The organism is Leisingera sp. CC-HEC093, assembly GCF_059429195.1.
The window spans coordinates 3,167,438-3,223,630 of record NZ_JCAIJR010000001.1 but is presented as its reverse complement, the minus strand read 5'-3'; the positions used below and the strand labels follow the sequence as shown (position 1 = coordinate 3,223,630).

Annotated in this window: 52 protein-coding genes and 1 pseudogene (1 of these 53 running past the window's edge); 31 read left to right on the top strand and 22 right to left on the bottom strand. The window is 59.6% G+C overall.

What is annotated here, in order from left to right; all coding sequences use genetic code 11:
- Window positions 1-56: 56 nt before the first annotated feature.
- Window positions 57-409: pseudogene (locus AC5STB_RS15795) on the top strand (transposase); the annotation flags it as partial.
- A gap of 413 nt (window positions 410-822) precedes the next feature.
- Here the strand turns inward: AC5STB_RS15795 and AC5STB_RS15790 are convergent.
- Together AC5STB_RS15790 and AC5STB_RS15785 are read right to left on the bottom strand one after the other, a co-directional pair.
- Window positions 823-1,851, bottom strand: a complete 1,029-nt coding sequence (locus tag AC5STB_RS15790; protein WP_027236523.1) for an IS110 family RNA-guided transposase — start codon at window positions 1,849-1,851, stop codon at window positions 823-825.
- A 677-nt stretch (window positions 1,852-2,528) separates the two neighbouring features.
- A protein-coding gene (locus tag AC5STB_RS15785) for an IS3 family transposase (RefSeq protein WP_495442679.1) occupies window positions 2,529-3,655 on the bottom strand; the annotation gives its coding sequence in 2 pieces (ribosomal slippage) (window positions 2,529-3,391 and window positions 3,391-3,655; 1,128 coding nt in all).
- Window positions 3,656-3,802: 147 nt separating this feature from the next.
- On the opposite strand from AC5STB_RS15785, the gene AC5STB_RS15780 reads away from it, so the two are divergent.
- The 3 genes from AC5STB_RS15780 to AC5STB_RS15770 are packed head-to-tail and all read left to right on the top strand — an operon-like array spanning window position 3,803 to window position 5,593.
- Window positions 3,803-4,072, top strand: coding sequence for an endonuclease/exonuclease/phosphatase family protein (locus tag AC5STB_RS15780; protein ID WP_495443752.1), 270 nt, complete (start codon window positions 3,803-3,805; stop codon window positions 4,070-4,072).
- 29 nt (window positions 4,073-4,101) lie between these two features.
- The gene (locus AC5STB_RS15775; protein WP_495443751.1) at window positions 4,102-4,506 is read left to right on the top strand and encodes an endonuclease/exonuclease/phosphatase family protein; all 405 of its coding nucleotides are present in this window, start codon (window positions 4,102-4,104) and stop codon (window positions 4,504-4,506) included.
- On the top strand, window positions 4,490-5,593 hold the full coding sequence (locus tag AC5STB_RS15770) for an AI-2E family transporter (protein WP_495443750.1): 1,104 nt from the start codon (window positions 4,490-4,492) through the stop codon (window positions 5,591-5,593). The genes AC5STB_RS15775 and AC5STB_RS15770 overlap by 17 nt, the downstream gene beginning before the upstream one ends.
- 164 nt (window positions 5,594-5,757) lie before the next feature.
- Here the strand turns inward: AC5STB_RS15770 and AC5STB_RS15765 are convergent, their stop codons facing one another.
- From AC5STB_RS15765 to AC5STB_RS15735, 7 genes are all read right to left on the bottom strand, one after another.
- Complete coding sequence (locus AC5STB_RS15765) at window positions 5,758-6,054, bottom strand: PRC-barrel domain-containing protein (protein WP_495443749.1); 297 nt, start codon at window positions 6,052-6,054, stop codon at window positions 5,758-5,760.
- 904 nt (window positions 6,055-6,958) lie between these two features.
- Window positions 6,959-8,281 (bottom strand): GAF domain-containing protein, encoded by a 1,323-nt coding sequence (locus AC5STB_RS15760; protein ID WP_495443748.1) that lies wholly within the window; start codon window positions 8,279-8,281, stop codon window positions 6,959-6,961.
- 462 nt (window positions 8,282-8,743) lie between these two features.
- A complete protein-coding gene (locus tag AC5STB_RS15755; RefSeq protein WP_495443747.1) occupies window positions 8,744-8,941 on the bottom strand; it encodes a CsbD family protein in 198 nt (65 codons plus the stop codon).
- A 471-nt stretch (window positions 8,942-9,412) separates the two neighbouring features.
- Window positions 9,413-9,904: a hypothetical protein gene (locus AC5STB_RS15750; RefSeq protein WP_495443746.1), complete on the bottom strand. Its 492-nt coding sequence runs from the start codon at window positions 9,902-9,904 to the stop codon at window positions 9,413-9,415.
- Window positions 9,905-10,164: 260 nt separating this feature from the next.
- Window positions 10,165-10,302: a hypothetical protein gene (locus AC5STB_RS15745; protein WP_495443745.1), complete on the bottom strand. Its 138-nt coding sequence runs from the start codon at window positions 10,300-10,302 to the stop codon at window positions 10,165-10,167.
- Between the two features lie 907 nt (window positions 10,303-11,209).
- Complete coding sequence (locus AC5STB_RS15740) at window positions 11,210-12,451, bottom strand: cation:proton antiporter (protein WP_495443744.1); 1,242 nt, start codon at window positions 12,449-12,451, stop codon at window positions 11,210-11,212.
- Between the two features lies 1 nt (window position 12,452).
- Window positions 12,453-13,082: a DUF421 domain-containing protein gene (locus AC5STB_RS15735; RefSeq protein ID WP_495443743.1), complete on the bottom strand. Its 630-nt coding sequence runs from the start codon at window positions 13,080-13,082 to the stop codon at window positions 12,453-12,455.
- 33 nt (window positions 13,083-13,115) lie between these two features.
- On the opposite strand from AC5STB_RS15735, the gene AC5STB_RS15730 reads away from it, so the two are divergent.
- The 10 genes from AC5STB_RS15730 (at window position 13,116) to AC5STB_RS15685 (ending at window position 21,870) form a co-directional block, all read left to right on the top strand.
- Complete coding sequence (locus AC5STB_RS15730; RefSeq protein ID WP_495443742.1) at window positions 13,116-13,559, top strand: MgtC/SapB family protein; 444 nt, start codon at window positions 13,116-13,118, stop codon at window positions 13,557-13,559.
- A gap of 10 nt (window positions 13,560-13,569) precedes the next feature.
- Window positions 13,570-14,310, top strand: a complete 741-nt coding sequence (locus AC5STB_RS15725) for a Crp/Fnr family transcriptional regulator (protein ID WP_495443741.1) — start codon at window positions 13,570-13,572, stop codon at window positions 14,308-14,310.
- Between the two features lie 221 nt (window positions 14,311-14,531).
- On the top strand, window positions 14,532-15,965 hold the full coding sequence (locus tag AC5STB_RS15720) for a glycosyltransferase family 2 protein (protein WP_495443740.1): 1,434 nt from the start codon (window positions 14,532-14,534) through the stop codon (window positions 15,963-15,965).
- The gene (locus AC5STB_RS15715; RefSeq protein WP_495443739.1) at window positions 15,962-16,927 is read left to right on the top strand and encodes a glycosyltransferase family 2 protein; all 966 of its coding nucleotides are present in this window, start codon (window positions 15,962-15,964) and stop codon (window positions 16,925-16,927) included. The genes AC5STB_RS15720 and AC5STB_RS15715 overlap by 4 nt, the downstream gene beginning before the upstream one ends.
- Window positions 16,924-17,973, top strand: a complete 1,050-nt coding sequence (locus AC5STB_RS15710; protein WP_495443738.1) for a glycosyltransferase — start codon at window positions 16,924-16,926, stop codon at window positions 17,971-17,973. Before AC5STB_RS15715 ends, AC5STB_RS15710 begins: the two co-directional genes overlap by 4 nt.
- A 47-nt stretch (window positions 17,974-18,020) precedes the next feature.
- Window positions 18,021-19,058 (top strand): acyl-CoA dehydrogenase family protein, encoded by a 1,038-nt coding sequence (locus AC5STB_RS15705; protein ID WP_495443737.1) that lies wholly within the window; start codon window positions 18,021-18,023, stop codon window positions 19,056-19,058.
- The gene (locus tag AC5STB_RS15700; RefSeq protein ID WP_495443736.1) at window positions 19,055-19,756 is read left to right on the top strand and encodes a PIG-L deacetylase family protein; all 702 of its coding nucleotides are present in this window, start codon (window positions 19,055-19,057) and stop codon (window positions 19,754-19,756) included. The genes AC5STB_RS15705 and AC5STB_RS15700 overlap by 4 nt, the downstream gene beginning before the upstream one ends.
- Complete coding sequence (locus tag AC5STB_RS15695) at window positions 19,756-20,319, top strand: class I SAM-dependent methyltransferase (protein WP_495443735.1); 564 nt, start codon at window positions 19,756-19,758, stop codon at window positions 20,317-20,319. Before AC5STB_RS15700 ends, AC5STB_RS15695 begins: the two co-directional genes overlap by 1 nt.
- On the top strand, window positions 20,316-21,380 hold the full coding sequence (locus tag AC5STB_RS15690) for a glycosyltransferase family 2 protein (protein ID WP_495443734.1): 1,065 nt from the start codon (window positions 20,316-20,318) through the stop codon (window positions 21,378-21,380). Before AC5STB_RS15695 ends, AC5STB_RS15690 begins: the two co-directional genes overlap by 4 nt.
- Window position 21,381: 1 nt before the next feature.
- On the top strand, window positions 21,382-21,870 hold the full coding sequence (locus tag AC5STB_RS15685) for a YciE/YciF ferroxidase family protein (RefSeq protein WP_495443733.1): 489 nt from the start codon (window positions 21,382-21,384) through the stop codon (window positions 21,868-21,870).
- A gap of 64 nt (window positions 21,871-21,934) precedes the next feature.
- Here the strand turns inward: AC5STB_RS15685 and AC5STB_RS15680 are convergent, their stop codons facing one another.
- A complete protein-coding gene (locus AC5STB_RS15680; RefSeq protein WP_495443732.1) occupies window positions 21,935-22,789 on the bottom strand; it encodes an SDR family oxidoreductase in 855 nt (284 codons plus the stop codon).
- Window positions 22,790-22,971: 182 nt separating this feature from the next.
- Between AC5STB_RS15680 and AC5STB_RS15675 the strand changes: the two genes are divergently transcribed.
- Window positions 22,972-23,268 (top strand): PRC-barrel domain containing protein, encoded by a 297-nt coding sequence (locus tag AC5STB_RS15675; protein WP_495443731.1) that lies wholly within the window; start codon window positions 22,972-22,974, stop codon window positions 23,266-23,268.
- A 147-nt stretch (window positions 23,269-23,415) separates the two neighbouring features.
- Here the strand turns inward: AC5STB_RS15675 and AC5STB_RS15670 are convergent, their stop codons facing one another.
- The gene (locus AC5STB_RS15670) at window positions 23,416-25,527 is read right to left on the bottom strand and encodes a catalase (protein WP_495443730.1); all 2,112 of its coding nucleotides are present in this window, start codon (window positions 25,525-25,527) and stop codon (window positions 23,416-23,418) included.
- A 265-nt stretch (window positions 25,528-25,792) separates the two neighbouring features.
- Between AC5STB_RS15670 and AC5STB_RS15665 the strand changes: the two genes are divergently transcribed.
- The 6 genes from AC5STB_RS15665 to AC5STB_RS15640 all read left to right on the top strand — a co-directional run bounded on the left by AC5STB_RS15665 (window position 25,793) and on the right by AC5STB_RS15640 (window position 33,871).
- Window positions 25,793-26,209 (top strand): CopG family transcriptional regulator, encoded by a 417-nt coding sequence (locus tag AC5STB_RS15665; RefSeq protein ID WP_495443729.1) that lies wholly within the window; start codon window positions 25,793-25,795, stop codon window positions 26,207-26,209.
- Between the two features lie 29 nt (window positions 26,210-26,238).
- Window positions 26,239-27,327 carry an extracellular catalytic domain type 1 short-chain-length polyhydroxyalkanoate depolymerase gene (locus tag AC5STB_RS15660; protein ID WP_495443728.1) on the top strand — a complete coding sequence of 363 codons (1,089 nt, stop codon included), beginning with the start codon at window positions 26,239-26,241 and terminating at the stop codon, window positions 27,325-27,327.
- Window position 27,328: 1 nt separating this feature from the next.
- Window positions 27,329-28,456 carry a C45 family autoproteolytic acyltransferase/hydrolase gene (locus AC5STB_RS15655; protein WP_495443727.1) on the top strand — a complete coding sequence of 376 codons (1,128 nt, stop codon included), beginning with the start codon at window positions 27,329-27,331 and terminating at the stop codon, window positions 28,454-28,456.
- 648 nt (window positions 28,457-29,104) lie between these two features.
- Window positions 29,105-29,983 carry a tyrosine-type recombinase/integrase gene (locus AC5STB_RS15650; protein WP_495443726.1) on the top strand — a complete coding sequence of 293 codons (879 nt, stop codon included), beginning with the start codon at window positions 29,105-29,107 and terminating at the stop codon, window positions 29,981-29,983.
- A 12-nt stretch (window positions 29,984-29,995) separates the two neighbouring features.
- A complete protein-coding gene (locus tag AC5STB_RS15645; RefSeq protein WP_495443725.1) occupies window positions 29,996-31,192 on the top strand; it encodes an IS91 family transposase in 1,197 nt (398 codons plus the stop codon).
- A gap of 564 nt (window positions 31,193-31,756) precedes the next feature.
- Window positions 31,757-33,871: a DUF262 domain-containing protein gene (locus AC5STB_RS15640; protein WP_495443724.1), complete on the top strand. Its 2,115-nt coding sequence runs from the start codon at window positions 31,757-31,759 to the stop codon at window positions 33,869-33,871.
- 473 nt (window positions 33,872-34,344) lie between these two features.
- Here AC5STB_RS15640 and AC5STB_RS15635 read toward each other — a convergent pair whose 3' ends face one another.
- Complete coding sequence (locus tag AC5STB_RS15635; RefSeq protein ID WP_495443723.1) at window positions 34,345-35,271, bottom strand: LysR substrate-binding domain-containing protein; 927 nt, start codon at window positions 35,269-35,271, stop codon at window positions 34,345-34,347.
- Window positions 35,272-35,421: 150 nt separating this feature from the next.
- Here AC5STB_RS15635 and AC5STB_RS15630 point away from each other — a divergent pair, with 150 nt between their 5' ends.
- The gene (locus tag AC5STB_RS15630) at window positions 35,422-36,630 is read left to right on the top strand and encodes an aminomethyl transferase family protein (RefSeq protein WP_495443722.1); all 1,209 of its coding nucleotides are present in this window, start codon (window positions 35,422-35,424) and stop codon (window positions 36,628-36,630) included.
- 8 nt (window positions 36,631-36,638) lie between these two features.
- Complete coding sequence (locus AC5STB_RS15625; RefSeq protein WP_495444615.1) at window positions 36,639-37,661, top strand: GlxA family transcriptional regulator; 1,023 nt, start codon at window positions 36,639-36,641, stop codon at window positions 37,659-37,661.
- Here AC5STB_RS15625 and AC5STB_RS15620 read toward each other — a convergent pair.
- Window positions 37,616-38,512 carry a LysR family transcriptional regulator gene (locus AC5STB_RS15620; protein WP_259970238.1) on the bottom strand — a complete coding sequence of 299 codons (897 nt, stop codon included), beginning with the start codon at window positions 38,510-38,512 and terminating at the stop codon, window positions 37,616-37,618. The two genes, AC5STB_RS15625 and AC5STB_RS15620, sit on opposite strands and share 46 nt — an antisense overlap.
- Before the next feature lie 92 nt (window positions 38,513-38,604).
- On the opposite strand from AC5STB_RS15620, the gene AC5STB_RS15615 reads away from it, so the two are divergent.
- Genes AC5STB_RS15615 through AC5STB_RS15595 form a run of 5 tightly spaced genes read left to right on the top strand, consistent with a single transcriptional unit; the run spans window position 38,605 to window position 44,909 of the window.
- Window positions 38,605-40,218, top strand: coding sequence for a class I adenylate-forming enzyme family protein (locus tag AC5STB_RS15615; RefSeq protein ID WP_495443721.1), 1,614 nt, complete (start codon window positions 38,605-38,607; stop codon window positions 40,216-40,218).
- Window positions 40,215-41,006, top strand: a complete 792-nt coding sequence (locus AC5STB_RS15610) for a crotonase/enoyl-CoA hydratase family protein (protein WP_495443720.1) — start codon at window positions 40,215-40,217, stop codon at window positions 41,004-41,006. Before AC5STB_RS15615 ends, AC5STB_RS15610 begins: the two co-directional genes overlap by 4 nt.
- Window positions 40,999-42,603 (top strand): class I adenylate-forming enzyme family protein, encoded by a 1,605-nt coding sequence (locus tag AC5STB_RS15605; protein WP_495443719.1) that lies wholly within the window; start codon window positions 40,999-41,001, stop codon window positions 42,601-42,603. Before AC5STB_RS15610 ends, AC5STB_RS15605 begins: the two co-directional genes overlap by 8 nt.
- 15 nt (window positions 42,604-42,618) lie before the next feature.
- Window positions 42,619-44,052 carry an aldehyde dehydrogenase family protein gene (locus AC5STB_RS15600; RefSeq protein WP_495443718.1) on the top strand — a complete coding sequence of 478 codons (1,434 nt, stop codon included), beginning with the start codon at window positions 42,619-42,621 and terminating at the stop codon, window positions 44,050-44,052.
- Between the two features lie 2 nt (window positions 44,053-44,054).
- A complete protein-coding gene (locus AC5STB_RS15595; RefSeq protein ID WP_495443717.1) occupies window positions 44,055-44,909 on the top strand; it encodes a crotonase/enoyl-CoA hydratase family protein in 855 nt (284 codons plus the stop codon).
- A gap of 405 nt (window positions 44,910-45,314) precedes the next feature.
- Here the strand turns inward: AC5STB_RS15595 and AC5STB_RS15590 are convergent, their stop codons facing one another.
- Both AC5STB_RS15590 and AC5STB_RS15585 read right to left on the bottom strand, forming a co-directional pair.
- Window positions 45,315-46,406: an aminomethyl transferase family protein gene (locus AC5STB_RS15590; protein ID WP_495443716.1), complete on the bottom strand. Its 1,092-nt coding sequence runs from the start codon at window positions 46,404-46,406 to the stop codon at window positions 45,315-45,317.
- A 16-nt stretch (window positions 46,407-46,422) separates the two neighbouring features.
- A complete protein-coding gene (locus tag AC5STB_RS15585; RefSeq protein ID WP_495444614.1) occupies window positions 46,423-47,964 on the bottom strand; it encodes a trimethylamine methyltransferase family protein in 1,542 nt (513 codons plus the stop codon).
- 116 nt (window positions 47,965-48,080) lie between these two features.
- On the opposite strand from AC5STB_RS15585, the gene AC5STB_RS15580 reads away from it, so the two are divergent.
- The gene (locus tag AC5STB_RS15580) at window positions 48,081-48,950 is read left to right on the top strand and encodes a LysR substrate-binding domain-containing protein (protein WP_495443715.1); all 870 of its coding nucleotides are present in this window, start codon (window positions 48,081-48,083) and stop codon (window positions 48,948-48,950) included.
- Here the strand turns inward: AC5STB_RS15580 and AC5STB_RS15575 are convergent.
- Window positions 48,916-49,251, bottom strand: a complete 336-nt coding sequence (locus tag AC5STB_RS15575; protein WP_495443714.1) for a hypothetical protein — start codon at window positions 49,249-49,251, stop codon at window positions 48,916-48,918. The two genes, AC5STB_RS15580 and AC5STB_RS15575, sit on opposite strands and share 35 nt — an antisense overlap.
- The gene (locus AC5STB_RS15570; RefSeq protein ID WP_495444613.1) at window positions 49,252-49,413 is read right to left on the bottom strand and encodes a phosphoglucose isomerase-related protein; all 162 of its coding nucleotides are present in this window, start codon (window positions 49,411-49,413) and stop codon (window positions 49,252-49,254) included.
- Between the two features lie 47 nt (window positions 49,414-49,460).
- On the opposite strand from AC5STB_RS15570, the gene AC5STB_RS15565 reads away from it, so the two are divergent.
- Entirely contained in the window at window positions 49,461-50,444 is a 984-nt protein-coding gene (locus AC5STB_RS15565; RefSeq protein WP_495443713.1) for an IS1595 family transposase, read from the top strand.
- A gap of 63 nt (window positions 50,445-50,507) precedes the next feature.
- Here AC5STB_RS15565 and rsgA read toward each other — a convergent pair whose 3' ends face one another.
- The 5 genes from rsgA to AC5STB_RS15540 form a co-directional block, all read right to left on the bottom strand.
- Entirely contained in the window at window positions 50,508-51,584 is a 1,077-nt protein-coding gene (rsgA, locus tag AC5STB_RS15560) for a ribosome small subunit-dependent GTPase A (RefSeq protein ID WP_495443712.1), read from the bottom strand.
- Between the two features lie 4 nt (window positions 51,585-51,588).
- Window positions 51,589-52,128, bottom strand: coding sequence for a GNAT family N-acetyltransferase (locus AC5STB_RS15555; protein ID WP_495443711.1), 540 nt, complete (start codon window positions 52,126-52,128; stop codon window positions 51,589-51,591).
- Between the two features lie 62 nt (window positions 52,129-52,190).
- Window positions 52,191-53,360 carry a MerR family transcriptional regulator gene (locus AC5STB_RS15550; RefSeq protein WP_495443710.1) on the bottom strand — a complete coding sequence of 390 codons (1,170 nt, stop codon included), beginning with the start codon at window positions 53,358-53,360 and terminating at the stop codon, window positions 52,191-52,193.
- Window positions 53,361-53,597: 237 nt separating this feature from the next.
- Window positions 53,598-54,230, bottom strand: coding sequence for a tyrosine-type recombinase/integrase (locus AC5STB_RS15545; RefSeq protein ID WP_495443709.1), 633 nt, complete (start codon window positions 54,228-54,230; stop codon window positions 53,598-53,600).
- Window positions 54,231-54,679: 449 nt separating this feature from the next.
- Complete coding sequence (locus AC5STB_RS15540) at window positions 54,680-55,477, bottom strand: class I SAM-dependent methyltransferase (protein WP_495443708.1); 798 nt, start codon at window positions 55,475-55,477, stop codon at window positions 54,680-54,682.
- A 125-nt stretch (window positions 55,478-55,602) separates the two neighbouring features.
- Here AC5STB_RS15540 and AC5STB_RS15535 point away from each other — a divergent pair, with 125 nt between their 5' ends.
- Window positions 55,603-56,193 carry the 5' portion of a winged helix-turn-helix transcriptional regulator gene (locus tag AC5STB_RS15535; protein WP_495443707.1) on the top strand. 138 nt of this gene lie beyond the right edge of the window, so only the first 591 of its 729 coding nucleotides appear in the window; the start codon lies at window positions 55,603-55,605; its stop codon lies beyond the right edge, outside the window.

The window sequence follows — 56,193 nt, the reverse complement described above, 5'->3', positions numbered from 1 at the left end:
TGGAATGCCCCATCTGAACTGGTCCACCGCTATGTTTTGGAAACGGAGGACCGAGAATGGCGAACAAGCGACAGAAGCTAGAGGAAATAGTTCAAAAGCTGCGGCAGGTTGATGTGCTTGTCGGACAGGGCATGCAGAGGGTGGACGCGCTCCGCGAGGTTCGCATCACCGAACAGAAGTATTATCGCTGGCGAAAGCAGTATGGCCGGATGGGAACCGACCAGCTTAAGGAACTCAATCGGCTACAGAAGGAGAACGAGCGGCTTCGGAAGGCGGTCTCTGAGCTGACCTTGGACAAGCTAGTCCTGAAGGAAGCCGCACGGGGAAACTTCTGAGCCCCGCCCGTCATGTATCCGCCTCAGACCGGAAAGACGGACGGCGGGACTTTCCGGCCGTTCGCCGCACATGCAGTCTGGGCAACCCCAAGAGGCCGCTACGCGCAGGAAGCGCCCTTTGCAAACTCGGCCGTTTGACGCAACCGACCGAGGATTTTCGCTGCGGCGCAGCCCGCCGTTTCTGCCGTTCGCTGCGACAGCGAGCTTCTGAACCCGGTGAATTCACATCTGTGGAGGCCCCCTTTAATGCAAGTTGTTTTTTGAGCGTTTGGGAATGTGAACGGATGCGGTCATCTGTCAGGCCTGTTTATGCGGCGTTTCAGACGCCGCTGGCCGGTATGGAGATACGCGGTTCAGTTCCACATCACAGTGGCGGGTTGATTATCCCGGTGTGAGTTCCTGGTTTTACTGAACCCGATCTTTCCGATCATTTGCCCTTACACTCAAAGACCTCCTCACATTCCCGACGTACCGGCCATCGCAACGCTTACGCGGCGGCGATAGCCGGGTCTCTGTAATCTTCGTGTTTCACCAACATGGCCCATAACCTGCGCGCCATCTTATTTGCGAGTGCAATTGCGACGACCATACGTGGTTTTCTTGCGAGCATCCTTTGGAGCCAAGATGCTTCAGGGGCACCCTTGTGAATCGCCATCCTCACTACGGACATGGCACCGATGACCAAGAGCCTGCGGATATCTCTCTGCCCCATCTTCGACGTTCGGCCCAATTTCTGCTTTCCCCCGGTCGAGTGTTGCTTCGGTACCAGCCCTACCCACGCAGAAAAATCCCGACCCCGACGAAAGATTTCCATAGGTGGGGCGAAGGCCGAGACAGCCATTGCAGTTATCGGACCGATGCCTGGCATGGTCTGGAGACGGCGTGCGTTATCGTCTCTTGTCGCTTCGATGCGTACCTGCTTTTCAAGCCTGCCTATTTGTTCTGTTAGTGTAGCGATCTGACCAAGGTAGATTGATCCAACATCTGTCACCACTTTTGGCAGACCGTTCTCGGGATCTTCCAAGATTTCCCTCAGACTTTTGATATTTGTCGTCGTTTTTGGTGCCACCCGGCCAAACTCGGCGAGATGAGCCCGCAGGGCGTTGATCAGCTGCGTGCGTTGCCTCAAAAGCAGGTCACGTGTCCGGAACAAAACCGCCCGACTTTGCTGCTCATGTGTTTTCACGGCGACTGTTCGCATCGTTGGACGTGACGCAGCCTCGGCAATCGCTTCTGCATCAGCCGCATCATTCTTATGCCGTTTGACGAAAGGTTTCACATAGATGGGCGGTATCAATTTCACATCATGGCCAAGTGCCTCGATCTGACGCCCCCAGTCATGCGCGGTTGCACAAGCTTCCATAGCAACTGTGCAATTCGGTTGTTGTACAAAAAATGCCAAAACTTGCGCCCGAGACAGCTTTTTGCGGAACAGAACACTGCCGTCAGCCGCTGCCCCATGCACCTGAAAACTACGCTTTGCTAAATCTACTCCTATGATCGCAACCATTTCCATTGTCGCCTCCTCTGTTTCTGGTCTGTTAAGACAGTACCAGCATGGCACATCACGATGCCGTCGGGAGGGGCATCCACTCCATCACAGTGCGGGACAAACCCGTCCTTCGCCGCAGATGCTCAATCCTTGCTGCGGTTGCGAGAAAATTGGAAGGCCAGGTGGATGTGGAAGTTCGCCATGCTGCAAGAGCGCCCTTGGCTGCCAGCAGAAGCAGACATTCACCTAACGATCCAGCCAGAACGCGAGGGATTGAGACCAAGGGGGGCAGGTCAATAGCAGTGTTAGAGAAAGCCCAGCAGAAAAGGGGGGCATGGCGAGATAGAAAGCCGTCATCCAGGTTCAGGAAGATACTGTTATGGCAAAGCGCCTACGCATTGCTCACGAATGACAACCGATAGTAACCAGACTGGGACACGGCACAGTCTGTACTTTCCAATGTGCGCCCCCGTCCGGTTCCTTTGGCACTGTGACAGCCCGGGCCCAGCCTTTCCGGAAGCAGCTGCAGCATCGCGATGGGAGTTTCTGAGAATTAGCCAAAGGCTATGCGGAGGGGCTGCCCCCCTTCTCATGGCAGACCTATACGGTCCTGACCTTAATTCTCTTGGGAATTTCATTTGCGTACCGCAGCTTTGCTAAATTGGCGTGGGTGGCCTGATCTGACTGGTCCAGTTTGATTGTTAGTGCATCATTGGCCTCGGTTCCATCGGGATGATGGCTTCTGGAGCCGGGGGCCTGTAGCCCAATGCACTGTGGGGTCTCTTTGTGTTGTAGTGTTTCCTCCAGCCTTCGATGATGATTTGAGCCTCCCTCACCGAATAGAATATCTCACGGTTGAGCAGTTCGTCCCGCATCCGGGCGTTGAAGCTCTCGACGTAGCCGTTCTCCCAGGGGCTTCCGGGTTCGATGAAAGCGGTCTTAGCCCCGACAGCCTCAATCCAGGCCCGCACGTCATTGGCAACAAACTCCGGCCCGTTGTCGCTTCGAACGTAAGCTGGCGGCCCCCGCAGGATGAACAAGTCCGTCAGGGCATCAATCACGTCGGTCGAGTTGAGTTTCCGCTTCACTCGGATCGCCAGGCATTCACGGCTGAACTCATCCAAGATGTTCAGTGTGCGGAACGCTTTCCCATCGTCGGTTCGGCAATGCACGAAGTCATACGACCAGACATGGTTGCGATACTCGGGGCGCAACCGGATGCATGACCCATCGTTCAGCCAAAGCCTTCCTTTCTTCGGTTGCTTCGGTGGCACCTTCAGCCCCTCTCGTCGCCACAGCCGCTCAATCCGGCCATCACTGACCTGCCAGCCTGAATCCCTCAGCAGCACAGCAACGCGCCGGTAGCCGTAGCTGCCGTATTGCCTGGCCAATCCGGTCATGTCGGCAACCAGCCGTTCCTCGTCTTCCCGGCCCCTTGGATGATGCCGCTGTGTCGAGCGATGTTGCCCGAGCACGCGGCAGATCCGACGCTCCGATACCTTCATCCCGCTACGGATCAGCTGGATGCAGGCTCGGCGACGAGCGGGGCTCAGAAGTTTCCCCGTGCGGCTTCCTTCAGGATGAGCTTGTCCAGTGTCAGATCCGACACGGCCTTTCTCAGCCGCTCGTTCTCCTTCTGGAGACGCTTGAGTTCCTTCAGTTGGTCGGTTCCCATCCCACCATACTGCTTGCGCCAGCGGTAGTAGGTCTGCTCCGTGATGCGAACCTCCCGGACTGCATCAACCCGCGCCATTCCTTGCCCGACAAGCACATCAACCTGCCGCAGCTTCTGAACTATTTCCTCTGGCTTGTGCCGCTTGTTCGCCATTCTCTGTCCTCCGTTTCCTAAACATAACGGTGGACCAGTTCAGATGGGGCACTCCATTATCAGGCGGTTCAGATCCTCCCCTATACTCCCCTCGCCGGTACGGAAATAGATATCCGATCTGCACCTGACTCAGCAGACGAGATCGCCATGCTGTCCGTCAATGTGCTGATGGAGAACGACCCGCACGAAGATCTAAGATCAATCATCGAACGCGTGGACCCTGACGTTCTTTTTTTGATGGAAACGAACCAGATTTGGAAAGATGCACTTGAAGACACACTGAATCGCTACCCTACCATAGAGCAGCATGTCGCAGATGATTTCTACGGTCTAATTTTCGCCACGCGATTGGAACCAGTGCGCGTCGAGCTCCTTTGGCCGACGGCGGGTGACACACCGGCGGTACGGCGGTACTGAAATCGCCCAATGGAGTCGAATTCAACTTCGTGGGGTTGCATCCGCGCCCGCCGGTGCCCGGCAACACCACTAAAGTGCGCGACAAACAGATCAAAAAGGCCGCACTTATGACCCAATCATCGGAGCGGCCTACGGTCATCTTGGGGGACTTCAATGACGTGGCCTGGTCCTGGACCTCCAAGCGCTTCAAACGCTACGGCAACTTTGTCGAGCCGCGTGTGGGCCGGGGCATGATCTCAAGTTTCCATGCCGAAAGGCCGCTGCTACGTTTCCCCATCGACCAGCTTTTCATGACTGAAGATGTCGGCCTGGTGTCTTTCGAGCGGCTGGAGGAATTCGGCTCGGATCATTTTCCAATAGCGGCCACGGTGTTTGTTGAGAACACTGCCGTGTTAAACGGCCAGCAGCAGGCGCGTTATGTCCAGGGACAGTGAAGACTCGAACCCTCCGGCTGCACATGGCGGCTGGCGTCAGCTCCGGGTGCCGATCATCGGCATCTTCTTACTGCTGCTAATACAGTCTTTGGTCTGGGCAAGTGACTTCCTGGTGCCCGTTACGGCAGCGGGCCTGGGATATTTTGTCCTCAACCGCCCGCGCCGAGGCCTGGCCAGACTAGGGATTGCGCCTATCCTTTCCGCCGCACTGTTCACGGTTGCCATTGCCGCGCTGATTTCAGTGGTACTCGTGCAGCTGAGTGCCCCAACCGCAGCCTTAATAAACGACCTCCCGGAACTAATTGAGCAGATCAAGGATAAGCTCTCCGCTGCTGGCGGAACACTGGAGGCCATCAATGATGCTGCGGTGGCTGCGGAGGAGCTGATCGAAGAGCATGACGCGGAAACCGTGGAGGTCGAGGTAGTTTCGGACACCGGCATTGCTGCCGCGATTTTCAGCATGGCGCCTGGGTTTCTCAGCCGCATTCTTTTTGCACTGCTCCTGCTTTTCTTTCTCATAGCCTCAGGGGACTTGTTCCTGACAAAGGCCGTGCAGAGCCTTGATCAGTTCGCGGACAAGCGTCAGGCTGTGGAGGTGGGGCATGCGATTGAAGACCGGCTGGGCTATTATCTAGGGGGCATCACACTCATTAATGCCGGCCTGGGAATTGCGGTCGCCATTGTAATGCAGATCTGGGGCCTGCCAAATGCTGTCTTGTTCGGCTTCATGGCATTTGCGTTGAATTATGTGCCATTCCTCGGCGGCCTGATGGGCGCCTCGATCGCAGCCGCTGTTGCTTTTGTCAGTCAGGATGGCGCCTGGGTCCCGGTTGGGGTTTTTGCGACCTATATTGCGCTATCGTCAGTCGAAGGACAATTGATAGCGCCACTCATCATCTCGAAACGCATGCGCTTTAACACACCGGTGGTTTTCCTGTTCGTGGCTTTCTTTGCCTGGATTTGGTCAATCATCGGGATGATTGTGGCACTGCCGATCCTGATTGTGCTTAAGATCGCCTGCGACGAAACGAAATCGATGCAGACATTCGCACGGTTCCTCGGTGATACGGACGAAGAGTTCCCCTGAGAGGCGGACGGCTCAAAGGATCACAGGTAAGGTCAGAGCTGATGTCCAGCGGTTTCGCTTCAGCGTGCGCTGTTCGGCTGCGTTACATTGATAGGCCCTAGCCCCCCTGGGAGCGGCGGCGGAAGCGAACCTCCCCCGCCCCCGGACCCGGCCGAATGGCTCGTTTAGTTCTGATGCTCCGGAAGGTTCTTCAATTCGTCCTTCGTCATCGTGGTTGTGGCGTGAACGCTGCCAGATTCATCCCGCATGAAATTCAGACGTCCCATGTCGAGCGCGACCGGTTTTGCGCCAAGGCCAAGGAAGCCGCCGACATCGACAACGGCCTGTGCATGCTGCCCGGTACCATGCAAGTGTGAGACCGAACCAATATTGTCGTCGCCGGGGCCATAGACGTTTGCACCTTCGACGTTGTCAGCAGTCAACTCTTGAGGTTGAAGAGGGGTATGTTTGGAATGGTCCATTGAAGACCTCCTGTTGGTTTGACCGGGTGTTGTTACCGATCTGATAAAAATTCCGGCGAGGGAGGGGCCGGGTCGACATTGCGAAGACCCCATTGCCTGCTCCAAAACCGGTACTTGGTACCGAGACACGATGCTTGCGCCTCGTGCTTGAAGGATAGCGCGCGGGCTGGACTTACCGAGGCAGTATTTCCTAAACTGGATTAACGATTGAGCGATCAAATCCTCGGCTGCGACCATCTCTGCCAACGCGCCGAAAAATTTTCACCGGCATCAATCCGGAATTTGGGAGAATAGCTAGGACCGTCGCTATGCTGCAAAGATGCGGAGGGGCTCAGCACACCCATGATCTGGGCCTCGGTGAATCGTGTCTTCTTCATCGGAATTTCCTCGTTCATCCTGCCGAGAAAATTCTACTTCCGCATCCGCTTAAGATCCGGGGGGATTACCCGATCATGGCAGAGATCGGAACCCTAGTTGAGCGCGAGCCAGAAGAGCTGTCGGACAAGGCGCGATGAGCTGTAACCGGCGACAGGATTGCGTCAGGTAGTAGCAGAATAGTTTCTGCTTGCCAGGTCCCGCCCGATGGCTTTGAAAGGGGGCTTCAAGTTAAATCTCTAGTTTGATCGGGGACGAGGCCGCAATCGATTGCACGGAAGCCTGACGTGCCTGCGCTCCGCTCGAGCGCGCTCGGCACCCTACTGATCGGCAGGTCTGCTTGGCATCCGGGCATCAATCTGACTGCGTGTTTTGAAGTCGCTTCGCGTCAGCCTCCACTGAAGAATCCCGTTGCTCCTGCGCCAAGTGCGTATCCCACCCAATTTTACCGCTTCAACTCCGTCGTTCAGATCACCGCCCGGCCGCAGTCTGGGCTGCGGACGATTACGTCATTTTTCCCTGCTTGTGATCAGTCTTGCCCGCGCTGGTCGAGATAAGCTGCGTCATACGAGGCGAGGTCGGACAATTTTCCCGGATCTGTAATTTTCAATGATCCTTGTGAGAGGGTTACGAGCCCGGATTCGCGCAGCTTCCGGAGGGATTTGTTGGTGTGAACCATGCTGAGACCGAGCGCATCGGCCAGTTCTTCCTGTGAAAGCGGACAGGTAAATGTGCCGCCATCGCCCAGTCCTGCGAACTCCATACGCTTCGCGAGTTCAAGAAGAAAATGCGCCATGCCCTCAATTGCGCTGCGCCGGCCGAGGTTGACGAGATGCTCCGCCACCATGGCTTCGTCTCGTGCGGCTGACCACAGAACAGCTTGGCCGAGGCGGGGATAGGTCTCGATAAACGTCTGGAGGTTGTCGGCAGTGAAGATGCCGAGCTTGACAGGTGTCAGGGCCGCGAAGGAGTGGTCTGCCGCGTGCAGCAGGCGCCCGTGAACACCAGCAAAGTCACCCTGAATCGGAAATTGGATGATCTGACGTTTTCCTGTTTCCAATGTTTTGTACTTGCAGCCCCAGCCGGCCAGCATGATGAAGCAACTGTCTGTTTCGTCGCCCTCGGAAACGATATCCTTGTCGGCCTCACACTCCTTCACGGCGCTGATGAGGTGTTTCGCGGCTGACAAATCCTCGGGCTCAAGCCGGTGGAATTGACTGAGTTTCCGGTAGAATGGGGAGAGTTCCTCCACCGCCCCGATATCCTCCCCCAAGCTGGCAGCCCTGGTCCATCCCACTGCGCTGGCCCCTAGAGCTGGCTTTCTTCTTGTCAGGCGATGGAGAGCGAGCGCACCCTGCTGGGCTAGGAAAGCTGAGACATAAATTTGCGCCGCTGTAGGCAGGCGCGGCTCCTGGAAATGGGTTGAAACTATCCCAATCACCTCATTTTGCGGCGTAATCAGGGGGACTGACAGCACAGCGCGGACGCTGGCTGCCTCCATAACTTGCGCAAAGGGCAAGTATTCCGGTTCTTTTGACACGTCATTGACTACGACGATCTGCTTTTCGCGCAGGGCCCGGCCGCAGGCGCAAGGGGTATCCGCGGTTACGCTCCGGAATGTGTCCAGAAACTCGCCTGTAAAGCCGCGCTGCGCGACTATTTTCAAAGTCTGACCGTCGGGCGTAAGAAGCTGAATGGTGCCAAAGTCTGCTTCGTAATAATCCACAAGATCATCAAGCAGCGCCTGTGCTGCAGCTTGCTGGCTCTTGCAATCTGCCATCTGGATCGAAAGCTGATGCAGCCTTTCACTGTCCTTCGACAAGGCTCCGGTTGGCACCTCCAATTCACGCATGTTCAATACCCCTCCTGCACAGGCGAAAACTGGTACAACAATTTAGCGTTTGATTTGGACCCATCCAAATATCCTCAGTGGTTTTCATCCTGAAATGACTGTCCCGGGCAAAGAGGCAGCCCTTGCGGATAAGGCCATCATGGATAGATGGACATGGATAAGGCAAGTCCCGCAAAGAGCGGGTTCGGGACGGGCGTGCAGCGGCTCTCTAAAAATACAGCCCGTAGCTTACCGGCGAATTACGCCACGCCTAAGAAAATCCCGTCTTTCCCGGAGAATTTCTCTGCCTCGCACAACAGGTTCCGGGAGAACCTGCTACTCCTGTTTATAAGCTGCTGATCGGCTGAATTTGATTTCCGGGTCGACTTGCCCCGGCGCCCTCTGCGGCCTGAATGCAAGGTTTAACGGCACAGGCCATCGCATCGAGCACCGGGACCGGTAACGACGGGTGGCTGAAAGCAATTAGTGCTTGCGCATCCAATCATCAATTTCCCGTTCGGCCTCTTCCTTGCTCCGGCCATAGCGCTCTTGGATTTTTCCTGCGAGCTTCTCGCGGTCTCCCTCCATCTTGTCCCATTCGTCACCGGTGATATCTCCCCAGGTGCTTTGAGCAGAGCCTTTCAGCTGCTTCCATTGTCCTTTGACTTGATCCCAGTTCATGTCGTTCTCCTTCGTGCTGAATGCGAACAAGTGATCAACGCCTCTGATCAGCAGATGTTCCCCTCTACTCACCTGGATCATGCTTCGTACTGGAAACAATCCGCCCTGAATAAACGCTTGAATGAGGGTGGAGGCTGGTTGCCGCCACTTTACCCTCACCAATCGAGGAACAAATGCTGCCGATAGGAATTTGGTCACAGCTCGGGCTGCGGCTGGACGGTGATCTGGCACACGGGTCCGGAGCAGTGAAATTGGCAGGGTTCGCGCCTGGCGCAGGAGAACGCGGATCTCTCCGTGGAGGCTGACGCGCAGCGAACAAAGCCTCGTTCTGAGATCGTCGGCTGGATGGCGGACAGTACGGGAAGAAGCCCCGGCAGGGCAGAACCAGCCGGGGCTATCAGGAACCGGGCGCCGCGCTGGTGGGACGAGCACGCGGTGCAGATTGGAGGCCGGTTCCCGGCAGCGGACGGATTACATCCGGGTATCGACGATGAGAGTCACGGAGCTCTCTCCATCGATCTCCACCGCGATCACATCGTCGGCGGTGAAGTTTTCGGCCTCGAGGGCGGCGGTTAGCTCCTCATTTCCGCCGATGGCACCCCGCGCCGACCGCAGATCAGCGCGATGGTCCTCCAGGGCCTTATCGAGCGCAGGCGTGGCGGCTCCCGAAATCTCATTAAGCTTCACCACTTTGACCTGAGGATCATCTGAAAGCGCTGAGATTTGGGCCGTCCAGCTGGCGACGTCAGCCTTGCCGTTGTGAAGCGAGGAAATCAGCTGACCGTAACTACCATCCATGCCGGTCTGAGCCGAGACACCGCCACCAATTTCGGCGCCGGTTCCGGCACTCTCGCCAACTTCCGCTGCTGCCCCGGTATCCGCGGAAACGCCTGCATTTTTTGCGGCGGCCGCACCCGCAAGCAGGGTCAAGGTGACAGCTGCGGCACTGGTAACGAGTTTCATGGTTCTATCCTTTTTCAGATACACGCCGGACTGCGCCGGCTCGCTCTCCCCTAACTCAGGACTTGCTGAAGAAGTTGCAGTGGGCCCTAAGGGCAGGCGGAGGCTCGCCGAAACCGCTTGGTGGCCTGTGCGAGAGTCTGCCAGAAACACGCACAGCGCCCGTCTTCAAAGGAAAGCTTGCCCGGGAGTACCCATGCATTGCCCGCGACCTGCGAGTTCGGGTGATAGATATCGCTGCAGCATGCTTGAACGGCTGGTTTTCACGCCGCGCAGCAGTGCCGAAAATGATGCAGTCGCGGCGATTTTTCTGCTGCGAGCGCGCGCAGCAAAAAAACTACAATGACCGGGTTGGGCTCGAAGCCCGATTTTGCCGCGCGCGGCATGAATGTCTGCTTCATCCGAAGGAAAATCTATGAGTCGCTAAAGGTAACTTTGCTGCGTCGGATGAAAATATTTCCCTTTAAAATCAAACAACCAAGTTCCCCAAAAAGGAAAAACTATGTGTCGCCCGACACAAATTGTCGGGCGACACATAGTTTTGCTATTTGCGACAGCACCTTTCATTTTTCGTGTCTCCAACATCCCCGCTCGCGCCTCCTGTTCCGCCAGTGGCGAAGCCTTCCCTGATTTTCACTTCGGAAGACCTCGAGCCTTCCGGAGGGCAAAGCAGGGTGGGCGCAGCCCGGACTGCGGCCGGACGGTGATCTGACACACGGGGCTGGAGCGGTGAAATTGGGAGGGGCCCGCGCCAGGCGCGGGAGGAACCGGATTTCTCCGTGGAGGCTGACGCGCAGCGGCATCAGAACCCGTGTTCAGATTGCCGACCGGATGGCAGGCGGACCAATCAAACGGAAACTGCCAGGCGCGCTAGAGCGGAGCGGAGGCGCGGCTGACTTCTGTGCAAGTGATCGCGGTCTCTCCGCGATCACATTCTAAATTAGGCTGGAGGAGCAGGAGGAAAGCAACCGGAGAGATCTTTAGCTGCCATTTGTCACGCGGATCGCGAGCTCACACAACGCGGGACAAAGCGGGCTTGTGTGAACGCAGCTATTGCTGACGCAGCATCTATTTGCAGCCGCGGCACACTTCATGCTGCAACGCGGAGCAAGTCGTCATTCCGGTCATCGTAGGCGTTAGAGGTGGGTTCGGTTTATCCGCACAGTCTCGAGCCGTTGCGTAAGTGGATCTCCCGCTCGCTTATGCTGGCACCGGAACCATATAAGTAATTGACCTAGTTTTCGCGGCCAATCACAAAACCATGCTTGCAGTAAAGGTATCCACCACCGTTCGATCGTGAGCGAAGCCTCAACGTCCGATCCTATCCATCGCCCATCCCACCGAGAAGCCGTGCAGAATGGTGGATAGTAGGATCGTCAGCGCGGTGATGACCCACAGGTCGGACAGGTTATCAAGCTCTGCGTGATTGGTTGCATATGCGAGATAATAGATCGACCCAATACCGCGAACGCCATAAACCGCCACGACTGCCCGGTCGGAACGGGTCATGGCGCTACCCATCAGCGAAACCCAGCCCGCCAAGGGTCGCAAGATGACGATCATGAGCACCGCCAGCGCGACATGGTGCCAGCCCAGATCAGGCGCCATGACCGGCAGCACACCGCCCAGGGCGATCAGCAAGAGTGCTGTCAGCGCATGTTCGATGGATTCCGAAAAGTCGTGCAGATGCCGGTGGTAATTATGTTCGCTCTCAATCCGACGGAGCGACAGACCCATGGCCGCCACGGCGATGAAGCCATAGCCCTCGACCAGTTCGGTCGACCCGTAGCACAGGAAGACCCCCGCAATCGCGATCACCCCCGATCCGGTATCGGCCAGCCGGGTCTCGCGCGGCAGGTTGAACAGGATCTGCCCCAGCAACCAACCGCCGGCCCATCCCATCAAGGCCCCCAACGCGATGCGGTAGATCACGTCCTCCAGCAACCATTGCAGGCCCCATTCGCCGGGGTCCAGGCCCTGCATGACGATCAACAGCCCAAGATAGACAAAGGGAAAGGCTAGCCCGTCATTCAGGGCGGCCTCGGTCGTCAGGGCGAAGCGGACGGGGTGCTCCTTCCCCTCCTGCGGCGGCGCGATCTGCACATCGGCGGCCAGGACCGGGTCGGTCGGAGCCAGCACCGCCGCCAGCAGGACAGCACCCCCTGCCGCCAGCCCGCCAAGGATCACCCCCAGGCCCGCGACCGCGACGATGGTCAGTGGCATGGCGACCAGCAGCAGGCGCAATGTCGGCCCCCATTTGTTTAAGGTCCCGAGGCTGTCCACCCGCATGCCCGCCGCGAAGAGCGCGACGATCACGGTGATCTCGGCCATGATCTCCCATAGCAAAGGTGCGCTGCGCGGATCGGGGGGCGCGGGCATTCCCGGCACCACCAGCATGGCACCCGCTCCGAAGAGGATCATCAGCGGTGCCGCCGCCGGTTCGCGCGACGAAACCAACCGCGGGAACCAGCGCGCCAGGATCACGATGATGCCTACGACCGCCAGGGCCAGATGATAGGTGCTGAATTCGAAAAACGCATCGTCACTCATCTCAGCGATCCCTCACGCCCTTGAACAGAACCTCGTCCATTTGCTCACCATGCAGCACCGAGACATCGCCCGTTGTCTCAAGAACCACGGCGCGGACCGATGACAGATCCAGCGCGTTGGCCTCGCGCAGCTTGGCGATCAGGTCCTCCTTGGACACGCGGGTGGCCCGGAGCGCGTCATGAAAGATCTCGCCATCCTTCATCAGCAGGACCGGCGTGTTCTGGACCAACTCGTCCAGGCGCGGCGACCAACGCCGCAACCTGGAAACGAAATACTGGACGGCAAAGAGGCTGGCCATCGCCGTCAATGTCTGCACGAAACCAGGCCATTGCTGCGATTGCGAGGCACCGGCGAGAAGCGAACCCATGGCGACTGTTATGACGAAATCGAAATTCGTCATCTTGGAAAAGGATCGTAGCCCGACGATGCGAACCAGCAGGATGATCCAGAAAACGCCGCAGGCGCTCAGCATGGAACCCTTGATCAGGGCGTCGATAATTGGCTCGTCAATGAAGATTGCTCCGCTCCTTCTGGAGTTGAAGATGTCACGTCGATAATAGTCGCCCGCCGTGCGCCTGATCTCAATGCATATTGATCTCTGCCCTTTTGAAAGGGGATAACGTGATTTCATGGGAATAAATTGCGGCGTGGAGCGGTTTGATAGGTGATCGATTTCAGTGAATTCATCCTGCGCGTCCTGTTCGCAGGCGGATGCGGACTGGTTGTCGGGCTAGACCGCGAGATCAAGGGCAAGCCGCTCGGGGCTGGCACCTATGTGCTCGTCGCCATCGGCTCGGCCGCGCTGATGGCTGTAACGCTCAACTTCGCCCTGAGCAGTGTGGCTGATGACGGCGCCATGTCCATCGACCCGACCCGCCTGATCCAAGGGATCGTGGGGGGCATCGGCTTTCTGGGTGCCGGTGCGATCATGTCTCCCAGCGATAACGGGCGGCTCAAGGGGATCCGCAGCGGGGCGGCCATTTGGGCGTTGGGGTCGATCGGCATCGCCTGCGGGCTGGGGTTCCTAAAGGAAGCGGCCTTCATCTCGGCGCTGATCTTCGTGGTTCTCAATATCTTCGATTGGCTGCATATTCGTGGTCAAAAATAGGAATTCCGTCATGTCCGATAGATCCAGTTGCCTGGTCACCAAGCTCTCCCATTACGTGACCTTGTCCGACCACGACAAGGACCGGCTGACCAGTCTGGAAAAGACCGAGCGCACTTTCTCGGCCGGGCAGGAAGTCTATCAGGGCGGCGACGAGAACAAGAATCTCTATGTCGTCAAGCGCGGCTGGGCCTTCAGCTATACCGATCTTCCCGATGGCCGCCGCCAGATCGTCAAGCTCCATCATCCGGGTGATGTCATCGGCTTTCCTGATGTCGCCCTCAAACATGCGACGACGACCCTGCGCACGGTCGAGGACGTGTGCCTGTGCCCGTTTCCGAAAGCCTCTCTCGACGAGATCCTGCGGGAATCGCCGCGGCTTTCCGCATTGCTCATCTCGATCGCGCTGAGGGATCAGGTGGTGTTGATCGACGTGCTGCGCGCCATGGGACGGATGAGCGCACAGGAGCGGATCAGCTACATGCTGCTCGACCTGATATCGCGGCTGCGCATCACCAACGCAACGATGACCGATAGCTTTCGCCTGCCAATGACCCAGAGTCAGATCGCCGATTATCTCGGGCTCACGAATGTCTATATCAGCAAGACATTCATCCGCATGGAGCATGAAGGCTTCATTCAGCGCGATCAGGATCGCGTCCGGCTCCTGAAGGAGGACGAGATGATCGAGCTTACCGATTTCCACGATCGCTATGCCGAGATGGATACGTCCTGGTTTCCGCAGGAGCGGTAGGACCACCCTTCAATCCAGTTGCATGCTGATCTCTGTTTCCTCGGGCAGGCTAGTCTTCTGCGTGGGGCGTAATCCGCCTGCACACGGGAACTTGAAGGCAACGAAAAACGTTGCCCTGTAGGTGGCCGAAAATACTGTAAGCCACTGATTTCGAAAAGCAATTAATGCTTTTAACGCCTTGGGGGTGAACGATGAAGCTACGGCTTTTCATAGCGGCTAGCATGCTGATTTTTGCGGCTGCGATGCCTGTGATCGGTGCCGTAATCTGCGGTGCCATCGTTGTGGTTCAACTGGCGCTCCTGGGGCTTCGGCCATTGATCGCCTGTCTGCCCGCACATCTTCCACCCGTTGCGCGGAATCCCGTCGCTCCGTGGTTTTCGGTCCATGTTGCCACCCATTCCGAGCCGCCCCTGCTGGTGATGTCCACGCTGCGTGCCCTGCTGGATCAGGACTGGCCGGCCGAGGGTTGCGAAATCATCGTGATGGACAACAACACCGCCGATCCAGCAGTTTGGAAGCCGGTCGAACGATACTGCGCCGCATATCCCGACCGGATCAAATTCCTGCACCGCACCGGCGTGAAGGGTGCAAAGGCTGGCGCGCTCAATATCGCGCTGGAGCATACCGACCCGCGCGCCACCCATATCGTGACCGTGGATGCCGATTATGTCGTGGCACAAGATTTCCTGAGCCATGCCGCCGCCGCCCTCCACCGGACCGGCGCGGATTACGTTCAGTTTCCGCAATCCTACCTTGGCACCGCCCTTGCCGCGCCGGGGGTGGATGCGGAACTGGAAGAATATTTCCGCACCAATGCCGCCAAGGCGGACGAGGCCGAGGCGGTATTGCTGACCGGAACACTTTGCGTGATCTCCCGCCCGGCGCTGGCCGCTGTGGGCGGATGGTCGGGTGCCACCACGACCGAGGATGCGGAGCTGGGCGTGCGGCTGTGCAATGGCGGGTATTCGGGGCGTTTCATCAACCAGGTGGTCGGAAAGGGCCTGCTGCCCCTGTCCCTGCGCGATCTCGAAAGGCAGCGCTATCGCTGGTGCAGTGGCAATGTCCAGACATTGGCGAAACATGCGGAGACGATCTTCACGTCGGCAGGTGCGCTCAGCTTCCAAAAGCGGCTCGCCCTCCTGTCGCAACTGACCGCGTGGTTCAATCTGGCGCTTGTCCCTTTCCTGCTGCTGAGCGCGTGGCTGCTGACCGGACAGGGCCACACGTCCGCCGCGGCGTTGGCCGGCTGCGCCATCGTTCTCAGCCTCTGCGACATCGTCATCCGCGTGCTGGCACGCGGCTGGCGGGACGGGCTGCCGCTGACAACGGTCCTGCGTGCCCTTGCCTGTCGCGTCGCGCTGGCCCCGCACTCTGCCAAAGCGACCTTCGATGCGCTGACGGGCTGCCGCCTGAAATTCGTCGTGACCGACAAGGCTGGCGGTGAGGCCGAGACCTTCGGTCTTCTTCCGCCCTGCCCCGCGCTGCTCTGCACACTGGCGGCCTTTTTGTTGACCAGCGCCCAGCCAGGCGATCCGATCGTCCTCGCCGCGCTCTGCGCGCTAATGCTGCCCTTGCCGGCGGCGATCCTGACAAGGCGCAGTTTACGCGCTTACCGGGATGGGCTGAGCCTGCCCGCACGGGAGGCCATGGCATGAGATCCGATCCCCTCGCCCCGCTGGTCGATATCATCGTTCCCACCTTCAATCGTGCCCATCTGATCGATGGTGCCATCCGCGCGGCGCTGGACCAGAGCTGGTGGAACATCCGCGTCACGGTGATCGACGATGCCAGCACCGATGCCACCGCGCAGGCAGTGGCGCCTTACTTTCAACATCCCAAATTCAACTATGTTCGACTGGCGCGGAACCTCGGCACGGCGCAGGCCAAGAATGCGGGCCTGCTGCTGACCGGCGGCGATGCGGTCACCTTCCATGATTCCGATGACATCCCGCACCGCGACAAGGTGCTGCATCAGGTCCGCGTGCTGACGGCCCAGGAGGTGGGCGCCGACGCATGCCTGAACTGGCGACTTGCGGGCAAGCAGGCAGGCCAGCGACTGGAAGTCAGCGCGGCGCTGACCCATCACGAGTTAATCCTGCCGGACGGGCGGCGGGTGGAGATCAGGCGCGACCTGTCGCTGCTCGATGACGTGTTCCCGAACCTGCAAATGGGCGCGCAGGTGCCCGGCGAATGGACCCATGTCAACTCCGGCCTCTTCCGCGCCGACGTGTTCCGCCGCCTTGGCGGGTTCGAGGATTGCATCGAGGAAGATCGCGAGTTCCGCAACCGTCTGGTCCTGAACGGCGAGGTCATCTGGATCGTGCCGGAACTGCTGCTGACCAAGATCGAGACCCCCGACAGCCTGACGCAATCGGCGGCATCGGATTACGATAGCACCCACCGCCGGGCAGACCGGGCGCGGGTCTGGCAAAAGGTCGAGGATTGGCGTCAGAGCGGCAGGGTCGAACCCGTGCCGGTGGATATACCGGACCTAACCTTGGGCGATGTCAGCCGCCCCGACTGGCTGCAAAGGCGCGACATCGCGGCGACAGAGGCAACGGCAGCGCGGGTTGGTCGCATCCTGGCCGACCGCGCCGGACAGGTGGCCGCGCAATGAGCCTGATGCGTCTTGACACCGGAAAAGCGCGGATCGCCATCGTCGATCCGTGCAGCGCGGCGGGCTACGACCTGCCCGATATGGACACCGGCGGGTTGGGCGGCACCGAGGCGACGGTGCTGCGCATCGCCGCCACCCTGCGCCCGCGGTTCGACCTTGCTCATTTCCAGAACGGCCGCATCGAGAGACAGATGTCGCCTGTCGGGCGGCTCTGCCCGCTGCCCGATCTGGACACAGGCGGTTATTTCGATGCGATGATCGTCCTGAACCGCTGGAAGGTGGCGCTGAAGCTTCGCAAGCGGTATCCGGATACGCCGATCTTCCTGTGGCTGCATGTCTATCCCGGCCGTCACAACCGCAGGATGGGCACGGCCCTCAAAAAGGCCGATATCCCTGTCATCTGCGTGTCTCAGACCCATGCCCGCCACCTGCAGGCGTTCCTGAAAGACGGGGTCACACCACCGCTTCACGTAATCTATAATCCGCTGGACGACGACCTGCGGCCCGACGCAACGCCACGTGATTGCAACCGGCTGCTCTTCGCCAGTTCCCCGCACAAGGGGCTGGCGCAGGTCTTCGCGCAATTTGAGACGCTGCGCCGGCACCTGCCGGGCCTCACCCTTGCGGTGGCTGATCCTGGGTATCTGGGATGGAAGACCGGCTCGGTGCCCGATGGGGTGACCTTTCTCGGTGCGCTGTCGCATCCGGCGCTGATCCGGCAGATGCGCCGAAGCTTGTGCCTGTTCTACCCGCAGACCTCTTTTGCCGAGACCTTCGGGCTCGTGCTGGCCGAGGCGAACGCGGTGGGAACGCCCGTGCTCGCGCATCGCGGCCTGGGGGCCAATGCCGAGATCGTGGCGGACGACCGGCAAATGGTGGATGGCCATGACCAGGCGGGAATTTTCGAGCGCGTCGAGGCCTGGCGGCTGTCGCCGCCGCAGGTGAGCGCCAACCCCGCATTCCGCCTTTCCCATGTCGCGCGGCACTGGACATCCCTTCTTCAGTCCGCTGCCTTGGGGGATAAGGTTCGCGAGGTGCCGCGATGAGACTGCCCTATCCCGCCGCCGCCCAAGCGCCGAGTGCGGACGATGTGGTGCCATCCTGGGTAACAGATCGTCTGCATGATGCCGCCGGCTCCGAGGAGCGCGACGAAAGCCCCATCACGCATTCGATCGGCTTGCTGCGCCAGGGCGGCCTGCTGGGTGATGACGGCGGTTCTGACCCTGTGCGCACCGCGCGGGCGCTGATGCAGGTGGGGGCGGCGAATCTCGGTGTCGGCCGGCTCTGGGAGGGGCATGTCAACGCGCTGCGGTTAATCCGACTTTATGGCTCGACCACCCTGCAACATGACATGGGCCGCCGGATCAACGTCGGTGCCGTGCTGGGCGTCTGGGGGGCGGATGGCCAAGTGCCGGTCACTGTGGATACCAAGGGGGCGCGGCTGGTTGGAACCAAGCGTTTCGCCTCGGGCCTCGGCACGGTAACTCACGCACTGGTCACCGTGGGCAGCGATGCGGGCGTGCGTCTGGCCTTGGTTGATGTGCGCGATCAATCCCGCGCCGACACCTCTTGCTGGGACATGCAGGGGATGAGGGCGACGGCTTCGGGAAGCTACGATTTTTCCGGCGTGGCGGTGCAGGACTGGGTCGGCGGGCCGGATGATTACCTGCAAGAGCCGCATTTCGTCGGCGGCGTCTGGCGCATTGCAGCCTTGCAGGCGGGGGCCGCCATCGGGTTGCTGGACCAGGCGGCAACCGAATTGCGGAGCATGGGCCGCATGCAGGCCGAGGCGCAGCAGGCGCGCCTGATGGCCGTATTGATGCACGCCTGGGCTGGGGCAGCCCTGACTGAACGTGCCGCACAGGCTACCACCGATACGTCTTTGGGGGCCGAAGAGATCGTCGCCGCGTCGATCGCTGCGCGTCTCTTCACCGAGGAGGTCGGACTGGATGCCATCCGCGCGGTCGAGCAGAGCATTGGCCTGCGCCATTTTGAGACCGGTTCGGAAACCGGGCGCATGGCCCGCGATCTCGCGGTCTATCTCCGCCAGGCCGCGCGCGACGCTTTCCTTCAACGGGCGGCACGTCAGGCACTTGGGCAGGATGATCAGGCCTGGGGGATCTTCGGATGAATGTCGTCGCGCATCCTGACAGCGCCGTATTCCAGGGCCGCGAGAGGCTTGTGGTGCTGGCACCGCATCCGGACGATGAATCGCTGGCCTGCGGTGCATTGCTGGCACGCGCCTTTGCCGGGGCCGGGGCGCATGTGATCTGCCTGACCGACGGCAGCGCCAGCCACCCCGGATCGCGCCGGTGGCCGCCTGAACGACTCGCCGCCTTGCGCCGGGTTGAGTTGACGCGGGCCATCGAATGCCTTGGGGGCGGGGCGCGCGATCTGAGTTGGATGGGTTTGACCGATGCCAGGCTTTACCGCGCCGATGCGTCGGACATCGCCGCGCGGCTCGAACGGATGATCGAGCCGACAGGCGCGCGCCATGTCTTCGTGCCTGCACGCGAAGATCATCACGAGGATCATCAAGCCACCGCAGGTTTCGCGGCAGTGCTGCGCGGCATTCGGCCCAATTGGGTTTTCCATTGCTACCCCGTCTGGTGCCGCTGGGACGACCCGGAGTTTGCAGATACGATCGCGCCATACGCGCCGGTCTTCCTGCCGCCGGGGGCGCATCTGGCGCGCAAGCGCGCCGCCATAGCCGCGCACCGCTCGCAATCGGGACAGGTCGTGGCGGACGATCCTTCGGGCTTTGTCCTGCCTTCCGGATTCACGGAACGCTTCGCAAGCGAAGACGAGATCTTCTGGAGGATGCCGTGATGGGTGTCGGTCGGAACCATCTGAACGCGCTTTACGCCGATACCACTGACCCCTGGGATTTCGCACAGAGCGGTTACGAACAGGCCAAGTTCGCCGCGACCCGTGCCGCGCTGTCGTGCCAGCACTATGCCTCTGCCTTCGAGCTGGGCTGCGGCAACGGGCAGCTTGCCCGCCACTTGGCGCCGCTTTGCGACGTCTATACCGGCATGGACGCCGTGGCCATCGCCGTGGAGACTGCGCGGCACATCCTGCCCGACGCCCGGTTCATACAGGATTTCTATCCTTGCCCACTGCCCGACGACGATTTCGACCTGCTGATCCTGTCCGAGATCCTCTATTTCCTCGACCCTCCCGCCCTGCAGAACCTGGCCCGCGACATTGCCGTATCCTGGCCCCGCGCCGAAGTGATCTGCGTAACCTTCCTGGGCGAGACGGGACACGACCTGCAGGGGCCGGAGGCGCTGGAACTTTTCACCGCCGCCCTGAGCTCGCACAAGGTCGAGCTTGTTACGCAGACCGAAGGATATCGGATCGACCGCGGGTTGCCGGAGGACACGCCATGAGCCACTGCCCTGTCCCGGCTATCGCTATCATCATCCCCGCCCGAAACGAAGAGACCCGCATCACCGCCTGCTTGACCGCGCTGGCGGGGCAATACGCCGGGCACATGCGAGTGATCCTGGTGGTCAACAACACGACCGACCGCACCGCTGCACTAGCTCGCGACATCGCCGAACGGGTCGGCCTCAACCTGACGGTGTTGGAATGCGCCCTCGCCCCGCACGAGGGCGTCGGAACCGCCCGGCGGATCGGCTGCGATCATGCCCTGCGCACCATGAATGGTCTGCGATATCTGCTGACAACCGATGCCGATTGCCTTGTCGCACCAGACTGGCTCGCGCGGAACCTCGCGCATCTGAGGGAAGTGGATGCGGTCTGCGGCAAGGTCGAGCCGATGGCGGAAGAGATGGGGGTCCTGTCGAGCATGGATGCACATCTCGGCGCGCTGGAAGGCACCTATCGTCGGCTGGTGCAGGACTTCCATGCGCGGCACGCGCCGGGCTGCGCCGACATTGCCGACACACATGGCGAGGCCGCCGGTGCAAGCCTGGCCCTCAGGAAAACGGCCTACGTGACTGCAGGCGGCTTCGCGCCGGTCAAATGCGGCGAGGACCGCCGGATCGTCCGCACCCTGCGGCGCGCGGGGGCCAGGGTGCGCCATGCCGATGACGTGATCGTGCAGGCTTCCTGTCGACTGAGGGGCCGCGCGGCGGGAGGCATGTCGGACGCACTGAAGGCCCGCATCACCAGTGCGGATTACCTGATCGACGATTGTCTGCCACCGGCGCATCGGCTGATCCGGCAGGTTCGCCGCGGCACCCTTGGGCCATGGCCGCCGCTGGTGCCGGCCCACATTCGGCTCAGGGTGCAAGAGCTGCCCAGCCATATCGAAATGCTTGAAACCTACCGGAATTCGGCGTGGGCGATGCCCGCGCTGGAAACTCCGGCTGCACCGCTGTCCGGTTCCCACCCCGGCAGCGGAACGCCGGAGAACGGGGCGGCGATTGTCCCCGCCGCCCCACACAACCAACCGTCGGCAATGCCGATCTTGAAAGGAGCCTGAAATGACGAAGTTGAAAGACCTTTATGTAGAGGAACTCCAGGACCTCTGGTCCGCGAATGAACAGATGTCCGAGGTGGTCTCGGCCATGGCCGACCAGGCCTCGGACAACAAACTGGCCGACCGGCTAAGCGCGGCCAAGGACGGCATCGACCAGCACACCCGGCTGCTGAAATCCCTTCTGGAAGACGCCGATGCCGATGTGGAGAAGGAACATTGCAAGGGCATGGAGGGGCTGGTGAAGGAGGCCCGCAAGCATGCGCTGGACAGCGACATGACCGGGGCCGCCCTGGATGTGGCGATCATCGCACAATACCAGCGCATGTGCCATTATGGCATCGCTGGCTTCGGCACGACCAAGGCCTTTGCCGAGGCACTCGGGCAGGACGAGGCGGCGCGCAAGCTCAATGACGCGCTCGACAATATCTACGAGTCCGATGACTTCATGACAGAGCTGGCCGAACGTTCTCGCAACGTGGACGCGGTGAGCTGACGCGAAAGGTGGACCGGTGCGTCCTAGATGAACGGATGCTCCGGGCCGATTTCTCTCGTGCGCATCAACCGCCTATGAGATCGCCGCCATTCGGGTGAAGCACCTGCCCCGTCATGTAGGACGCATCTTCGCAAGCGAGAAACAACATCGAGGGTGCGACCTCGTTCGGCTGACCAGGGCGGCCCAGCGGCGAAGACTTGCCGAAATCCTCCACCTTGTCGGGCGGAAATGAGGCAGGGATCAGCGGTGTCCAGATCGGTCCCGGCGCGACCCCGTTCACCCGGATGCCGCGCGGTGCCAGTTTCGAGGACATCGCCCGCACGAACGACAGGATCGCCCCCTTGCTGGAGGCATAGTCGACTAGCAGATCCTGCCCGCGATAGGCGGTGACGGAGGTGGTGCAGATGATGGATGCGCCTTCGTCCAGATGCGGCAGGGCCGCCTGCACCATGAAGAAATGACCGCCGATGTTCGTCCGGAAGGTGCGGAAAAGCTGCTCTTCGGAGATTTCCGTGACCTCCTTTCGCGCATGTTGTTCGGCGGCGTTGCAGATAACCACATCGAGCCTGCCGAACTTGTCCAGCGTCCGGCTCACTGCGTCTTCGCAGAACGCCTTGTCGCCCACGTCGCCGTCCAGCAGCAGCGCCTCGCTGCCTTCGTCTTCCACCAGCTTGCGGGTCTTCTCGGCATCGTCATGTTCGTTCAGGTAGATAATCGAAACCTTCGCGCCCTCGCGCGCGAACAGCACTGCCGTGGCTCGGCCGATGCCCGAATCCCCACCCGATATAAGGGCCACCTTATCCTTCAGACGACATCCGCCAGAATACCGCGGCATGTATTCGGGCTCAGGATCCATGCGGGATTCGATGCCCGGTTGCCTGTCCTTGGTCTCCAGCTTGTCCAGATCTGCGCTGTTCATGATAAAGATCCCTTCCTATCGACCATAACCTCAAGGAACCCGGAACTGTTCCCATCATACGTGGGCGAAATATTGGGCGAATATACGCCTGCCGTCTTTCGCTCCAACGATATTACAGGAACCCTCTGAGTGGGCAGGCAGTTGAGTTTTACCAACTGTAACGAGTCTGACAGGAGAACATCATGGATTATTCCAAGCACACCCCACTTCGCCCGGAAGAATTGAACGAGGCAACCGTCGACGGCGCGAACGTCTATGGCCCCGACGACAACCATATCGGCGATGTCTCACATTTTCACGGTTCCGGTGCCAATGCACAAGCCGTCGTCGATGTCGGCGGATTTCTCGGTATCGGGGCGAAGCCCGTGGCGCTGGACGCCTCGCGCCTGAACTTCATGCGTGACGAGAATGGTAAAGTCCATGCGACCACGACGATGACAAAGGACGAGTTGAAGAACCTCCCGGAGCATCACCACTGATCGCACCAAGTTTGAAGGGCCGGTCCGCAAAAGCGGACCGGCCCTTTTTCATTTTCCTATCCCGACTTCCCGGTCCGAGGCGCAAAGCGCGACTTCGGCATTACAACCCTCGTCCGACGCAACGCCGCCGATCCGAAAAGTGCCCGGCTACATCCTGTCCCAGAACCGGAGCTTCGCGCAGGCTTCCAGGAAATCACCGACGGTTTCTGCGTCGATTTTCATCATTCCGCCGTCGGTCTTCCCTGCCAGTCCGGCATTCTTGAACAGCGGCTCGGCAGCTTCCGTCCAGGCGATGAACTTTGCATGCGCGAACGCATCACTGACAAAATCTTGCGACGGTTTATCATCGGCCGTTTTGGAGCCTTCGTCGTCTGAAAACACCAGAGCCACGGCGTCGAAAAGTACCGAAGGACCACCGTCGATCTTCTCGTCAGCGGGCTTTATCGTGCCGTCCGAGAGTTTCGCACCCGCGATACGGGGCGCGACGATGGCCACCATCGCACCGGCGTCGGTGAATTCGGTTTCGATCTTCTTTACCAGTTCAGCGTCCGCGCCGTCGGTGATGTAGAGCCCCAGCTTGCGCCCGGCGAAGCTGTCCGGGCCGTTCTTGAGGATACTGAGCGCGTCGGAGGCGGGCAGATCGGTGACGGGTTTGCGTGCCGTTGTGGCCGCGTCGGGCATGTCGGTCACCCCCAGACCCTTGGCTACCGCGTTGGCCAGGTCGTCATGCACATTCATCAGATGGCTCAGCATCCGCAGCCTGATCCGCTCATGCTCGCATTTCGACAGCTCGAAGGTATAGGCGGCGGAGATATGGTTCTGCTCGGTCTCGGTCTGACTGATCCAGAACTGGCGTGCTTGGCTGTAATGATCGGCGAATGTCTCGGACCGGGTGCGTTGCTTGTCGCCCTGTACTCGTTCGGAATAGCTGGTGAACCCGATCTCAGGGTTCTCGCGCGGGCCGCCGTCTTCGCCCCAGCTGTTGGGCTCATAATTCGCACGGCCTTTGGGATTGTGCATCGCCATGTGGCCGTCCTGCTGAAAATGATGGACAGGGCATTTGGGAGCGTTGATTGGAATATGGGTGAAGTTCGGCCCACCCAGCCGTTTGGTCTGCGTGTCGAGGTAGGAAAAATTGCGCCCCTGAAGCAGCGGATCATTGGTGAAGTCGATACCGCGAACGATGTTTTGCGTGCAGAAGGCCACCTGTTCGGTTTCGGCAAAGAAGTTGTCGACGTTGTTGTCAAGCGTCATGGTCCCGATGATCTGGACCGGCACCTGCTCTTCGGGGATCAGCTTGGTGGCGTCGAGGATATCGAACTCGAACTTATCCGCGAAATCGTCGTCGAACACCTGAATACCCAGATCCCATTGCGGATAATCGCCTGCGTCGATCGCATCCCACATGTCGCGGCGATGGAAATCCGGGTCTGCACCATTGATTTTCAGCGCCTCGTTCCAAACGACTGATTGCAGCCCCTGCCGTGGCTTCCAATGAAATTTCACAAAATGGGATTTGCCGTCGGCATTGATAAGCCGGAAGGTATGAACGCCGAAGCCCTCCATGAAACGCAAGGACCGGGGAATGGCGCGGTCGGACATCGTCCACAGCGTCATATGAACTGCTTCGGGCGAGAGTGATATGAAATCCCAGAAGTTGTCATGCGCACTTTGCGCCTGCGGGAACCCACGGTCGGGGGCGGGTTTGACCGAATGGACCAGATCGGGAAACTTTATCGCATCCTGGATGAAAAACACCGGGATGTTGTTGCCGACCAGGTCCCAGTTACCTTTCTTGGTGTAAAACTTGACGGCGAAACCGCGAACGTCGCGGGCAAGGTCGAATGACCCCTTGTTGCCCGCAACAGTGGAAAACCGGGCAAAGAGTGGCGTCTTTTCGCCCTCGCGCTGGAAGATGTCGGCACAGGACAACTCCGGGATTGCCTTGGTCAGCTCAAAATGACCGTGAACGCCGTAACCGCGCGCGTGGACGACACGTTCCGGGATACGCTCGTGATCGAAATGAAAAATCTTCTCGCGCATGATGTGGTCTTCAAGCAGCACCGGCCCACGCGGCCCAGCCGTGAGCGAGTTCTGATCGTCGGCGATGGGACCGCCTTGCGCAGTTGTCATCGTCTCTTCGTGCTTTTCGGTCTGCTGACGCGGCGCGCCGCCCTTATCCAAGTTCAACTTCTTCACCTCGTTACTCCCTATCTGTGCTGGACGCGCCCGCACGCTCTGTTGCCATGCGGTTTGCATGTTTCGACCCGGAGGAGCGTAGCCAACGCTTACAGGGACTCTGCAGAAGTAGGTCGCGTGGTCCCCTATGCGAATTTTTTGCACCGCTAACAGATGTTGCCGGAAGGACGGGCCTTTCCGGAACCCTCTTTGGTCCGCGGACGCCGCGCGTAGGCAACAAATTTTAGATACCTGACGCGCCGATGCGTCAGCGACAAAAAGTACCGAAGGGGTTGCGCAACTCCAAAAGAACTCCATATACCATCCACATGGATGGAGAATCGATATGAGCAATGTCAGGCAGCTGCGCGACAAGCAGCCCGAAAATGAAAAGGTCACGATCAACCTCGGCTTTGTCGATCTGGGTCGTATCGACCTGCTGGTTCAGGAGGGTTTCTATTCGAACCGCAGCGATCTGATCCGCACGGCAATCCGCAACCAATTGGAAAGCCATGAAGGTGCCGTCAGTCGATCGCTGGAACGGCATACGATGGAGCTGGGACTGCGCGACTACTCCGCGGCGGACCTCGAAGCCCTCCGTGATGCCGGGGAGATGCTGCACGTCAAGGTCGTAGGACTTGCCCGTATCGGAGCGGATGTGACACCGGAACTGGCGCTTCAGACCATTGGATCCATCACCGTGCTAGGTGCCTTGCAAGCCAGCGCGGAAATCAAGAAGGCCCTCGCCGACCGCATCACGTAGGACGCGCAACCCAACAAAGGAAAAAAGACATGAAATTCTATGACGTAGGCGCCCGGCGCCCTGCGGCTGATGACGCACGCCTTTCAGCCGCCAACGATCTGGTGCAACGCACGCTTGCCCAGCATGGGCTTTTGCCCGGCACACAAGCGTCCCAATCGGGAGCGCTGCCCACGGGCGGAGCGCCCGGAATGGACGGGCTGCTGGCACAGCTGTCGCAGGTCGGCACACGATCTGTCCCTGTCCAGACACCCCTGCCAGAAGGCGCCCGGTTCGACCGGCACACCTATACCTGCCACGCAGGGAGCCGGAAGTACCGCACCTATGTTCCCGCATCCGCACAGGCGGGTGTGAGCGGACTCATGATGATGCTGCATGGCTGCACCCAATCGCCCGAGGATTTCGCGGCAGGCACAGGCATGAACGCACTGGCCGAAAGGCATGGCTTCGTGGTTGCCTATCCCGCGCAGTCGCGTGGCGACAACGCGCAATCCTGCTGGAACTGGTTCAGCCGGGGCGATCAGAAGCGCGGTCGCGGTGAACCCGCCATATTGGCCGGATTGGCTACGCAGCTTTGTAACGAGCATGGCATCGACCGGAACCGAACCTTCGTTGCCGGGCTGTCGGCAGGCGGTGCGATGGCGGCCATTCTGGGCGAAACCTATCCGGATGTGTTCGCCGCTGTCGGGGTCCATTCGGGCCTGCCCGTCGGCGCAGCCAAGAATGTGCCCTCTGCCTTTGCCGCGATGGGCGGCAGCATCCTGGACGCGCCCGCCCAGTCAAGGGAAGGTCCGGGCGTGCGTACGATTGTCTTTCACGGCACCGCCGATGCGACGGTCCACCCCGACAATGGCGACGCCATCGTGCGCCGGGCGCTGGCTGGCGGATCGGGTCAGAGTATCGAGACCAGCGAGCAGGCAGGTGCTAACGAACGCAACTATACGCGGGTGATCTCGGGCGATGCGACTGGCAGCACGTTGGTGGAACATTGGCGAATTGACGGTTTGGGCCACGCGTGGTCGGGCGGATCGGCCATCGGCTCCCACACCGATCCCAAGGGCCCCAATGCAAGCGCGGAAATGGTCCGCTTCTTCTTTGACAACTCCAGCAAGGACACCTGAAATGACACAAATGACTTTGACATTCGACGCGGTAAGCGAAGCTACACCCGGCCCGAAATGGAAGGCACGCTGGAACCGATCCTGGCCCGCCTATGAAGCGTGGTTTGCCGCGAGAGGCGGGGACAACGGCCCGACCCGCGCCGAGTGCCGGGACGCGGTGGAACAGTACATGCCCGAATTGATCGGTGTCTATGATCGGTTGGTGCTGCTTGCAGGCGGCTCGGACCGCGCGGCGCGTTTCCTGTCGACCTGGTGCCCACCCTCCTATCTCGGAGGTTGCTCGCTCGCGGCGGTCGCCGACGACGATGAGGTGCGGCTGGTGCGCAACTACGACCTGTCACCCGAATTGAACGAGGGGCTGCTGATGCGCACCGAATGGACCGGGCGACCCGTCATGGGCATGGTCGAATTCCTCTGGGGTCTGTCTGACGGCATCAACGATGCGGGTCTCAGCGTCGCACTTGCCTATGGCGGTCGTTCGGAAACCGGTGAGGGTTTCGGCATCACCACGATCCTGCGCTATGTGCTGGAAACCTGCGACACGGTTGCGCAGGCGATTGCCGCACTTAGACGTGTACCATCGCATATGGCCTACAATCTCGTCCTTGCTGACGCGTCCGGGCGGACCGCCAGCGTGGAACTATCCCCCGGCGGTAGTGTCAAGCTGATGCCCCACGCGATCGCGACCAACCACCAAAGCGGCCCGGAAGCTGCCGAGCGACCTGCGTTCACACGCAGTTTCGAGCGCTTGGCGCACCTGAGCGCCCTCAAGGCGGCACCGACCGAACTCAACCGCCAATTCCTCAGCGAACCGCTCATACAGGATCGCTATGCCGAAGGCTTCGGAACCTTGTTTACGGCCGAATACGATCCCAAGAGGAAATCCTTGGGCTTGACGATCATGGGCGACCGCTGGGATCAGACGCTTGAGGCGTTTGAGGAAGGCCAACGCATCGCCACATACTCCGGCGGTGCGGCAGGGCCCGATTGTGTGGCATCCAATGGCATACACTGGTCAGCGGCGGGGAACATCGACTGGCAGCAGTTGGCAAGGGATTATGCGAATGGCCACGGTCAGATGATCGGAGCGTATCTGCCCACATCGACTGAGGGCGAAAAGGTAGCGTAGCTGAATAGCGGACACTCCAAGCAGGTATTCCATCGTCCGCTCTGTGTCGCGGTCTATTGGTTCGGTTAACAGATTTCGCCGCGATCTGATCGAATGGCCGGTCTTCTTGCCGCGTTGCGACAGCCAAATTTCAGCAACCGCAGAAAATTTCGCGTAGCGTGCGCACGCAGCAGGATTTAGACACTTCTCCTATGGGCTCCGACCGGGCGTTCGCCGCGCCAGGCGTGAATGACGATAGGCAGCCCGAAGCGGTCATAGACTTGGGGTGACGCGGCAAGGATGCTGCCGGTGCAAAATTTTCGGTCCATCTCACCGAAAGCGGCCACTCACCGAACCCGGTGAGCTACCGCCAATGCTGCGGACCGCTCCAGGGGGGCGCGATGCGCAGAGAGCGACCTTTGCAAATCCCTTACTGTCGCCAGATCAGGCCACGATTTTCGCCGCGGTGCCGCGATCAAAAGCTGCCGCTTGTCGAGGGCTTAGCATGAAACTGGCATCGTATGACTTGGTTGCGGACAAGGACGAAGCCGCTACCGCGGCAGGGGCGCTCGGTGATACCGTTGCGGGATGATCTGACGGCTGAGATTTTGGGAAAGGGCGTGTCTGTCTGACGATTGGGGTCTCTCAATCAACAGACAGGAGGGTCCCATGGCGGACACAAAGACCACACCGCTTCGAGAGCGGATGATCGAAGATATGCGGATCAAAGGGCTCGGGGAGAGTTCGCAGAAAGCGCATATCAGGGCCGTTCGATATTTTGCCGAGTTTCTTGGCCGATCGCCGGATACTGCAACGCCCGAAGACCTGCGCGCTTACCAGCTGCATATGGTGAACACGAATGTCACCCCTTCGACCTACAATGTGCGGCTTGTCGGGCTGCGGTTCTTTTTTGAGACGACATGCCAGCGCCCGGAGATGAAGCAATGCCTGCACTACCGCACGGAGCCAAGGAAGCTACCGGTCGTGTTCAGCGCCGAAGAGGTGTTCGAGCTGCTGAAGGTCGCGCCCGGCCCGGGGCTGAAGTACCGCGCTGCACTCAGCATTTCCTATGGCACCGGGCTCCGGGCGTCGGAGGTCTGCAATCTCAAGGTCACCGATATCGACAGCGACCGGATGCTGATCCATGTCGAGAAAGGCAAGGGCGGCAAGGATCGCAAGGTAATGCTGTCGCCAGGCCTTTTGGCGCTTCTGCGCGACTATTGGCGCGAGGCGCGGCCGGATGGCTGGCTCTTTCCAAGCAAGCCCCGGATCAATCCGCTCTCACCCCGCCAATTGCACCGTGCCTTCAGCGCAGCCAAGCATCTGGCTGGGATCAAGAAGCCGAGGAGCACGCTGCACAGTTTGCGCCACAGCTTCGCAACCCACCTGCTAGAAGCCGGAACAGATGTGCGGGTCATTCAAGTTCTGCTTGGGCACGCCAAGCTGAGCACGACGGCGCAATACACCCATGTCGCGACCAAGCTGATCCGCGACACCGACAGCCCCTACGAGTTGCTGGTGCAGCTCCAGGACCGAAGGTCGGAGTGACGCGCGCGGGCAGTGCCGCGCCCGAAGCTGGAGGTTGCTGACATCTTTCGAACCCACGGTCCTGCCTATCGGCGGGCCAATGTCGGGCATCTGAACCTGGCGCAGTTGAAGGCCATGTCAGCGATTGAAGCCTGCCGAACGGGGGCGCTCGGCGGGCATGTGGCGGCCTGCACCAAGTGCAACCACCAGCATATTGCGTACAACAGCTGCAAGAACCGGCATTGTCCGAAGTGTCAGGCACCAGCGGCGCGAGACTGGATGGCAGCACGCGCCGAGGACCTTCTACCCGTGGAGTACTTCCACGTGGTCTTCACACTACCGGCCGAGATTGCGCGGATTGCTCTCTGGAACAAGCGGGCGCTCTATAGCCTGCTGTTCAAAGCGTCCGCTCAAACGGTCATGACAATCGCCGCCGATCCCAAGCGCCTCGGCGCCCGTGTCGGCTTGACCAGCGTGCTGCACACCTGGGGCTCGGCTCTGACCCATCATCCCCACATCCACATGATCGTCCCGGGTGGCGGCCTGTCGCCGGACGGCACCCGGTGGGTCGCGTGCAAGCCCGGATTCTTTCTGCATGTACGCGTGCTGTCGCGGCTGTTCCGGCGGTTGTTTCTGGACGGGCTGATGGCGCTGCACGGTGCCGGGCACTTGAGACTCTTCGGAGATCTTGTGGGATTGGCAGACGCACCCGCCTTCGCTGAATGGTCGGCCCCGCTGCGCAAGATCGACTGGGTTGTTTATGCCAAACCGCCCTTCGGTGGTCCGGAGGCGGTGCTTGCCTATTTGAGCCGGTACACACACCGCGTGGCGATCTCAAACCATCGCCTGGTCAGCGCTGACGCCGACACCGTAGCGTTCCGCTGGAAGGATTACCGGATCAAGCGCGGGGACCGGATGAAGGTGATGCGACTTGCAACCGACGAGTTCATCCGCCGCTTTCTGATCCATGTCCTCCCCGACCGGTTCCACCGCATCCGACACTATGGCTTCCTCGCGGGCAGTAGTCGCAAAGAGAAAGTCGCCCGGGTCCGCGCGGTTCTCGGAACGGCGGGCTCTGGCGAACCGGACCAGCCAGAAGATGACCTCAAAGAACCCCTGACCCTGCGCGAACCATGCCCCGATTGCGGCGGACCCATGCGCATCATCGAAACCTTCCGGCGCGGCGAGGTTCCGCGATCCCGGGCACCACCAAGATTGCAGGCCGCATGATGAAAAGCCCGTCTCACAACCACTCTGAGATCAGAAACTTCCCATGCTGGTCAACGGTGCGCTTTGGCCTACGCTCGTGCTCGCACCTCAAGACGATGAAAACCGCCCCGGCAAGACCCGCGAAGTTTCCAGACACTGCCCCAAAGGCCGTGCCGCCAATCGCCCAAGCTCAGCAAACCCCGCGAAAATTCCACCAATATCCATGGCGGATGCCTGCGCTTTCCCCATAGCGCAGCACACACATCCCGCGGCTTCCACCTTGTCAGATTTGTCAACGCGGGCCATCCCGCCAAGCCCAACCTAACCAACTGGCCCGCATCGAAAAATCTTAGACTTTGCTGCCGTTCACAACATGAAAATGAATGTCGGCTTCACTGTATCCATTGAGTAAGCCTTAAACCTAGCAAGAAGAGAACTGACGCAAGTTTCTGCCGCGGTGCCAGCTTACCTTGCTTGAGGATTTATCCTGTGGTTGTCTTTCCTCAAGTATCAGGCGGGGGGTGGATTTTGAGTGGCGAGTTGCTCAGCCGTTGCCGTCGAAGAAGCAGAATGTGAGTCGAGTAGATGAAACCTTATACGCGGTCGATCATCGAGCTGTTTGATGGGAAGAAGCGATTTCTAATACCTCTGTACCAACGCCAGTATGCATGGAATGTCGACTCCCAAATCCCCCTTCTTTGGGAAGACATCGAGCGTATAGCCAAGCGCATTGATGAAGACCGAATGTCAGTGGTTCCGCATTTCATGGGCGCCATGGTCATCGGCCAGATAAAAACCTTTGGGAAGCAGGTTCAGGCTTTTGAAATCATTGATGGCCAGCAGCGGTTGACAACTTTCCAGATAGTCTTGGCGGCGCTTAGAGATGTCGCTGAGGAAGTTGATTCGAGATATGCTTCAGAGCTTCAAAAATATCTGTTGAATGACGGGGTGATGGAGCATCCCGAAATAGAACGGTTTAAACTTTGGCCGTCGTTGATGGATAGAAGATCATTTACTGGAATAATCGACCCGGAAGCATCAATAGAAGACGTTTTGCCGGTGCAACAAGATGATGGCTTCGTCAAGAAATCAGTGTTCGCCCACGAATATCTTAAAGACACCATTAGAAAGCATGTCATCGTTGACGATGTTTTTGACGAGCATCGCTTTGAAACGATATTCGAAGCCTTGAAGGACGGCTTGGCTATTGTGTCAATCGAGCTTGAAGGTGGGGATGACCCTCAGACCATATTCGAAACGCTGAACAGTCGCGGGGTGGAGCTTTCTCCGGGTGACCTTATGCGCAACTTCATCTTCCAGCGCGCAAAAGGTATGGGCCAAGTGGAAGGGTCGCTTCATGTGGACAAGCTTTATGAAAAACACTGGTTGCCGCTGGACAGGCCCTTTTGGACCCAGGTTGCCTCCAGAGGCCGACAGTCGCGCGCAAGGCTTGATTGGTTGCTCACCGATCACCTGTCTATGAACATCGGTAGTCTTGTGTCCATCGAGAACCTTTACGATAGCTATCGGCGCTGGATCTTGAACGAGCGGCCATTTCCGAGCGTTGTTCCAGAGCTGGAAGCGATTTCCGCATCGGCCAATGTAGAAGAACGCTTGTTTCAACAAGATAAGTCGGACCCCCTTGGTGACTTCGGTCGCTTCGCGCATGCATTTGATGTTTCGACCGTTTTGCCGCTTGTGCTGTATTTGGCCACCGAAGCGAACCTTGGTGATCGTCTGCCTGAGGCCCTTTCCATTCTAAAGAGCTATATTCTGCGGCGCGACATCTGCCGCCTTACAACAAAGAACTACAACAAGCTGTTTGTTGGCCTAATTCCCAAACTTCGTGAAGCGCCTGGGGATCAGGTCAAATCCTTATTCGTACACCTGTCGGAGCGTGGAAGCGACATCGACAGATGGCCGGATGATGAAGAGTGGAATATTGCGTGGATGTCGCGCGATCAGTACAGTCCGGCCCGTCAAAATCGCTTGAACTACCTGTTTGAGATGCTTGAGTCCGAGTTGCGTAACGAGCGCAATGAAGACATCGAAATAAAGTCTGCTTTGACCATTGAACACATCATGCCCCAAAAATGGCAGGAAACATGGCCACTTCCCGGCTACGAGGACGTTGACTCTATCGACGATTTTGATGTGGAATATCGCTCTATAATGCTCCGTAGAAATAAAGCGGTTAACACTATCGGGAATCTTACGCTTTTAACGCAAAAGCTCAATTCCAGTGTATCGAATGGCCCTTATGCGACCAAGATGCCCGCCATACGCGCTCATTCAAGTCTAGCCTTGAACCGAGACTTGAATGAATGGAACCATTGGGATGAGGGCACAATACAACAGCGCGCTGAGGTGCTTTTCAAAGCAGCCAGACTCGTCTGGATTGCGCCAATCCGCCAGGAAGGCTTTTCCAAGACTTCAAATACTGCCCACGAGAACAACAACAGTTCGCGATCTGGAATGCCAGAAGATGGTACGCGATGTGAGTTTACCTACGGCGGTCAGGTGTATCGCGGCATCATCAAGGATAGTCAGCTTTTGGTTGAAGGATACAGCACTCCGTTTGGCACATTCTCCGGGGCATCGCGGACCATCACAAGAACAAGTCGGAACGGCTGGAATGATTGGTATCTCGATTTTGGCGGCGGACAAAAGACTTTGGCGGATAGTTGGCGCAAGTCATAGCAGCAAAAACAACCTCTGAGACATTGAGATAACGGATGGCCGGTCCCTTTTGATTCTATCATCTTGTTCGACCGATAGTCGGGAAAGCAAACCTTCGTTCATCCCGCAGCATCAGGCGATATGGGCTCACTGCCGCCTTGCGGCGGCGCAGCGCCGAGAGACCGGCCCAAGCTTGCCCCAGGCCAACCGTGATCGGCTCACGCCAGCCCAAAGCGGCCCCATGCCTGGTGACCAGCCTGGCGGGCCAGCACATGCAGGTCGGGCGGTTTGCGGACCTTCTCCGCAGGTGCGAGATCACGTGGTGCCATCTGAGGAAGCTGACATTCCGGCTTTCATTTAGTCCCATTTATTTCTGCGTCGCCGCAGGGCATCTCCGAGCCCAAACCGCTGGGTGCCGCGCAAGGAATGAACGTGTGCGAAGCGTGCAGAACGGACACTGCCATGATGGGGCCAGCCCGAAGCAACCATTGAAATCAGCGCTTTTCACCAGGGGGTGTTGAGGGCGACAGTTCAGGGCTGCCGCCTAAGTGGCAACTCTCAGCTTCGCACCAAAGCCAATCCAAGAACGCTTCCGCTCCTGCTGAGAGAGGGGCTTTCTGGAAGACGACATAGTAGCCTGAGGTTTCCACCCAAACATCTGACACTCGGACCAGAGTTCCGGCTTCTATTTCCGGGATGACCAGATCATCCCACAAAGCTACCCCCTGGCCGTCAACAACTGCTTGAACCCGACTGTTGGAGTCCGGGATCGCCAAGCTTGACCGGCTGGGTTCATAGGAAAGCCCTGCCGCATCATGCCAGGCACGCCAGCCCGCATCGCCAGAGCTATCGCCAAGCAATGGAAGCCTGCGCACAGCATCTGCAATTCCCATCTTCTCAATTTGGCCGGCGACAGCCCGGTTGGCAGTGGGGACTGCAGGACAGGGTATAAGAAGTTCGCTTTTGTAGTTCGCCCAGCCGCCGAGCCCCCAGAGGATTGCCAGATCCACTCTAGCAGTCTCCAGCATCTCTATGGAGTTGACCGGTTCAATCCGCAAACTGACGCCCGGATTGGCCTCAAAGAAGCGCGTGAGCCGTGGGGAGAGCCAGCGGGAAGAAAAGTAGGTCAGCGAGCCGATGCTCACCGTAGCTGACGAGACGCCGCGCAGATCCGAGATTTCCCGGTCAATCTGGCTCAGGGCGGATTGAGATACATGCCACAACCTGCGCCCAGCCTCAGTCAGGGTCAATTTGGCGTTGCCTCTTTCAAACAGCTGAAACCCAAGATCTCTCTCGAGTTTGTTGATCTGATAGCTGACCGATCCTTTGGACTGATGCACCTCTTCGGCCGCCGCCGTCATTGAGAGCCTGCGGGCGACAACATCAAAGGTCTTCAAGGCGTCATAGGAACGAAAGCGCATCTCATCTGTCTAATATTTTCGAACGGCTTGTGCAATTCATTGGGTTTGCCTCAGCGATGCTGGCCACGATAGGCCTTTGGTAATGCGTGGAGACCGTAAGCCGTCCGGCAAACACCCGCAGGTGTCAAACAATTCCAAACGGTGAACATCATGAATGCCGATCTTTCCCAATTCCGTTTCGTGGCAAAAGCTCTGCCGAACAAAGGCGCGCGTCCACGTGAACTTGCGCGGACCATGCCTGCCCATCCGCTCAGCTACATGGAGCTGCCCTATGACCCGGAATACACGCTCTACAACTCTCGCCTGACGCCGGAAGCATTGAGCACGGCCTCTGATGATGAAATGTACTGGGCCGTGCGCACCAACGTCATATTCCGACATACTGGTGAATTGCCGATCGAAATCAGCGGCCCCGACGCCGAAACCCTGCTGAACAAGGTTTTCACCCGCAGCGTCAGCAAAGTGAAACCAGGACGCTGCTCCTATCAGTTTGCCTGCTATCACGACGGCGGCATGATTACCGATGGGGTGCTGTTGCGGCTTGCGGAAGACAGATTCTGGATGGCGCAGGCGGATGGCGACCTGTTCAGCTGGTACAAGGCGCATGCCCAGGGCCTGGATGTGAAAATCCACGACCCGAATGTTTGGGTCAGCCAAATCCAGGGTCCACGCTCGCTGGAACTGCTGGCAGCTGTGCTTGACGGACCGATGCCGGACCCATTCCGCTACTTTGATTGTGCTGAGGTTTCAATTGCAGGCCAGACTTGCTGGATCAGCCGATCGGGTTTCACCAACGAGTTGGGCTGGGAGGTCTATCTGCTGCCGGATACGGATATCCCTGCAATCGGCGACAAGATCATGGAGGTCGGCGCGGCATTCGATATTCTGCTGACCGGCACACCTGTTTTCCGCGCCCGGAGGATCGAGGCTGGCCTGCTGAATGCCGGATCCGATTTCGGAGCGGAGACCACACCTTTCGACGCTGGCCTTGGCGCATTCGTTGAGTTCGATGACCGCGACTTTATCGGCCGCGAGGCTCTGGAAGCCGCCGACAAATCCTGCCGTACCTGGGGGATGCGGGTAACCGGTGGTGTGGCGCAGCTTGGACGCGTCATGACAATTGATGGCAGGCCCGTCGGCCGTGTTTGTTCCTCGGGCTATTCGCCCTATCAGGGCTGCGGTGTCTGCATCGTGCGCATGGACGACCCTGCGCAGGGTCCGGGTGCGCAGGTCGATGTACTCTGCGCCGATGGGTCCACCCAGAGCGGTGAGCTCTGCACCCTGCCTATGTATGACGCCGACCGCCTGATCCCGCGCGGCAAGTTGGTGGATATTCCAACCAAACCGAATGCAGCTTAGTGACCTTCATGCCCTGCGTTTCAACAGCACGCATCGGGAGTTGCGAACCAGAGGCGGCTTCGGCCGTCTCCACTCACTTTGCATTTCTACTGTTGAGGTCGTTCTCTTCCTTGGATCTTTGTGCTGCGCTGGACGTGTTGAATGAAGCTAACCAGTTTGACCAGACGCCCAGATATTCGTGGTCTCTGTTCAGTGAAGACGGAAACGCTGTGTTGGCGTCTAACGGATTGTCCATGAATGTGGATGGTCCGATGATGCCGGTCAGCAGAAGAGACACGGTGATCGTGCTGGGAGGCAATGAATACGTCGACGCATCTACTTTGCCAGTTCTGGCCTGGTTGCGAAGTGTTTCCCGGAAAGGTTCGCGCATAGGCGCGGTGGGAAGCGCTGTCTTCACCTTGGCCAAAGCCGGGATAGTTTCAAACGAACCGGTAACTGCTCACTGGAGGTACAGGGGGGCAATTGCCGAACATTGCCCAGATTTGGAGTTAGAGCAGAACATCTTCTGTATTGGCGAAAAAAGCCTGACCTGTGCTGGAGGGGCTGCGACCTTGGATATGATGTTGCAGCTGATCACTGAAAACAGTGGTAGCTGTATAGCCAGCTGGGTGGCAGACAGGCTTGTTTGCGGCTCTTATAGAACTGGGCAAGAAGAGCAGTCGGTTGCTGAATTCCTGCATACCGGAGAGCGAAATGCCAAGCTCGCAAGCGCAATCGGATTTATGCGGTCGAACTTGGAGGAACCTATTCCAGTTCAAGAAATAGCTGCCTCGGTTGGTATTTCCGTGCGGCAGCTTGAACGTCTCTTCAAGGCGTTTTTGTCTACAAGCCCAAAAGCATTCTACAGAAAACTAAGGCTCGAACATGCGCGCCGTTTACTTCATCAAACATCGTTGCCAATCATCGAAATTTCCATTGCCAGCGGCTTTAGCAGCCAATCCCATTTTTCCAGACTTTTTCGCAGGCACTTCGGCGTCTCACCTCATCAGGATGCTGCAATCTCGTTGGGCAACAGGTCCAGGAATCTATGAAGAGCCGGATTGCGTGCTTCCTTGAGCCAAACCGCCGAAATGTCGACCACTTTTTCCACATCCCGGATGCGCACAGCGCTGAGCCCGGCCCGGCGCGCACGCACAACGTTCTCTGGATAAATCAGGACACCCATGCCCAGCAGCACAAACGTAAAGAACTCATCCCGGAGATATGCGACCTGCCCGGTCTTTGGGACAAATCCCCGTTCGATGCAAAGATCCCTAACAAGGTTGGTGAATGGAAGCCAAGGCGTGTCACCGATCAGAAAAGTCTCATCACGCAACTCCACCAGATCAATCGTGTCGCGCGAGGCCAGAGGATGATGGTCGGGCAGAACGACGGCGAGCCCTTCGCTCGAAATCGGCTGGCAGTTGAGAACCGGCGGCACATGCCCCATGAAATGCCAGATGAACGCGATATCGACCTGCCCATTCAGAACCAGTTCAATCTGGCGAGGGCTTGGATAGAACCGGACACCGATCTTGACCCTTGGCTGTTGCCGCCGGAAGGTCTCTATGGTTTCCGGCAGCTGACCGAGAATGGCAAAATCTGTGTAGGTGATGGAGAGGCTTCCGCGCTGCCCTTCGGCTACATCCCGGGCATTGCTTGCGATCTGATCGACCAGGTCAAAGAGCTCTCCAAGGCGTTCGTAAAACGCTTCACCGGCTTTGGTCATTTCCACCGTCTGGGTGGATCTATCCAAAAGCGAAAAACCAAGTTCGGCTTCCAGCGATTGAATGGTCTTGGACAAGGCAGGTTGCGACGTATTCAGAACCTCTGCCGCTTTCCGGAAACCGCCGCTTTCGACGATGGTTTTGAACACCAGAAATTGGCGCAGGGTGAGATTCAAGGTGATAGCTCCAAGTTATCGCTTGATGGCGCATTGATATTATTCAAAGCGATCAGACCGTGCAATGATCTTGCTGTATCAGGGAGCCTTTAATGTATCTGCCAAACCTTTCGACCTCACATTTCCCCGCTCAGGGCGACGCAGAAATCCGCAACATCACTGTTGGCGGCTTGCTGCGGGAAATCGCAGACAGACACGCACTTTCAGTTGCGATGGTTGACGTTTCTGACAATGGGAGTTGCGACCGTCAGTGGACCTATGGCGAACTTCTGAAAGAGGCTGAGCGACTGGCGCTGGCCTTGTCCTCCCGCTACGCCCAGGGTGAGCGGATTGTAGTATGGGCGCCCAATATCCCCCAGTGGGTATTCATGGAGTATGCCTGCGGTCTGGCGGGGCTGGTTCTGGTTACTGCCAATCCGTCCTTTCAGGCTTCTGAGCTAAAGTATGTGCTGGAACAATCCGGTGCAGCCGGCCTGTTTATGGTCGATGAATTCCGCGGCAACCCGATGGTTGAAATCGCGCTGGAAGCAACCGGTGGGAACAAACGCCTGCGCGAGATCGTAAACCTGGAGGACGCGGGCGCTCTCTACGCCACTGGGGAACGGCCTGCTGTGCTTCCTGAAGTGCTGCCAGATGACGCTGCGCAGATTCAGTACACGTCGGGGACAACCGGTTTCCCCAAGGGTGCCGTACTCAGCCACAAGAACCTTGTGAACAACGCCCGGCTCTTCTGCGGACGGGCACAAGTCGGCGCGCACTCTGTCTGGGCCAATTTCATGCCGCTTTTTCACACAGCAGGTTGTGCAACGGGGGCGCTGGGGTGCCTCCAGGCAGCTTGCAAGATGCTTCTGATCAAGCGTTTCAATGCGGATGTCTTTGCCCGGCTGATTGAGGAACAGGGGGTCACAACCTGCTTTGCGGTCCCGACCATGCTCTTCAACCTGCTGGAGTCCCTCGAACAGACCCCGCGAGACATGTCTTCGCTTGAGGTGATCACGACGGGCGGCGCGCCTGTGCCGCCTGATCTGGTTCGCCGGGTGCGGGACCGCCTGGGGTGTCACTTGCTCAGCGCATTCGGACAGACGGAACACAGCCCGATGATCTGCCTGAACCCGGTCGAGGCCACCCTTGAACAGATCGTGGAAACAGCTGGCCAGCCGCTGCCGCAAACAGAGGTTTCGATCCGTTCTCCGGAGGACAACAGCGTGCTCCCAGTCGGCGAAGCAGGCGAAATCTGCGCGCGTTCCTACGCTGTGATGATCGGCTACAACGACAATCCGGAGGCCACCGCCGCCGCCATTGATGACGATGGCTGGCTGCACACTGGTGATCTGGGCACAATGGATGCCCAGGGCTTTGTGAGGGTGACAGGCCGGGTCAAGGACATGATCATTCGCGGCGGTGAAAACCATTTTCCAGCCGAGATCGAAGCCGTTCTGGTGACCCACCCGGACGTGGCGCAAGTGGCTGTGGTCGGCCTGCCGGATGAGAAATGGGGAGAAATCATTGCTGCATTCATCTTGTCCGGCACTGCACCGGACGTGGCCGACCTGCGCGCTCATTGTCGCGCTCATCTGTCGGCGCAGAAGACCCCTTCGGTCTGGGTGAAAGTTCCGGAGTTCCCGCTGACCGGCTCCGGCAAAGTGCAGAAGTTCGCCATCCGGGAGCGGTATCTCGGAGGTAGTTATGGGGAGCCGTTGGCATGAGCGTTCGCGTCGAAAAGGATGGTCCGGTCTGGACAGTCATCCATTCCCGTCCTGAGGTTCGCAATGCCATGGATCCGGAAAGTGCCACGGCACTCTTTGAGGCCTTCCAATCGTTTGATGCAGACGAAAGCGCCAAGGTTGCCGTGTTCTGGGGCGAAGGCGGAGCCTTTTGTGCCGGGTGGGATCTGAAACACGCTGCTTCGCTTGCCGGGGCCGAAGCGCTCGATCCTTTCGACTTTCCCGACGAAGGTGAACCACCGATGGCGGCCATGGGACCCAGCCGGTTGGAGCTGTCCAAACCGGTGATCGCCGCTGTGTCAGGGCCTGCCGTGGCGGGCGGAATGGAACTGGCGCTTTGGTGCGATATCCGGGTGATGGAAGAGACCGCCTTCATGGGGGTCTACTGCCGCCGTTGGGGCATTCCGCTGATCGACGGGGGCACGGTGCGCCTGCCGCGGCTGGTTGGGGAAGGCCGCGCTATGGACCTGATCCTCACCGGCCACCGTGTAGATGCGGAAGAGGCCCTGCGAATAGGTCTGTGTGAATATGTGGTGCCGGAAGGTGACGCGCGAACAAAGGCCGAAGCCCTTGCCCGCGACATCGCTCGTTTTCCCCAAAGCTGCATGCGCGCGGATCGCCGTTCTGTGCAGGCGCAACACGGGTTGCCTGTGCGTGACGCTCTTCGACAGGAATGGCGTGGCAGCAAGGCAGAAGTCACCAAAGGTGTCGAAGGCGCGACCCGTTTCGCCAGCGGCAAGGGCCGTGGAGGAGATTTCCGCGATGTATGATCTGAACCTCACGATGTCCTACATCCCGGCCCAGTCCGACATGGATACACGCGAGATAACAATTGGAGCAATGCTGCGCGAGACGGCTAAGGCGCGGCCAGACTCCGAGGCCCTGTCAGAGATCCGGCAGGATGGATCGCCGGGACGGAGCTGGACATATGGCGAACTGCTGGCAGAGGCTGAGAAACTGGCACGGGCTCTCTCGACCCGGTTCACTCCGGGAGAACGCGTCGTCGTCTGGTCCCCCAACAGCCCGGAATGGGTGCTGATGGAATATGCCTGTGCTTTGGCCGGGCTGGTCCTGGTGACCGCGAACCCGGCCTTTCAAGCGCGCGAACTGGAGTATGTCCTGAAGCAATCCGGCGCGGTTGCCTTGTTTCTGGTGGAGGAGTTTCGCGGCAATCCAATGCGCAGTATCGGGGCGGACGTTGCTGCTGGCATCCCGGCTGTGCGGGAAGTCACTGACATGGAGAGCCCGGCCCTGTTTGCCTTTGGATCCCGCCCTGTCTCTATGCCACAGGTTGCTCCGGGCGACGCCGCAATGATCCAGTACACCAGCGGAACCACCGGTTTCCCTAAAGGGGCCGTGCTCAGCCACCGCGGACTGGTCAACAATGCACGTTTCTACGCCACCCGGTGCGGAGCGACCGAAAAAACATCCTGGGTCAATGTCATGCCGATGTTCCATACGTCTGGCTGTGGAATGGTCACGCTGGGATGCCTTCAGGCAGGCTGCCGGATGGTATTGATCAGCTTGTTCGACCCGGAAGTGGTTCTGGATCAGCTTGAAGCGTGCCGCGCTGACATCATCCTTGGCGTACCGACCATGGTGGTGGCGCTTCTGGACGCGCAGGAAATACGCCGGCGGGACCTGTCTGCGCTGAAGGTGGTCAGTTGCGGCGGCTCCATGGTTGCCCCGGAACTGGTCCGCAGGGTGCAAAACCTGATGGGGGCCGGGTTCTCGACACTCTACGGGCAAACCGAACACTGCCCCGTGATCACACAGCACCACCTGTCTGATGGTATTGAGGACATTTGCAACACAGCAGGACAACCGGTTGCGCAAACCGAGGTCTCGATCCGCAGTGTCGATGATAACCGTGCAGTCGCCATAGGGGAGGTCGGAGAGATCTGCGCCCGCGGCCCCTGCGTCATGCTGGAATACAACGACAATCCCAAGGCCACATCCGAGACGGTGGATGCGGATGGCTGGCTGCATACCGGTGATCTGGGCCGGATGGACGCGCGCGGATATGTGAGCGTCACCGGCCGTGTCAAAGAGATGATCATCCGGGGCGGTGAGAACCACTTCCCTGCGGAGATCGAGAGCTGTCTGCTGGAGCACCCCGACGTTGCCGAGGTTGCAGTCGTCGGCTTGCCGGACCCTAAGTGGGGTGAACTGATCGGCGCGTTCATCCGCAGCAGCAAACCGCTCGCAAAGGCAGAACTTCACGCGCATTGCCGCGCAAACATGTCGCCGCAGAAAACACCGAATGTCTGGGTGCAGGTGGATGAGTTTCCCCTGACCGGTTCCGGAAAGATCCAGAAATTTATTCTCCGCGACCGCTTTGCCGCTGGAGATTTCCATGAACTCTGACCGAAAGGGAACGCCATGAACATCATGACAAAACACTACATCAATGGACATTGGGTTGCCTCGGTTGACGGGCGCGAGATGGCCGTGGAGAACCCCTCGACCGAGGAACGGATCGCCACAATCTCGCTGGGCGGTCCTGCTGATACCGATGCGGCAGTTGCAGCGGCCAAGTCTGCCTTCCCGGGCTGGGCGGCGACTGAGCCCCAGGAGCGTATCGCTGTGTTGGAACGGCTGATGGAAGCCTACAAAGGGCGCGCGAAGGAAATGGCGCAAGCGATCAGCCAGGAGATGGGCGCACCCATTGCATTGGCAAGTACGGCACAGGTGGGCGCCGGCGCCGGGCATCTCAAGAACACCATCCGTGCAGCCAAGTCATTTGCTTTCGAGTACCCCTTGGGAGATCACGCACCCGGCGACATGATCTTCCATGAACCGGTCGGGGTCTGCGCTCTGATCACACCTTGGAACTGGCCGATGAACCAAGTGATGCTCAAAGTCGCGCCTGCTTTGGCGGCGGGTTGCACGATGGTTCTGAAACCAGCGGAACAGGCGCCGCTCAGCGCTATGCTGCTGGCCGAAATGATTGACGAGGCAGGTTTCCCGCCCGGTGTATTCAATCTTGTCAATGGCGACGGCGCAGGTGTGGGCAGCGCTCTCACCGCACATCCGGACGTGGATATGGTCAGCTTCACGGGCTCGACCCGTGCAGGCATAGCTATCAGCAAATCCGCAGCAGACACTGTCAAACGTGTCAGCCTTGAGCTGGGCGGCAAGGGCGCCAACATCATCTTTGCTGATGCAGACGAAAAAGCAGTCGCGCGCGGCGTGCGCCATTGCTTCAACAATTCCGGCCAGTCCTGCAACGCACCAACCCGGATGCTTGTGGAACGCTCCATCTATGATCAGGCTGTCGAAACTGCGCGTGCCGTTGCGGAGAAGACCGAGATCGGTCCGGCGGACGTTGAAGGCCGGCAAATTGGGCCAGTTGTCTCCGATACGCAATTCAACAAGATTCAGTACCTGATCAAACGCGGGTTCGATGAAAGAGCGACGCTGGTTGCTGGCGGATTGGGGCGGCCCGAAGGGCTTGAGCGGGGTCACTTTGTCAGGCCCACCGTCTTTGCCGATGTTACTCCGGACATGACGCTTTGGAAGGAGGAAGTCTTTGGCCCGGTTCTGGTCATGACTCCGTTTGATACCGAAGAAGAGGCCATCGCATTGGCCAACGACACACCCTACGGCCTGACCAACTATGTCCAGACTGCTGATAAGGCCCGTGCGCGCCGGGTGGCGCGGCAACTCCGCTCTGGCATGGTTGAAATGAACGGCAAATTCGGCGGCCCCGGATCCCCCTTTGGCGGAATGAAACAGTCCGGAAATGGCCGTGAAGGCGGCGTCTGGGGATTGGAAGAGTTCCTTGAAGTCAAAGCCGTCAGCGATTGGCAGTGAACATGACCAAAGTTCTCTATGAAAAAGACGGCCGCATTGGGCGGATCACCTTGAACCGCCCGGACGTGATGAACGCGATTGACGATGATCTGCCGCGCGAACTTGCCGCCGCTGTAGGGCGGGCTGACGCAGATCCTGGCGTGCATGTGATGGTTCTGGCCGGAGCGGGCAAGGCCTTTTGCTCAGGCTATGATCTGGCGCACTACGCCGAAGGCAACGGCCCCAACAAGGTGGTGCAGGAGATGCCCTGGGATCCGATGCAGGACTTCCAGTTCATGTGGGCGAACACTCAGAACTTCATGTCACTGTTCCGGGCGATGAAGCCGGTTGTCTGCAAGGTTCATGGCTTCGCCGTCGCTGGCGGGTCGGATATTGCCCTCTGCGCAGATCTGACAATCATGGGAGATACCGCACAGATTGGTTACATGCCGACCCGGGTCTGGGGATGCCCGACCACAGCGATGTGGGTGCATCGGTTGGGCCCGGAGAAGGCGAAGCGGATGATGTTCACAGGTGATAGAATCTCTGGCGTCGAGGCCGCGGAGATGGGGCTGATACTGAAATCGGTCCCGGAAGATCAATTGGATGATGCCGTCGAGGCCTTGGCCGGGCGTATGGCAACTGTACCCATCAACCAGCTGGCCATGCAAAAGATGGTGATCAATTCCGCCGTCGAGGAGAGGATCAACCAGACTCAACGTCTGGCGACTGTATTCGACGGCATTACGCGCCATTCCCCGGAGGGTATGAACTTCAAGGCCCGTGTCGAAAAGGTCGGCTGGAAACAAGCGGTAGAGGAAAGGGATCAGGGTTCGTTCGACTGGACGGGAAACCAGCCCTTTGTTTTCGGCGATTGAGATGCACACCTTCATGCCGAAGGCGTAATCACAGTTGTTCCGTCGCAAAAGCAGGCCGTAAAAGCAAACGTAAAGAAAGCCAGCTTTCAGCCCGGTGCGCTTTATTCAGAGGTCGCGAAGCGTCGCAAGCAGCCATTGACTTGGTCGCGGCGAACAGCAGAAACGGCGGGCTGCACCACATCATCAGGATTCTGTTACCAAGGTCAGGATTGGGCCGACAGTGCCGGTAAGGTGCTAACCGCACTGATCGTCCATTGAAAGACCTTGGCTGGTCGTTTCGGCCCTTTAAGGAGGATATGGAAACTCCTGTAACCGCCTTCGTTGAGCCAAAATGCTGAATGGCGGACGTAAGTGTCTATCGGTCCAATGTCTCTCACGCCCGCCCGCTGTATATAATTCGCCAGGTTATTGATGCGTCCGTGTCTTTTGCGGGTCGTAGACCGGGCTGGCAACCACTGTTGCGGCGGTTTGAAGAGTCTCGCTTTTAAGCTGCAGAACCGTTCCAGCGGCGATCCCAGGACGGACATGTGCCAGCGCCAGCGATTTGCCTATCCGGTGAGAATAGCAGGGGCTATTGATCACCCCGATCTCTTCACCATCCAGCAGCAAGGTCTCACCGCCCTCCACCATGTCCGAATGATCTATGGCGAGGCAGACATTGGAAATCTTCTCGCGGCCTTTCGCCGCCATTACCGCCTCTTTGCCGCGGAAATCGCCCTTAGAGGCGCTGACAGTGAAACCCAGGCCGACCTCCCAAGGCGTGTGTGCCTCGGTCATGTCATAACCATAGAACAGCAGCCCCGCTTCAATCCGCACCTTGTCGAGCGCGGTGAAGGAGCAAGGCATGACACCGGCCTCTGCCAGCTTGTCCCAGATATCAGCAACCACCGCGGCGCTGGCAAAGATCTCATAGCCGCGTTCGCCCGAATAGCCGGTGCGCGAGATCCGGCAGGGGTGGCCAAACAGGACAGCAGGAGCGTGTTCAAAATAGCCCAGTCCGGCAAGATCGTTATCGCAATGTGCGTTCAGGATATCCAGCGCCGCCGGACCCTGAACCGAGACGTCATGCAGGTCGTCGGTGAACTCCAGCCAAACGTCACGGCCCTTTGCCGAGGCTTGCAGCAGCGCCATGGTATCGCCGGAGCCATGCACGATCATCCATTCATCGCCGCCGTTGTTCGAGACAATGGCGTCGTCGGCAATGCCGCCCGCTTCGGTCAAAACGCAGAGGTAGGCAGCTTTGCCCGGCGCCAGTTTGGACAGGTCGCGTGTGGTCAAGTGATCCAGCACGGCCTGCGCGTCCTTGCCGCGGACAAACACCTTCTTCAGCGGGGACATATCGAACATGCCGGCGCGCTCGCGCACTGCGTCGTGCTCGTCATTCGGGTCGGTGCTGTAAGTCCAGGCGGTGCCCATGCCGTTCCAGTCCTCAAGCCCTGATCCCAGGGCAATGTGGCGGGAGGCAAGCGCCGAGATGCGGCTCAGTTCTTCGGTCATGTTTCAGGGTCCTTTCTCAATACCATTCGTCGGGCATGGCGGCTTTGCGCTCCGCCACGAAGTCATTCAGGGCAGTGCGGGTGGCTTCCGGCATTTCCGGTGGCTGAAATTCCGTCAGCATCTGACGCCATCGGGCGGCGGCCCGCTGATCAGCGGTCTGGCGGCCGTTCTCGTCCCAGGTTTCAAAGGGGCCGCCTTCGGGCACCTGCGGTTCAAAATTGGCGGTTGTGTAGTGGCGCAGGGTGTGGCTGGTGGACAGGAAGTTTTCGCCCGGACCGGCCTCGGCGTAGGCATCACGGCCAAAGGCCTCGTCGTCCGTTCCAAACCCCTGCAGCATCTTCAGCATCGCGCCGCAATGGTCGAGGTCCATCACGAACTTCTCGTAGGACATCACCAGCCCGCCTTCAAGCCAGCCTGCCGCGTGCCAGACCTGATGCCCGCCGGAAAGAAGGGTTGCCCACATCGCACCGGCGCTGTCCTGCATCGCCTGGCCGTCGGCGGCGTTGGAGGCAGTGACCTGGCCGCCGCCGGAGCGCACTGGCACCCCCAGCCTGCGGCCCAGCTGGCTCAGCGCCATGGTGGTCAGATTGGCTTCGGGCGATCCAAAGGTCAGCGCGCCGGTGCGCAGGTTCATCGAGGAATGGAAACTGCCGAACACCACCGGGCACCCAGGGCGCACCAGCTGCGTCAGCGCAATGCCCGCCATCGCCTCAGCCAGGGTCTGGGCGGCAACCGCAGCCGGGGAGAGCGGCCCCATGGCGCCGGCAAAAATGGCGGGCGAGATGCAGACGCATTGGTTTGACGCCGCGTAGATGCGCAGGGATGCGGACATCACCTCGTCATAGATCAGCGGCGAGTTGACGTTGATGTTGGCCTGCATCACCGCGTTCTGGTCGAGAAACTCCGCGCCGAAGGCCAGCCGGGCCATCTCAATGCTGTCCCAGGCGGCCTGGGCCGAGGTGACGCCGCCCATGAAGGGTTTATCCGACAGGGTGAGATGCGCCAGCATCATGTCCAGATGCCGCTTGTTCACCGGCACGTCAGTCGGCTCAACCACGGTGCCGCCGGAGTGGTGCAGCGCAGGCGCGAGATGCGCGAGCTTCACGAAGTTCTGGAAATCCTCCAGCGTGGCATAGCGGCGGCCTTGCTCCAGGTCCGAGACAAAGGGCGAGCCGTAGCCGGGCATCAGCACCAGGCTGTCGCCACCCAGGGTCACGGTGCGGGCGGGGGTGCGGCCATGCAGCTGGAATTTGGCGGGCGCGGTTTTGCAGAGCTGCCGCACATGGCCCGGTTCGAAGCGGACCCGGACGCCGTCGACGCGGGCTCCGGCCCCGGCAAACAGCGCCAGCGCTGCATCGTCGCCGCGGAATTCAACGCCGATGTGCTCCAGGATCCAGTCCGCCTGGCATTCGATGCTCATCAGCGAGGTTTCGTCCAGCAGGTCATACGCTGGAATCCGGCGGCGCTGATACACCGGCCTTGCCTGCGGTGCATTATGCCGGGTCAGCCGCCCCCGGCGCGACTTTCCGCGCTGGGTGATATGGCCTTCAGCGTTCATATTTCCCAACAGCTCGACTCCTGAAATGATTTACAGGGGCCATATTTTAGAAGTATCCCCGCACAACAATCGATTTTATTTGTCCTGTGCGTTCAGAAATTTTATACGATTGCGTCATGCCCGTAGAATTCCGCCACCACGACACCCTGCGCCTGTTTGCCGAAATCGCCCGCTACCGCAGCTTTTCCGATGCGGCGGAGGCGCTGAACATGACCAAAGGCGCGGTCAGCTATCAGGTCAAAACGCTGGAGGCAGACCTGGGTTTTGCCCTGTTTCAGCGCAACGCCCGCGGGGTGGAGATGACGCCCGGGGGACTGAAACTGCTGGTGGCCTGCCAAAGCCACTATGAAGAGATCGAAGCCGAAGTCCTGGCCCTCAAGGGGCTCTCCACCAGAACCTTGACGGTGGGCGTCTCCAGCTATTTCGCCGCCCGCTGGCTGTCGCCGCGGCTGATGTCCTTCATGCAGGATCACCCGGACATCCAGCTGCGGCTGCAGCCGATGATCCGGCTGTTCGATCTGGAGGCGCAGGGCGTCGATATCGCCATCCGCTGGGGCAGCGGGCAGTGGGATGACGGCGAAATTACCCCGTTCCTGCCCTGTCCGGCTTTTCCTGCAGGCAACGCCGCAGCCCTGAAACAAGTGGAGCGGCTCGGTTGGGAACAAGCGGTTTCAACCTCTACGCTGCTGCGTGACCATGATGACAGCGACGCCTGGACAGAGTGGCTGAATGCCGCCGGTCTGCCGCACCAGACGCGGCGGGATACGCTGATTATCCCCGACCCCAACGTGCGGGTTCAGGCGGTTATCGACGGTCAGGGTATTGCCCTGATGGACTCCCTGATCGAACGGGAACTGGAAGAGAATAAGCTGTTCCGCCTGTCACCACATGTGCTGCAGGACTACGGCTACTTTCTGGTCCGCCCGCGAAAATCTGTCTCCCGGAAAGGTGTCATTGCATTCTCAGAATGGCTTCAAAAACAATAGACTGCGATAATTGCCGAATTGTCTTTTTGAGCTCTCGCATGAACAGGCTTGGCACCGGCACCGATGCCGCGTCTGAATGCGAATGGCGGTTTCCGGGGAGCTGCACTGCAGCGACGCGGCCCCTGATCAACGGCAGCTTTGGGCCGTTCAACACAGCTGGTGGTCGGGGTGGGAAGCAGCCGTTCGCTGCGCCAAACATATAGGTCCAGATTACGGAAAATGTGCGCAACGCCCGTTTGTGAATGTCCGGCACCTTGGTATTGGCGGCGTTCGTCGACCACTGGGTGATCCAAGGGGTCATTCACGCAGACAATTTCCGGATCAGAGCAATTGTTGACTGGTCCTTGCCCTCAGATGAGGCGCCCTTGATCATTGGCACCAGGACGCTGGCCAGTTCCTTGCCCAATTCCACTCCCCATTGATCAAGGGGGTGTCCGCAAACTGTGTTGGTGCGCTTCGTTATTTTGAAGAAAGGCCTATATTATTCCGCTTTTCCCGCGGAGGATGCCCTTGCTACACCACGACTTTCGCCGTTTTCTCGAAGACCTGAACCCGGCCCAGATCGAGGACGCACAAACGAAAATCCAGGATCTCCGACGAAAGACGGAAGCGATCTCGGAGATCGAAGCACGGACAAACCAAGATCACAAGTGCCCCTTCTGCGGCGACGAGCGCCGCCAGAAGTGGGGCCGCACGCGGACCAAAATCCAGCGCTACCGCTGCACCGGTTGCCAGAAGACTTATTCGGGACGAACGGGCAGCGCCATCGACCGCATCCATCGCCCGGACCTGTTCATGGTGGCGCTGCGGGATATGTTGGGCACCTCTGCACCGCAGTCGGTGCGCAAGCTCGCGAGACGGCTCGGGCTCAACAAATACACGGTCTGGCGCTGGTGGATTCTGGTGTTTTCGATCATCGGGAGCAGCATCTCATCGGCGAGCTTTTCTGGGATCATCGAGGCGGACGAGACCTACCAGCGAGAGTCTCGAAAGGGGTCTCGAGAATGGGTCCGCCACTTCGCCGATCCGCAGAACGTCCCGCGGCCGCCGCGCCCTCGTTGGGAAGACTTCACGACACAAGGGCTGCAGATGATGCGTGGTCTCTCAAGCTGGCAACTCCCCATCCTCACGGTCGCCGACCGTGACGGTTCTCGCCTTTTTCGGCGGCTACCGAACCGCAAGAGTGCCACCGTGGAGCGCGCCATGAAGCCTCTGGTTCCGGATGATGCCGTGCTCTGCTCGGACGGAGGGACTGGCTACAGGAACCTCGCGGCGGCACGCCAACTGGAGCATTTTGTGGTCGGCAGCAAGCCCGGCAAGCGCGTGGCCTCAGGATGCTATCACATCCAGAATGTGAACTCACTCCACGCCTGCTACAAGAGGTTCATCAAGCCCTTCTGTGGTCCGGCCAGCAAGAACCTCAGCGGCTACATCCGTTGGCTCGAGGTGAGACTGGAGGGGATACGACCCGCGGAACTTGTCCGCGCATCGTAAATCTGGTGTCATGGCAGAGGTCCGCTTCAAACCTGAAACGGACCGGGTTTGAAGGGCTTGGACCTATCGCTCTCGATCCGATTTCGCCTTCATTGCGCTGCGCACGAGCTTGCCAAAAGCACGATCCTTTTCTCGGCGTTCCGCGAGACTGGCAGAGTTGAAGGCGTCCTCGGCTTGGAGCTTGCGCCAGCGGGCGAGCCGGGCGGGGTCAAGGCTGGCGTCCTCGATCGCGGCCAGGATGGCGCAGCCGGGTTCGGTTTTGTGCTGACAGTCGGTGAAACGGCAGTTCGCGGCCAGCGCCTGGATATCTTCGAACACGTCGGCGATGCCTGCTGCGGCGTCGGTCAGCTGCAATTCGCGCATGCCCGGCGTGTCGAGAACGAGGCAACCGCTCGGCGTGGCATGCAGCTCGCGCCGGGTCGTTGTGTGCCGACCTTTGGCATCGTCATCGCGGATGTCTTGCGTGGCGATGGCCTGCGTGCTGAGGAGCGCGTTCGTCAGGGTGGATTTGCCGACGCCGGAGGAGCCGAGGAAAGCAACGGTGCGGCCGGGCTTGCACCAGTCGGCCAGCGCCTCAACGGGTTCGGCGCCGCGGGCGTCCAGCGCCACAACGGGCACCCTGTCGGACACGGACTGTGCCCCGTCGATGTAGGGCGCAGTGTCCTCTGCGATGTCCGCTTTCGTCAAGACGATCATCGGCTCGATTCCGGCTTCGAAAGCCAACGCAACGTAGCGCTCCAACCGCGCCACGTTGAAATCCGCGTTGCAGGACGTGACGATGAAGATCGTGTCGATGTTCGCCGCGATCAGCTGCACCTCGCGGCCGGTGCCTGGCGCTCGGCGCTTGATCAGGCTCTTGCGATCCAGCACCCTGCTCGACCGCGGGCGCGCGCGATCGAGCAGCAGCCAGTCTCCCACGGTTGCCTCTGGTCCCGGCGGGATCGTCTCGTCGATGCCGTCGCCCGCCACCTGCAACCCGCTGCGATGCACCGCGACCACGCGAACTGGGGGCGTTTCGGTGAAGGCTTCGACGTCGATCTGGCTGGCCAAGGCCGGGCCCCAGCCGAGGCGTTCCAGCGCCGTGGGTGCGCGTCGCGCCGGTGCGGCATCCGGCAGGAAGGCGGAGTAGTCGCGGATCATCGGGCTACCAGAGCGCTGGATCGTCGAAAGCTGCAACGCAACGCGCAGGCCCGCGCAGGGGCGTCAGCGGCACTCCCGTAAGGCTTTGGGCGATCCAGCCGTGTGGCTGCTGGAGCGGCTGTGGCGCGGGAAGGTCAGCCTCCGAAACGGGTTTGAACCCGACGCGGCCATAGAAGGCCGGGTCGCCATAGGTCACGGCGATATCCACGCCCTCCTGCCTGAGCAAGTCGAGACCGTGGGCGATCAGCCGCTGCCCTATGCCCTTGCCCTGATGCGCAGTGGACACCGCCACAGGGGCCATCATGAAGACCGTGCGCGGATCGTTTGCGTAGGTGAGGCGGGTGAAGATGATATTACCTAGTAGCGTGCCGTCCGCCCAGGCGGTGACGACGCGCAGATCCTTAGCGGGTGTCTCCGTTATCAGTCGGCGCGCAAGGGCGCCGACCACCGCGCCTTCCTCCGCGCCCTCCGAAGCAGCGAAAGTTGATGCGAAGAGATCCGTGATCGCGTTGGCGTGTGTCTCGTAATCCGTTGAAAAGTTCATTGTCATGTCTCCATCGGCGGGCTGAACCTGCCAGTTGTTGGGAAATCGGTTCGCGCCGCCCGTCAGGGCTTTTGCAGCATGAACATCTCGAAGCTCACGATCCCGTCGCAGGCATGGTAGGCGGCCAGTTCCGCGCGCAGGTCCTCCAGCACCCGCGTGCCTTCCAGCCGCGGCTCCATCTCAGCGACGCGCGCCTCGAGCGGGCGGTAGTAGGTGTCCATCGCCTCTCGCCCCATGTCGAAATGCCCGAGCACGCGGAAGCCGGCGCGTTTCGCCTGTGCGAGCCGGACGGGCACGCGGGTCATCGCCGGGTATGCCGAGGCCCAGTAGGCGCGCAGCTCCTCGGGCGGTGTCTCGGTCCGCCAAACCATTTCGGAGAAGACGAGCACGCCGCCGGGACGCAGGAGGGGCCGCCAGTTCCGCAGCGCACTCTCGACGCCGATGATATAGGCGCTGCCTTCAGACCAGATCACGTCCCACGGGGCGTCCGGCAGTGGCAGCTGCGCCATGTCCGTGTTTCGCACCGCCACCCGGTCGCCAAGGTCCGCTGTCGCCAACCGCTCGCGCAGCCGGTCGAGCGCACCCGCGTCTGTGTCGGTCGCCAGAATGCGCGCCGAGGTTGCCTCGGCCAGAACCATCGTCGCCATGCCGGGGCCGCAGCCAATCTCGAGGATCGTTTTGGGCGCGAAGGGCACCATGGTGAGAGCCTTTCGTGTCGCGACGTCGGTCGCCGGCCCCCACCGGTCGAGGCCGGAGAAGACGTCCATGAAGCAGGCCATGTAGTCGTCGTGTGTGTTCATGTCCTTCGACAGCCACGCGACCCGCGCGGCCTCCTCACTGGAAAAACCCTGCATCATCAGCCAGGCGCGGTGCAGTTCGGGCGCCACGCGCTCGAGCTCCTCGTGCCAGTCCTTCAAGCTGCCGCGCCCAAGGAGCGCTGCGAGCAGGTCGCGCGACCGCGTCTTCTCGGCGATTTCGCGTTCCAAAGTCTCAAGCCGATGGCCCAGCATCTTGCGGTCGAGCTTTCCATCCAGGCAGACCTGACACTCCTCCAAGCTGAGGCCGCCTGCCTGGAGTTGCTGCATCAGACGCAACCGTTGCCGGTCAGCATCGGAATATACGCGATAGCCATTCGCCTGTCGCTTACCCTTCAGCAGGCCGAGCTTCTCGTAATAGAGCAACGTCGTGCGCGAAAGGCCCACGCTCGCCGCCAATTCCGAAATCCGATACATCCGTCGCCCTATCCGCTAACACTGATTCTTGACCTTTGACGCTTTCATAAGGTGTGAAGTTATAGACAGGTCAAGCTTCGGTGAGGAGGAAAGTCGGCTCCGTTCGGCTGAGTTTGAGTTCGCTGCGTCCTTAATTTGCAACCGCAGCGAAGGTCCGAAATGATGGGCCGCATCGCAGCGGAGACGGGGCCCGATCAGTGGCCGGTATGGGCCGCCTTTGCAAGCGGCCCAATTTCTTCAAATTTCCACGCTTTCGGAGATCGCTAGAGCATCCTCCAGCTCGACGCCGAGATAGCGGACGGTGCTGTCCATCTTGGTATGTCCGAGCAGCAACTGAACGGCCCGCAGGTTGCCAGTCTTTCTGTAGATATGCGCCACCTTTGTCCGGCGCATGGAATGCGTCCCATAGGATGTGGAATCCAGCCCGATGGATCTCACCCAGTCCCGTACCAGACGGGCGTACTGCCGTGTTGAGATGTGCAGACGATCGTGAAACCGGCCGGGCCAGAGGTATTCTGAGCCGACCATCATCGGTTCCTCCATCCATCGCGAGAGCGACTTGCGCGTACCCTCCGTTATCTCGAAGCGCACTGGCCGCTGTGTCTTGCTCTGGACAATCGAGGCGCGTTCCTTGACCTGGCCCGAGGCATAGACATCCGCGACCCTCAGTTTCACCAGGTCACAGCCACGCAGTTTGCTGTCGATGGCCAGGTTGAACAGGGCGAGATCCCTGTGGTTCAGGGCGATCTCCAAACGGACGCGAATGGCCCAGACGTGTTTTGGCAGGAGCGGCCGCTTCTGACCGACAACGCGCCCCTTGTTCCAGGCTGGGCGGCACGCGCGAATGGCGGGTAAATTGGCAATAGCCATGATAGGCCCTCCGATCCGCCACGCCCTTCCACGACACCAACCCGACGTTGGTGCATAATTCTAACATGCTAATTCGGCAGCGCGGCGAATTACGGTTAGGTCAACCGAGCGATGAAATGGGGAATTCTCGGGCCGAGAGCGAAGCTTCTAATGAATTGCCCTTGCCCTTGCCCGTGCCTGATTGAACGTCCGCAATTGATGGATTGGCTGGCAAGCCTCGCGCCTGCAGCATCCAGCACCGCGTGCCTCATTCGCATGTCCGCTCCGGGCTGGCTTGAGCCGATCACGGTCGGCTTGGGGCAGGCTGGTGCTGGTTTCTCGGTGCTGTGCCGCCGCAAGGCGGCAGTGAACCCAAAGTATCGGATGCGGAAGTGCCCCACGGTATATGAATGACTGCCGCAGGAAGCCGTGCCGACAATCCCGCTTAACGCGTTCAGCGGCATCCTTGCTTAGAGCCGGACTCCTCGGATGACGAGCGCCAGTCGAGGTATCGCCAAGCCGGACCCGGCGGCAAACGATCGGTGGAAGTCTTCGAACGCCGCTCTGAATGCGTCGCGCCGGTTTTGCGGCAGGGCGGCGTATGTAGCCGCGACAGGACCGAAGCCATTGACGTATTCCTTCCAAACCGTCGTCACATCCGGTGCATAGAGTGTCGTCACCTGTTCGTGGATGTCGATTTCGAAACACTCTCCGACGACCTCTTTCAACCAGCTCGAACGCCCCCAGTCGAAGGGTGAGGCAGGCGGCGGCGCATCGGACCATTCTCCGACCAGCCCGAAGAAGCGCGCAATGTAGCCATCGGGCTCATCGGCCCATGTCGCGAGTGCCAGCCGCCCACCGGGCCGAACGACCCGCGCCATTTCGGTTATCGACTTGGACGGTTCGCTTGAGAAAATGACACCGTAGGTCGAGATCACTCCATCGAAACTTCCGTTGTCAAAAGGAAGCTCCTCCGCCGCCGCCTGTTGAAAAACCGGACGAGGATCAAACCCGGACGACAGCGTTTCGGCCGCTTCGAGCATACCTGGTGCAATGTCCACGCCCGTGACGCTGGCCCCACGCCAAGCTGCAAGCCGGGCGGCCCAACCCGTGCCCGTCCCGATATCGAGGATGCGTTCGCCGGGTCTTGGCCAAAGGGCTTGAACCGTGTGTGAAATGGTGTCGGACAGCCCGAATGAAATCCCGTCGTAGGATTTGCCCGGCTGGCCCCACATCCGTGCTTCAGGGCTTAATGTGTCGACGTTCATCATAGCCTCCTTCTCAATGGCTTCGGAGCGATTGTGCCGATCAGGTCCGCCGATGGATACTCCACGATCTGTAGTATTCAGGACGGAATAGCTGGGGTATCATGCACTTAGCACAGGAGGCCGCGATGAAGAGCTATGGTCAATTCTGCCCTATCGCCAAGGCCGCGGAAATCTTTTGCGAACGCTGGACGGCACTGGTCATCCGGAACCTCGGCGCGGGCGCCGAAAGGTTCAGCGACATACACCGCGGCGTGCCGCATATGTCTGCAACGCTCCTGACGCAGCGACTGCGCCAACTGGAAGCCGAAGGTCTTGTAGAGCGACGACGCAGCGATACGGGCAAGAGCTGGACCTATCACCTGACCGATGCCGGTGTCGAGTTTCTTCCCTTGGTGGGAGCTCTTGGTATCTGGGGGCAAAGGTGGACACGGCGCGAGCTTGCAGAAGGCGAGCTTGATCTGGGGCTTTTGATCTGGGGATTGGAATACTCGGTGGACCCGACTGCCTTCGGACCGAGGCGCCATGTGCTTCGGCTCGAAGTGTCCGACCAGCCGAAGCACAAGAGATTCTACTGGTTCGTGTGCGAGGACGGAAGCTTGGATCTATGCGTTTCCGATCCCGGAGGTGGGACCGATCTGTATCTGGAGGCCACGTTGAAAAACTTGATCCGGGTCTATCGCGGAGACATCGCTTTGGCCACCGCGATCGAAGACGGG

Excerpts from the sequence above, each read along its gene's own strand:
- AC5STB_RS15790 (WP_027236523.1), bottom strand. The coding sequence starts at position 1,851 with ATGGAAATGGTTGCGATCATAGGAGTAGATTTAGCAAAGCGTAGTTTT.
- AC5STB_RS15780 (WP_495443752.1), top strand. The coding sequence starts at position 3,803 with ATGCTGTCCGTCAATGTGCTGATGGAGAACGACCCGCACGAAGATCTA.
- AC5STB_RS15770 (WP_495443750.1), top strand. The coding sequence starts at position 4,490 with ATGTCCAGGGACAGTGAAGACTCGAACCCTCCGGCTGCACATGGCGGC.
- AC5STB_RS15765 (WP_495443749.1), bottom strand. The coding sequence starts at position 6,054 with ATGGACCATTCCAAACATACCCCTCTTCAACCTCAAGAGTTGACTGCT.
- AC5STB_RS15760 (WP_495443748.1), bottom strand. The coding sequence starts at position 8,281 with ATGCGTGAATTGGAGGTGCCAACCGGAGCCTTGTCGAAGGACAGTGAA.
- AC5STB_RS15755 (WP_495443747.1), bottom strand. The coding sequence starts at position 8,941 with ATGAACTGGGATCAAGTCAAAGGACAATGGAAGCAGCTGAAAGGCTCT.
- AC5STB_RS15750 (WP_495443746.1), bottom strand. The coding sequence starts at position 9,904 with ATGAAACTCGTTACCAGTGCCGCAGCTGTCACCTTGACCCTGCTTGCG.
- AC5STB_RS15745 (WP_495443745.1), bottom strand. The coding sequence starts at position 10,302 with ATGAAGCAGACATTCATGCCGCGCGCGGCAAAATCGGGCTTCGAGCCC.
- AC5STB_RS15740 (WP_495443744.1), bottom strand. The coding sequence starts at position 12,451 with ATGAGTGACGATGCGTTTTTCGAATTCAGCACCTATCATCTGGCCCTG.
- AC5STB_RS15735 (WP_495443743.1), bottom strand. The coding sequence starts at position 13,082 with ATGAAATCACGTTATCCCCTTTCAAAAGGGCAGAGATCAATATGCATT.
- AC5STB_RS15725 (WP_495443741.1), top strand. The coding sequence starts at position 13,570 with ATGTCCGATAGATCCAGTTGCCTGGTCACCAAGCTCTCCCATTACGTG.
- AC5STB_RS15720 (WP_495443740.1), top strand. The coding sequence starts at position 14,532 with ATGCTGATTTTTGCGGCTGCGATGCCTGTGATCGGTGCCGTAATCTGC.
- AC5STB_RS15715 (WP_495443739.1), top strand. The coding sequence starts at position 15,962 with ATGAGATCCGATCCCCTCGCCCCGCTGGTCGATATCATCGTTCCCACC.
- AC5STB_RS15710 (WP_495443738.1), top strand. The coding sequence starts at position 16,924 with ATGAGCCTGATGCGTCTTGACACCGGAAAAGCGCGGATCGCCATCGTC.
- AC5STB_RS15700 (WP_495443736.1), top strand. The coding sequence starts at position 19,055 with ATGAATGTCGTCGCGCATCCTGACAGCGCCGTATTCCAGGGCCGCGAG.
- AC5STB_RS15695 (WP_495443735.1), top strand. The coding sequence starts at position 19,756 with ATGGGTGTCGGTCGGAACCATCTGAACGCGCTTTACGCCGATACCACT.
- AC5STB_RS15690 (WP_495443734.1), top strand. The coding sequence starts at position 20,316 with ATGAGCCACTGCCCTGTCCCGGCTATCGCTATCATCATCCCCGCCCGA.
- AC5STB_RS15685 (WP_495443733.1), top strand. The coding sequence starts at position 21,382 with ATGACGAAGTTGAAAGACCTTTATGTAGAGGAACTCCAGGACCTCTGG.
- AC5STB_RS15680 (WP_495443732.1), bottom strand. The coding sequence starts at position 22,789 with ATGAACAGCGCAGATCTGGACAAGCTGGAGACCAAGGACAGGCAACCG.
- AC5STB_RS15675 (WP_495443731.1), top strand. The coding sequence starts at position 22,972 with ATGGATTATTCCAAGCACACCCCACTTCGCCCGGAAGAATTGAACGAG.
- AC5STB_RS15670 (WP_495443730.1), bottom strand. The coding sequence starts at position 25,527 with ATGCAAACCGCATGGCAACAGAGCGTGCGGGCGCGTCCAGCACAGATA.
- AC5STB_RS15665 (WP_495443729.1), top strand. The coding sequence starts at position 25,793 with ATGAGCAATGTCAGGCAGCTGCGCGACAAGCAGCCCGAAAATGAAAAG.
- AC5STB_RS15660 (WP_495443728.1), top strand. The coding sequence starts at position 26,239 with ATGAAATTCTATGACGTAGGCGCCCGGCGCCCTGCGGCTGATGACGCA.
- AC5STB_RS15655 (WP_495443727.1), top strand. The coding sequence starts at position 27,329 with ATGACACAAATGACTTTGACATTCGACGCGGTAAGCGAAGCTACACCC.
- AC5STB_RS15650 (WP_495443726.1), top strand. The coding sequence starts at position 29,105 with ATGGCGGACACAAAGACCACACCGCTTCGAGAGCGGATGATCGAAGAT.
- AC5STB_RS15640 (WP_495443724.1), top strand. The coding sequence starts at position 31,757 with ATGAAACCTTATACGCGGTCGATCATCGAGCTGTTTGATGGGAAGAAG.
- AC5STB_RS15635 (WP_495443723.1), bottom strand. The coding sequence starts at position 35,271 with ATGCGCTTTCGTTCCTATGACGCCTTGAAGACCTTTGATGTTGTCGCC.
- AC5STB_RS15630 (WP_495443722.1), top strand. The coding sequence starts at position 35,422 with ATGAATGCCGATCTTTCCCAATTCCGTTTCGTGGCAAAAGCTCTGCCG.
- AC5STB_RS15625 (WP_495444615.1), top strand. The coding sequence starts at position 36,639 with ATGCCCTGCGTTTCAACAGCACGCATCGGGAGTTGCGAACCAGAGGCG.
- AC5STB_RS15615 (WP_495443721.1), top strand. The coding sequence starts at position 38,605 with ATGTATCTGCCAAACCTTTCGACCTCACATTTCCCCGCTCAGGGCGAC.
- AC5STB_RS15610 (WP_495443720.1), top strand. The coding sequence starts at position 40,215 with ATGAGCGTTCGCGTCGAAAAGGATGGTCCGGTCTGGACAGTCATCCAT.
- AC5STB_RS15605 (WP_495443719.1), top strand. The coding sequence starts at position 40,999 with ATGTATGATCTGAACCTCACGATGTCCTACATCCCGGCCCAGTCCGAC.
- AC5STB_RS15600 (WP_495443718.1), top strand. The coding sequence starts at position 42,619 with ATGAACATCATGACAAAACACTACATCAATGGACATTGGGTTGCCTCG.
- AC5STB_RS15595 (WP_495443717.1), top strand. The coding sequence starts at position 44,055 with ATGACCAAAGTTCTCTATGAAAAAGACGGCCGCATTGGGCGGATCACC.
- AC5STB_RS15590 (WP_495443716.1), bottom strand. The coding sequence starts at position 46,406 with ATGACCGAAGAACTGAGCCGCATCTCGGCGCTTGCCTCCCGCCACATT.
- AC5STB_RS15585 (WP_495444614.1), bottom strand. The coding sequence starts at position 47,964 with ATGAACGCTGAAGGCCATATCACCCAGCGCGGAAAGTCGCGCCGGGGG.
- AC5STB_RS15580 (WP_495443715.1), top strand. The coding sequence starts at position 48,081 with ATGCCCGTAGAATTCCGCCACCACGACACCCTGCGCCTGTTTGCCGAA.
- AC5STB_RS15575 (WP_495443714.1), bottom strand. The coding sequence starts at position 49,251 with ATGACCCCTTGGATCACCCAGTGGTCGACGAACGCCGCCAATACCAAG.
- rsgA (WP_495443712.1), bottom strand. The coding sequence starts at position 51,584 with ATGATCCGCGACTACTCCGCCTTCCTGCCGGATGCCGCACCGGCGCGA.
- AC5STB_RS15555 (WP_495443711.1), bottom strand. The coding sequence starts at position 52,128 with ATGAACTTTTCAACGGATTACGAGACACACGCCAACGCGATCACGGAT.
- AC5STB_RS15550 (WP_495443710.1), bottom strand. The coding sequence starts at position 53,360 with ATGTATCGGATTTCGGAATTGGCGGCGAGCGTGGGCCTTTCGCGCACG.
- AC5STB_RS15545 (WP_495443709.1), bottom strand. The coding sequence starts at position 54,230 with ATGGCTATTGCCAATTTACCCGCCATTCGCGCGTGCCGCCCAGCCTGG.
- AC5STB_RS15540 (WP_495443708.1), bottom strand. The coding sequence starts at position 55,477 with ATGAACGTCGACACATTAAGCCCTGAAGCACGGATGTGGGGCCAGCCG.